A 57,671-nucleotide genomic window follows, 5' to 3' on the forward strand; every position below is an offset into this window, starting at 1 on the left:
AACTCGACGGTGGTGCCGTTGAGGGCGACGCGGTTGACGGTGAGGCCGTGGGAGTGGAGCCACGCTGTGACGGTAGCGGTGTCTTCCGGGAGAGCGCCGAAGCGATCGCCGAACTGGCTGGGGGTGAGCCACTGATGGAAGCCTGGGGACGCTGGAGAGTGGGCGTCGCGGAGGAACTGCTGGAGGGCCTGCTCGCGGGCGGCGGGGCGGGCGAGGGTGAGGATGAGGCGGTTCAGTGGGAGGTCTGAGGCGACGGGGCCCTGGTCGAACTTCGCAAGGGCGAGCGGGTGGACGGAGCCGGGGAGGGTGGTGCGGTGGGACTCGTCCATCTTTACGGAAGACTGGGCCGGGGATTTGTGTGCGATGGAGGCAGAGAGGACGAGAAGGCAGAAGAGCCAGGGACGCAGATGCCGCATTGAATTTCTCCGTGAGCGGGAATGGGACGAGGCTACATGAGGAAGCGATGGAGTGGGATGAATTTTGTTCAGTTGGTGGGGTGGATGGGTATTGTGGCGGCGCGGTGGTCGGGGAGGGAGAGAACAAGCAACGGCAAAGGCCAATGCGGGGGTCTCTCCACTGCGCATCGCGATAAGGCTGCGATGCTTCGGTCGAGATGACCTATTTGGGGGGGGCAAAACACTGCGGTCGAGATCACGTATTTTTCGGGCGAGATTCCCATTTATCTACTAAAAACTTAGTTGACAAATGGTGAGGGCGGGAGTCTTATCTACGAAAGGATTAGGAGGTTGTGGGCAATGACACTGAGTAAGAGTAAGGCGAACCAGACGCTGACTCCGCTGGAGCTGGAGATCATGCAGGTGTTGTGGGAGCTGGGGCCGTGCACGGTGTCGGAGGTGCAGCCGAAGCTCAAGGGCGAGCTGGCCTATACGACGGTGCAGACCATGTTGAATGTGCTGCTGAAGAAGGCGAAGGTGAAGCGTGTGCAGGAGGGCCGGGCGTTCCGGTATCGGGCGGTGGTGAGCCGGGAGCGGGCCTTTGGCGGGGCTTTGAACGACCTGGTGAAGCGGATGTTTGGGGGGTCGAGCGAGGCGCTGCTGATGGCGATGGTGGATACGCGGCAGATCTCCGCCGCAGAGCTGGAGCGGGTGGCGAAGAGGCTGGCGGAGATGGAGCGGGACGGGCCCAAGCCGAGTGAGTTGAAGGAGGCGCGATGACGGAGCAGGCGGTGGTCGAGTACGTGACGAACTGTGCGTGGCAGATTCCGCTGCTGGCCGCGGGAGCATGGGTGATGGTGAAGGTGGCAAGGCCCGCATTGCGGACGGAGCACTGGCTGTGGGTGGCGGTGCTGGCGATGGCGGTGGTGCTGCCGATGCGCGGTGTGGAGCGGCGGGACGGTGTCGCCGAGGTGAGGTTGAGGGAGGAGCGTCGCGATGCTGTGCTTCTGCTTCCGGTAGATGGGAGCAATGTCCGAAGTGGCGGAGATGCGGCGGAGGTGAGGGAGCGGGTGGCGGCGATGAGCTCCAGCCTGAATGCCGGGCTGCGGACGTTTCAGTTGCAGATGAGCGTTAGGGCTACGCACTGGTTTATTGGGCTGTATGTCGCGGCGATGTTGTTTGCGGGGGTGCGGCTGCTTGGGGCCTGGAGACGGGCGCGGCGGTTGGTGCGGGAGTCGCGGGAGATTGGGCTGAGTGCGGCGGGGATGCGGAGCTTGCAGGACGTGGCGGAACGGATGGGGGTTGGGGTTCCGGAGATCCGCGAGTCGGACAGGATCGCGGGGCCGATGGTGGTGGGTGCGTTGCGGCCGGTGCTGTTGTTGCCTGAGGGAGCGCAGGAGTATGGCGAGGAAGAGTTGCGGGCGGCGATATGTCACGAGATGGCGCATGTGAAGCGCAGGGATTACCTGGTGAATTTGCTTTGCGAGGCGGTGATGGTGCCGGTGAGCTGGCATCCGGTGGCGAACGCGGTGGAGAGGCGGATTCAACAGACGAGGGAGATGGTCTGCGATGAGATGGCGGCCGGGGAGATGGAGTCGGGCGAAAGGTATGCGCGGTGCCTGGTGTCGGTGACGCGGAAGATTATGGAGCGGCCGGTGGCTTATGAACGGACGCAGGCAGTGGGGTTTTCCGACAGGAACACGCTGGAGGAGAGAGTGATGCGGCTGACGGGTGAGGGCGAGGCGATGACGGGACGGTCGAAGACGATGCGTGTGGTTTGCGGTGGCGTGGCTTTGGCTGCGGTGGTGGGAGTTGCGGCTACGTTCCATGTGAAGCCGGCGTTCGGTGCGGAGGCTACGGGGCAGAGCTCGGCTGCGGTGACGGCTGCGGGGAGCGATAAGACGGCTGGTGCTTTGCAGGCGCAGCCGGTGAAGCCTTCGGCTCAGCTTGTGGGTGATCGAGCGGTGGGGCGGTCAGAGGCTCCGGTGGCGATCGCTCGTGGTAAGCATGCGACGTTGACGGCGGAGCCGGGGGAGTATGTGCATCGGTGGAAGAGCCATGATGGCGAGACGTTTGCGATGGTGAACCATGAGGCGGCCGAGCCGAATGAAGAAGAGCAGCAGGCAGTGGAGGAGAAGCTCCAGGATGTGCGGGCCGGTGCGGATGCGACGGTGCTGAGGCTGGATATGCCGGTGATCAAGCTCGATATGAAGCAGCTCCAGATCGATAAGGTGCAGATCGAGAAGGCGCAGCGGTTGATAAATGATCCAGCGATGAAGAAGCAGATCGCGGAGTTGAAGATCAATCCGCCGAATATTGACTTGTCGAATATAAATCTGGAGTTGCAGTTGCAGTGGCAGTCGGCGCGAGATGCGATGAACGATGCGCAGGTGCGGGGGCTGCTTGACTCCAATACGAAGGTGATGAACGAGGCGCAGATCGACGCCGAGATCGCGAAGGGAATGAAAGGGCACGAGGCGGCGATGGCGAAGCTGCAGAAGGAGATGGATTCGGGCGAGTTGAAGGCGAAGCTGGAGGCGGCGCAGAGGCTGCTGGACGAGGTGCAGAAGAAGATGGATGCGATGGAGAAAAAGAAGCAGTAGGGTGGCGGGTGTTTCGGCTTTGGGGAGGTGTTTTGGCTGCATGCCACGCATTGCCAAAATGCGAGCCATGGGTGGGGTGGGTGGGGTGCCCAAGTTCGCGCGGCTGCGGGCGAAATGCGAGGGTCTCTCCACTGCGCGACGGACGTTGAAACTGTCCGTCGCTTCGGTCGAGATGACGCTTCTGTTGGGGATGTGTCTATGGGAGACTTGCCGGTGTCAGGCCGAGGATATCTGCGGTGAATTTCGCGGAGATGCGGGCATTGAATGAGATTTCGGTAAGCTGATTGCCGGCGAAGTCACGATAGGTGGATTGGCCGGGGCCGGCAACGGTGACGAACTCGATTGATTGTGGAGCGTCGGGGATGCGGGCGCCGAACCAGTGGGGATCTTCGCGCTGGATCCAGGTGACGAGGGCGAGAACGGAGCCGGGTTGGTAGGTGGGTGAGGCGGAGGGGGAGTTAATGGAGTGGACGGCGGCCTCGTTGCCGAAGAGGGTCGCGGTGGTGTGGGTTTTGGGATCGACGTACATGGTGATGGGTGTCCAGCCTAGAGGCTGATAAGGGAGGCTGGCGGGCAGGGCGGCGGCGTGGTTGTTGACGGCTTCCTGACGGTCGACTTTGGCGGTGGTGATGGGAAGGGTGTAGACGTAGTCGTCGCCTTTGACGGGGAGATGGCAGGTGGTGCATTCGTTGACGAACTTGGCGTCTTTGCCGTAGGGCTTGAGGTCGAGGCCGCGCCAGCGTCCCCAGCCCCAGCCTTCGACGGCTTTATACTTCGCGGCGTCTTTGACCATGAGCTCGACCTGGATGAACTTGCCGGGATGGATGAGGCCATCGGCGCCGAGCTGCTGCTGCCAGGCGATCTTGGCGAGGCGTGAGCCGTCGGGCCAGGGGGTGATATTGCCGGACTGGGCGGCTTTGAAGGCGATGTCGTTGCCGAGGATGAAGCGGAAGGTGTTGTTGTCGCCGCGGTCGGTGGTGGCGATGACCTTCCAGCCTTCGAAGGTGGGATCGAAGGCGAGGCCGTTCCATTCGGGCGGAACTTCGGAGAGGGGAATGGGAGCGGTGGACGTAGGAGTTGCCGCCGAAGATGGCGCAGGCGGCGTGCTCCATGGCGCTAAATAGGCCTTCAGTGTCGCGAGGTCTTCGGGAGTGACTTTGGCGTCGGGGTGGAGCGCGGTGAACTGCGGGAGGGGCATGGCTCCGAGCTGGATCATGTTTACGGCTTCGAAGAGCGTGGCGCGCTGGGCGGCGGCGGGCTTGGTGCCGAGGGTGGAGAAGTTGAGGTGCTCGCGGGCGGTGAGGATGTCGTGGCGGACGAGCCAGTAGCCGGGGACGATCTGGTCGAACCAGGCGAGGCGGCGCTCATTGGAGTGGCAGGCGTAGCAGTCCTTTTCGAGGATGTGTCTGATCTCGGGCGGGGCCTGAAGCTCGGCGGTGGCGGCCGGGGCGGGGATTCCGGGGCGGATGGCCTGGAGGACAAGGAAGAACACTATTCCGACTGCCGCGAGCCTTGCGAGGGATTTCATTGGATCTCCTAGTGTGGTGTCGATTCTACTGGCGTCGATCGACTACGAGAGGACTACGGCGTTGTAGACCATGTGCAGGACGACGGCGGGAGCTAGGCGGCCGGTCTTCTTGAAGAGCAGGGCGTTGGCGACGCCGAGCAAGCCGACGGGCAGCCAGGAGAGCGGACCGTGATAGATGGCGAAGAAGGCGGCGCTGCCGAGGACGGCGCGCCAGCCTCCCCACTCTCGGTCGAGGGCGCGGAAGAGGAGACCGCGGAAGAGGTACTCCTCGGCGAACGGGGCGAAGAAGACAGCCATGACAAAGTAGGACTGCTTGAGGCCGAAGACCCTGGCCATCTCCTCTTCGGACTTGCGGAGGATCTCGGCGGTGGCGGGGATGTGGTGGAGGACGGCAATGTAGCCGTGGGCGAAGATGCCGAGGAGCAGGCCACCGGCGACTCCCGCGAGCAGGGCGGGGACAAGGGCGGTGTTGGTGGAGATGAGGGTGCGCCACCAGGATGTTGTGGGGGGCGGTGTGGGGGTGGAGTTGCGCGACGGGGACTGGCTGGGTGGCCAGGTTATGACTTCATGGAGTGAGACGCCGCGGTTGTCGAGAAAGTTGACGGTCCCGAAGGCCACTGCGGCGGAGCAGACGCAGTATCCCATGGCCTGGGCGATGGCGATGTTCTCGCGACCGAAGATGCCGAGGAGAATGCCGGCGACGACGGCACCGCTCTCGACGAGGATGCTGATGGCGATCATGGCGTGCATCAGCGTTGGCGGTGGCGGGAGCTCTTCCGACCAGGGATCGTAGAGGAAGGGCAGGCGGGCGCGGAAGTTCTGCCAGATGGCTGCGGCGGTGATCCAGGAGTAGACGATGCCCATGACAGCGATGTGCCACTGCTGGGTGACGATGCCGATGGAGAAGGTGAGCATGCCGAGTTGCACGGCCCAGCGGCGGCCGGCGGGGATCTTCTCGACCTCGCCGGAGTCAGAGGTCACGGTGACGAGGGTTACTGATTTTTCCGCCATGCTGCGGCTGAAGAAGAACCAGCCGATGCCGACGAGGGCGATCTTCCAGAAGGCGGACGGGAAGAGGAAGACCGCGTAGCAGAGGATGAGAGCGACGAGGACGGAAGAGATGAGCGACCAGAGCCAGGCCTTGGCCTTGAGCAGGGCTTCGAGGCCCTGGGGCCAGGACATGGCGATCCAGAGGGCGTTGCCTTCGGAGGTGAGGGACTTGGGGCCGAGTATCCAGAGGAAGTAGGTGCCGAAGAGAATCGCCGCGCCGGAGAGATAGTTCCAGGACTCCTGAGCGTGGCCGACGATGAAGCGGAGGTTGAAGGCCTGGAATCCGGCGAGGGTGACCGGGACGAGGATGGTCTGGACGATGGCGCTGCGGTCGCGGAGGAACCAGAGGAGTTCCTTGCGATAGAGCGGCCTTGTGCCGGATCGGAAGGTAGAGCTTCCGGCGGTGGAGGGGCGGGAGTCGGAGGCGAAGTTTCCGGCGAGGCCCTGCTGCGCTCCCCAGACGCTGAAGGCGACGGCTGCTGCAGTGGAGCCTGCTGCGAGGGCCCAACAGACGAGCAGGCCAAGCGAGAACGAGTAGGTGCCGTCGGCGGTTCCGCCGAGGAACCAGCGCAGATAGGGCCATGGAAGCGCGGTGAAGCGCAGCAGAAACTCGGGGGCGGCGGCGATGAACTTCGGAAGGGCGGAGAGGCCGAAGAAGAAGACCATCATGGCGGTGAAGCCGAACCATCCCATGAGGCCGATGACCGCTCCGCGAGAGCGTGGGGAGACGCGGAGCATGACGGCAATTTCAATGGCTTTGCCTATGCAGGCGGTCGCGATGGCGATGGGAACGCCCATGAGGATGGTGGCGAGCGCACCGAGGCCGGGGCCGTAGATGAAGCCGTAGCTGAAGCCGACGAAGAGGGGCGCTCCCCAGTAGATGGGGTTGGCGGCGAGGGGCGAGAGGATCTCGGCGAGGAAGACTGCGCCGGGAGGGACGGGGTGCGAGAAGAGCCACTCCCACATGGGGTGGCGGCGGCGCTGGAGGTCGACTTCCAGGCCCTCGCCCTGGAAGATGAGCATGACGGCCCAGAGGAGGAGCAGGATGGAGCCGAGCATGGGGGCGAGAAGTTCCGGGGCCGTGGGAGGGAGTGCAGGGGCCTGTGGTGGAGGGGCGGTGTCGACGGTGAAGGCCTGGATGCCGCGATCGTGGAGGCCCTGGCGGAGGGTGCTTTCGATCTCTTCAGGTTCTCTACCGGTGATCTCAGCGATGCGCTGGGACTCGGTGGAGTAGGCCTCTTCGGGGACTGCCTTCTCGGCGGGGACGAAGAAGTTTGCGCGATCTTTCAGAGCGCGATTGGCCGCGTCGAGGAAAGTCTGGCTGACAGGGATTGTCCTGGAGGTGTAGATCGGGGCGTGCGGTGGCGGAGGAGCAGGTGGTTGAGACGCTTCGTGAACCAGGAAGGCAGCGAGGACGTTGAGGCCGACCATGATCAGAACCGCGAAGAAGGTGCCGAGGCCTCCCCAGTTGGTGGAGTTTCCGGAGCGCTGTTGCAGGAGTTGCTGCGCGCGACGCCGCCGACCGGTGGAGCGGGCCCGCGATGCGGCGAGGAGGATGCGCACGGTCCGCCAGAAGCCGGGCGGGGAGGTCGAAGCGGGATCTGTGGCCGGTTTCATGATGGGGTCTGGGAGCGGATTCATGACCGGACTATCTTTGCGGCGGACGGGCGGTGAGTTGGAGGAAGATCTCCTCGAGGGTGGCCTCTCCGAAGCTGGCGCTAAGCTCCGCGATCGAGCCTTTGGCGACGACGGTACCCTCGTTGACGATGACGGCATGGGAGCAGAGGCGGGTGACGTGATCCATGAGGTGGGTGGAGAAGAGGACGGTCGTCCCCTGGGCGGCGGTTTCGGAGATGAGGTCGTAGAAGAGGTGGGTGGATTCGACGTCGAGGCCGTTGGTGGGCTCGTCGAGTACGAGGAGGCGGGGCTGATGGAGCATGGCGAGGAGCAGGCCGAGCTTTTTCTTCATGCCGCGGGAGTAGTCCTCGGCGTAGGCGTAGATGTCGTCGGCGAGACGGAGGTGGGCGATGACGGGGTCGATGCGGGCGAGGGTCTCTTTGGGATCGAGGCCGTGCATGGCGGCGCTGAGCGAGAGGATCTCGTGGCCGGAGAGGTAGGAGTAGAAGATGGGCTCGTCGGGAAGGAAGCCGATGAGGCGCTTGACGGCGACGCGGTCTTCGAATGCGTCGAGGCCAGCGATCTGGATGCTGCCGCGGGTCGGTTTGAGGATGCCCATGAGCAGGCGGAAGAGGGTCGTCTTACCTGCGCCGTTAGGGCCGAGGAGGCCGCAGATCTGGCCGGAGGGGACGGCGAAGGAGATGTCCTTGAGGGCGGTCTTGTCGCCGAAGGACTTCATGACGTGATCGACGGTGACGAGCTGGAGGGGTGGGGGCGCGGGCGAGGCGTCCAGATCCGGGCTGGGGATGGTGGGGTCGCTCATTAGTTGCTCAGGGGGCGGTCAGGTTCGTCGGGGTCCTCAACGGGGAATCGATGACTTGCGTGATGTGAGGATACGACAGAATGTGACTGGCCCGGAGATTGACTCAGGGACTTATTCTCCGGCTTGGTCCACTGTAACGAACTGGAAGCTGCCCGGAGATGAGGCTTCGACGGCGCTTACGATTGGCGCGGAATTGTGCTGAAGGATGTTCCAGTTGTTGGTATCGAGAACGACGAGAGCGAGCCGGCGGCCGGAGAGATTTTGCTGGTAGGAGAGGTCCTGGTCCGCCGTGACCATCACGTCGTAGCCGGCGTCTTCGGCGGCGCGGAGCAGGTCGCCGTTACGTAGCGTGGTCCAGTTCATCTCAAGGGCAATGCTGACGTAGTGGCCCTTTAGCAGCCGCCGCAGCTTTCGCGGAATGTTGTGGTCGAAGAAGACCTTCACGCGGGAACAGCGGTCTTCTGCTTTGCTTGCGCGTATTCGAGGACGAGGCGAATGGTCTCCTCGGGAATCGAGAAGTTGTAGGAGATTTCTTCAATAGGCGAGCCGCCTTCGTAGTTCTCAACGATGGAGTCGGCTTGCATGCGGGTTCCTTTGAGGATGGGAACACCGCCTAGTTTGTAAGGGTCGCTTTCGACGAGCGGGCAGTCTGACCAGTCCATGGATGCCTCCGGGTGGTGCTGGATTGAGTATAAAGCGGTTCATCGAAAGCCGATTAGTTGAGGAGGTCGATTCGCTCCAAACGGAGACCGGTACCCAGCCCCTCCTCTGTCACTTCACAGAGCCAGGCTGCTTGTTTCGTCGTCATATCAAGCACGAGATACTTTTCGCCAACTCTATGGTCGCCATACTCCGCCAAATAGCGATCCAGCTCTCTTATAGTGTCTTGCCGCATCTTCAAATTTTTCTCGGAGCTGAAGATCATTAATTTGAGTGGAGCCTTGAAACTGAGTAATTTGTCAAAGTCTTCAGCGACCCGACCGGCATTTCTTCGCGGATCGCGTGTATTGCCCCACTCTATCTCGCAAGCGAGTGCCGCAGAGCCTCCGCTTCCCCTTTTCCACCAAACGATGTCGAGCATGAACTCGCTTGTGCCTAAATCGTCGGTATAGATGGAGTAGTAGCCTAGTTCTCTTCCCTTTTGATCAAGCCAGTCCTTGACGTCGGAGGTCCAGCGGGTGAATTCACCGCGTCTAACCAGATACTGCCGTGACTCTACGTGGTTCTCGATCTCAGAAAGAATTAATTTGGCGAGATCCACTGGATCCATGGGCAGACTCTGCATAGTAAATCCCTTCTGAGGCTAAAGCTGCTACATCCGATTATTGCCTCAACTCTACTACGGTGGCACCCTGGCCGCCTTCGTTCTGGGCGGGCTCGGTGACGGTGGTGACGTGGGGGTGTTGCCGCAGGTATTCCCGTAGCGTGCGGCGGAGGACGCCCATGCCGGTGCCGTGGACGATGCGGATGCGGGGAAGGCCGGCGAGGAAGGCGCGGTCGAGGAAGCGGGCGACTTCGGTCTCGGCTTCGTCGGCGGTGCGGCCGATGACGTTGATCTCGGACTTCATATAGTCGGAGTCGCTGCTGGTGGCCGTGGAGATGGTGACGCCTCCGCGCTTGCGGGCGGCTTGCAAGGGCGTGACGGCCTGGACGGTGACTACGTCGGTGATGTCGTCGAGGGCGGCGCGCATCTTCATGGGGCCGATGGAGACTTCGTAGGTCTTGGCATCGATGACGCGTTCTACTCGGGCCTGGCGGCCAAGTGATTTGAGGGTGACGAGATCGCCGGGCTTGATGGCGCGTGGGGCTTGCTGGAGCGGGGACTTTGCGTTTGAGGCGCGGTCGGGATGCTTGTCGGCGCCGGTATTGTGGGCGACGATGGTGCCCTTGAACTGTTCGGAGAACTCGCGCTTGGCGCGGGCCAGGCGGAGGTCGGCGTCGCGGGAGATCTTTTGCGCGAGGGCCTTGTCGTCGATGGCTTTGACGGTGTCTTTGATCTGGGTGGCGAAGTCCTGCATGAGGGTTTCGAGCTTCTGTTCCAGTTCGCGGATGCGGGCCTTTTGTTCGGCGCGGCCTTCGATGTCGAGGCGGATCTTCTCTTTGCGGAGCTCTTCTTGTTCAGCGCGCAGAGTCGCGCGCTCGGCTTCGGCGGCGCGGAGCTGGTCGTGAAGCTGGTCGAGGAAGGCTCCGATGTCGGCTGTCTGGGTGGTCATCTGCTCGCGGGCGACCTGCATGATCTCCGGGCTCATGCCGAGGCGGGCCGCGATGTTGAGGCCGGCCGAGGCACCCGGAACGCCGAGGCGGAGCTGGTAGGTGGGCGAGAGGGTGGCCTGGTCGAAGCCGACGGCGGCGTTGAGGACTCCGGCGTGGTTGGCGGCGTAGACCTTCAGCGAGGTGAGGTGCGTGGTGATGCAGGTCCAGGAGTTTGTGGCGAGGAAGTGCGAGGCTACTGCGACTGCCAAGGCTGCGCCTTCTTCGGGGTCGGTGGCTGAGCCTAGTTCGTCTAGAAGGACTAGCGATTGTGAGTCGGCGAGGCGGGAGATGCGGTCGAGGTTGACTACGTGGGCGGAGAAGCTGGAGAGGTTGCGCTCGATGGATTGAGCGTCGCCGATGTCGGCGTAGATGGAGTGGAAGAGCGGGAGGATGGCTTCTTCTGCGGGGACGGGGATGCCAGCCTGGGCCATCAAAGCTAAGAGGCCGGTGGTCTTGAGGGTGACGGTTTTGCCGCCGGTGTTGGGGCCGCTGATGATGAGCTGGCGGGCTTCGGGTGGAAGCGCGATGGTGAGGGGGATGGGGGTTTGTGGGGCCATGCCTTCTTCGCGGGCGGATGCGCGCATGCGGAGTTCGAGGAGAGGGTGGCGGGCGGCGGTGAGGGAGATTTGGGGCTGGGTGGATGGAGGCGAAATGCGGGGGTCTCTCCACTCCCGTTGGTCGGTCGAGATGATGTTTGTTTCTGGGGGCGAGGAGAGCGGTTCGCGGCTTCCGCCGGGAATGGACCAGTCATTGGCGTGAGGCTGGGACGAATGGGGCACATCGGATTTTTGCGGGGAGGGAGAAAAAGCAGATCCTCCGCCTTCGGCGAAGGATGACAAGGTTTCGGGGGAGACGGTGAGGAAGCTTGGCCGGGTGCAGTTGAGGTCGTTGGCGAAGCGGGCCCGCGCGACGTGGGATTCGACTTCGGCGAGGATGGCGGTGCCCAAGTGCAACGCTGTCGCGTTTTCGCCTAAGGCGCGGGTCATGGCGACGAGGATGCGGTGGATCTCGGATTGTTCTTCGTCGAGGAGGCGGACGAGTTCGTTGTTCTGCTCGATGGTCTCGAGGGGTTCGACGAAGACGGTCTGGCCGGAGGAGGAGGCTCCGTGGATGACGCCGGGGACCTTGCGACGGAACTCGGCTTTGACGGGGATGACGAAGCGATCGCCTCGGATGGTGATGAGTTCGTCCTGCGTACTCCCCTCGCTGGCGAGGGAACGTAACGACCGGCGGAGGGAATCTTCGATAGCCCTGTGCTGGCGTTCCATGGCGCGGCGGATGCGGCGGAGTTCGGGGCTGGCGTCGTCGGAGAGGCTGCCGTCGGGTTCGATCTTGCCGCGTAAGGCGCGGAGGAGATTTGCCAGGTCGTGGTCTAGGAGTGGGGCGGTTAACGTGGCGATGCTGGTGGCAGATGCGAGGCCGTTGTTGCGGGTGGCCTCGGCGCTGGTGAAGAGGTTGCGCCAGGCAGCGACGCGCTCGGCTACGTTGAGGAGATTGAGGATTTCCAGGGCTTCGAGGGCGGCACCGTCGATGCGGGCTTTGTCGAGGAGGGTAGTGGGGTCGAAGAGGCCGTTGAAGTCGAAGGTGCCGCCGGTGGCGAGCATGGCGCGGAGTTCGGAGGTGCGCTGGTGCTGGGTCTCGATCCAGGGTAGGTCGGCTGAGGGTTCTAGGGAAGTGACCCAGCCTCGGCCTAGCGGCGAGGTGGTGCGGGTGGCGATGTGCTCGCGTAGGCGCGGCCACTCGAGGGCGATGGCGCTGGTCTCGGTAAGCGGGACGGGGATGATGGGGATGAGGGAGGGCTGGGTCACAACTCTATCGTAGCTGGGTGATGGTGAGTTTCGCGGCGAGACCCACTCATCGCGACGAGACTTCGATGAATGGTGCACGGAGTGGTCGATGGGACACAGCGGACTCGGGCGTTTTACGTCCCACTCATCGCGATGAGGCTGCGATGGGTGGGGCACGCGTGCATTGTGGGCTGAGCGTGGATCTTAGAGGCCGCGTGGATTGAACCCGGGAGTAAGATGGCGCGTATTGAAAGACGATGCTCGTGGATGGGCATGGTTTCAGGGCGTGAGCCCGGAGGTGTGCGATGGTTTGTCCGGCGTGTGGAACTCCTGCGATTGAGGGCGTGAATTTTTGTGCGAGGTGTGGGGCGGCGGTGGTCGCGAATGAGATGCCGTACGGTGCGCCTCCTCCGCCGATCGCAGGGCACTATGGTGTGCCGGACCCTCCGAATGTGTGGCTGCTGCGGAACCTGCAGCCTCTGGGTATCCTTTGGTGCGTGTTTGCGGCTTATCGTGTGATCGCCGGCCTATTCGGGCTGATCTTTGTCAGAGCGTTCGCGGGGAATGGATGGGGGCGGCACTTTGGCAATGACTGGGTTGCTCCGCATGGGTTCTGGGGCGCGTTGCTGCCAGTGATTGCGCTGATGACGCTCGTTTACGCGGGGCTGGCGGCGTTCACGGGATGGAGCCTGCTGAACCGCAAGCCGTGGGGGCGGACGCTGGCGATCGTCGCGGGGGTGCTGGCGCTGTTCAAGTTTCCACTGGGGACGGCGCTGGGGATCTATACGCTTTGGGTGCTGGTGCCGCGGCAGGCGGGGATGGAGTGGGAGAGGATCGCGGATCGGGGGTAGGTACCTCAGGGGCTAAAGCCCCATCTTCACACTGGGAGCTTGTGGCACGACTGAAGCCGTGCCCTTAGGCAAGACCAGGCCGGGTTCATTCGGATGCTACCTCTCACGCGATTTGGAGCGGGCGAGGTTAGCGGCTGTGATCCCACATATGGCGATGAGGCTGCCGGATAGGGGGCGCCCGGCTGCGATGAAATGGGGCACAGAGGGTTCGGGCGTTCTACGTCCCACCCATCGCAAAGAACGCGATGGATGGGGCACCCGGCGGCTTCGGTCGAGATGACGTTTCTAGTTGGTGTGGTCACTTCGCTCGGTTTGGCGGAGGCGGGTGGCGTCGATTGCCAGGAGGGCCATGGCGATGGAGGCGGCTAGCGGGAGGGTGAGGCCGATGGTGAGTGAGCCGGTGCGGTCGGAGAGGATGCCGGTGAGCAGGGGCAAAGTGGAAGAGCCGACTCCGCCGGCGAGGAAGACGAGATTGCGGGCTTCGCCGCGATCGAGGACCAGGCCGAGGATCAAGGGATAGAGCGGGCCGACGCCCAGGCCGGCGAGCAAGGCTCCGGCGGCGACGGCGAGCTGGTTGTGCGCGAGCACGAGGAGCAGGGCGGTGCCGGCGATCATCAGGACAGGTGAGAGGCGAAGGGTATCGCGCTGGAATCGTGCGGCGAAGCCGGGGATCGACTGGACGAGGCGGCTGAGCAAGAGGCCAAGCCAGAAGCAGGTGACGGTGCTGAGGGTGGCGGCGAGCAGCATGCCTTCGCGGCGGGAGTAGGCTGCGAGCCAGGCGCCGATGCCGGCCTCGAGGCCGGTGGCGAGGGGGACCATGGCGAGGAGCTTCCACGGAGCTTCGCGGAGGCTCATCTGTTCCATGGGAAGCGCGGCGTCGGGTCTTGGGGGCTCGCTGGATGGAAGCGTGATAATGGCGATGGCGGCGCAGAGGAGGAACTCCGCCGCCGCGGCCCAGAGGACGACGTTGAGGTTCCAGCGGGCTACGCCGTGGAGCAGAAGGGCGGGGCCGGAGACCGCTCCTACGGCCCAGATGAGATTGAGGCGGGTCATCTCGGCTACGCGGATGTCGGGGCGGCGGCGCGACTGAAAGAGGCTGACGGAGGTCATGGAGATGCCGAGGCCGGCACCGAAGAGAAGCATCGCGGCGAAGGCCCCGAGACGGGATGCGAGTGAGAGCAGAGCGATGCCGGCGGCGGTGAGGATGGTCCCACGGACGATGGACCAGGAGAGGCGGCCGCGGGAGAGCAGGGCTCCGGCGCTGGAGCCTACGAAGAAGCAGAAGAAGAGGAGTCCGGCCTGGGCATCGTTCAACGACCAGCGAAGGAGCAGGCTGGGCAGAAGCGTTCCGGGGATGACGATGGTCGCGCCGGTCGAGGCGAAGAGGAAGTAGAGGAGCGCGGTGGCGGAAGATTCGCGAAGATTGCCGGGTGAAGCTTTGGACGCCAAGGTGGGTTCTCTTCGGTGAGGCTGCGATCGATGGGTGCGAGTCTTTGCTGAGAGTTGCTTTCAAACAGTAGCTTTTCGCCGTGAAAATGTCATCTTCTGAATCGGGTTGGAGTCGTCGGTTAGGATGGAGCGTTAGCGGACGAGCCGGGGGTTATGTGGCCGTCAGACGAGACGAGTCCATGCGGGGGTCTCCACTTCGCATTGCGATGAAGCCGCAATGCTTCGGTCGAGATGACGTTTCGTTGAACGGGACGAGAGGGTGTTTCGTCAGGCTCGGTCGATGGTGCGGCTTTGGCGGTATGTGGTGGCGGCCCCACTCATCGCGATACTGCCGCGATGAATGGGGCACGGAGTGGTTGGGAGAGCAGGCTTGAATCTGGGAAAGAAGCGGGAGTATCGGTGGGAGATCGCGTGAGCCGGGGTCACGGGACAGAGGATAAGGTAGACGGGGCTGAGGACGGCCGCGCGGGGGAGGAGCCGGGTCTCTCGCTGGGTGGGCTTGCGCAGGATTCGTTGTGGCCGGGCAAGGTGTGGGACCGCAGAGCCTGGGATCGCGGGTCGCTGACGCGGCTGGGTGTGGTGTTTGTGGTGCTGACGGTGTGCTCGTGGCTGGGGATCGCGCTTTCGCGGCAGTCGGGCGGAGTGGCGACGATCTGGCTGAGCAACGGAATTCTCTTTGGGTTGGTGATCACGCAGCCGCGCGAGCAATGGCTGGCCTATTTCGTGGCGGGGTTGGTGGCGGATACGGCGGCCGATGCTCTGTGGGGCGATGGGTTCTGGCTGCCGCTGGGCGTGTCGCTGGCGAACTCGGTGGAAGTGGTGACGTCGTGCCTGGTGCTGACGCGGCTGTTCGGGCATCCTTTCAATCTCTCGCGGCGGCGGCCGCTGCTGGGGTTCCTTGGAGTTTCGGTGGTGTGCGCGGCGGCGCTGACGAGCGCGCTCGGCGCAAGCTGGACGCTGCTCTGGGTGAATGCGGGGCCGTGGCTGCAGCTGTTCCGGACGTGGTACCTGGGCGACATGCTGGGGATGGCGTTGATGGCTCCGCTGACCTTCATGCTGCAGCGCGAGGACTTCTTTTCGATCCTGCATCCGGAGCGGCTGGCGAATACGCTGCTTCTGCTGGTGGTTCCGGCGGCGGCGACGCTGCTGGTGTTCTCGCATAACGGGGACCCGCTGATCTTCTTCCTGTTTCCGGCGCTGATGCTGATTGTGTTTCGGCTAGGGTTTCCGGGGACGGTGGTAACGATCTTTGTGGTTGCGCTGGTCTCGATTGGGATGACGGTGAAGGGGCACGGGCCGCTGATGTTGATCCGGGGCGATCATGTGTTGCTGCACCGGATTGTGGTGGACCAGATCTTCCTGGCGGTGGCGATCTTTACGCTGTTTCCAGTGGCAGCGTTGCTGGAAGAGCGGGCTGCGCTGCAGTTGTGCCTGGAGGCGAGCGAGGCGCGGTATCGGAGCCTGGCATCGCTGGATGAGCTTACGGGGCTGGCGAACCGGCGGGCTTTCAATCAGCGGCTGGGGCAGGAGATGGAGAACGAGCAGGAGCTTGCGTTGTTGTTGATCGACGCGGATCTCTTCAAGCGTTACAACGACCACTTCGGCCATGTGATGGGGGATGAGTGTCTGCAGGCGCTGGCGGAGGTGATCAGCGGCGCGGCGACGGTGCCGGACGCCTTCGTCTCGCGGTTTGGAGGAGAAGAGTTTGCAGTGATTCTGCCGCGGACGGGGCTGCAACAGGCGCGGATGGTGGCGGAGCAGATACGAGCGGCAGTGATGGAGATGGGGCTGCCGCATCCGGCGACGCAGTCCGGATTTCAGACGGTAAGCATCGGAGTTGCGGCGTTTGGGGCTGAGGGGCGTGGGGTGGTGGCGGACCTGGTGGGACGGGCGGATATGGCTCTTTACCGCGCAAAGGACTCTGGGAGAAACCGCGTCGTTGCGGAGTAGTGGTTGCGTCCCGCAGAACGGTGATTCCATGATCCGCATACGTCCCATCCATCCTCGCAACAACGCGAGGATGGATGGGGCACCGAGTTGTTGAGGCCGGTCAGGACTCCTGGCGCACTATGCTCGTTGCGGGAGATGCGAGAGTCCGCGGCGGGCGGCACATCCAGAACGGCTGAGTATCCGTTACTAATTTGTGTTTGACTTGCAGCGCATTAGACCCTATCTTTTCTGCAATCGTAAGCGGGCCACTTAGATTTTGTTCGCGGGCTTCCCTGTTTTCCAGCGGGATGTCCTCTTTTCGTCGCGCCTTCGCGGGCAACCGATGACGAGAGTTCTGCGAAGGTGTAACGATTTCGGGCGCCCGAGCACTAGACCCTGAAACGAAAAAGACTACATCCACACTCACGTTTCAGTACGCGCCGAACGTGCGCGAAGCTGCTTGAGGCAGCCATTCCATTCAGGAACTCGATTGACGGTAGGCAATGCAAAAAAATAAGCGAACTCGGCAGTCTTCGCCGCAAGCGGGCGGGCAATTCTTTTCGGGGTTGAATCTCTCTCCCTCAGGGCTTCTGTTCGGGTTGCTGATCTTTCTCTTTGCTGCCGTAAGCGCGCACGCGCAATCGACGTTCAATATCACCTCGGCAACTTTTGGAGCGAATGCGGCGACCAGCATTCCGGCGGGAATCAATGGGGTCACGCTGGAGCTTGGCGGAACGTTGCCGAGTGCGGCGCAACAGGCCGCGGCAGGCTATCTCGGCTGTTTCTACACGGGCTATGGAAGCACGACGGGGCTTCCGCTGTCGCTGCCCAATGGAACGAATGCGGAGCCGCTGACTGTTCCCGCGTCCACGATCCAAGGGATTCCGGCTGCGAACTTCACTGCGGCCAATAGCTATACGGTGACCGCTTACGTGTACTTTGTCGCGGCGGACAGCGCGTGTGATGGCAACTTCGATGCGAGTCTGACGAACCGTTTTCCGGTGAGTGTCGTTGCTCCTTCCTTGGGCGCTTATATGGGGCCGCTGGCGGTTCCGCAGACGAACTCCGCGACGAGCCTTCGCGCGGCCCCGCTGACGCTGACGCTTCCGGCGAGCGGGATCCTTCCGAGCACATCGACGCTGGGCACGACCACCGTGACGTTTGGCGGCTTTGGCAGTGTCACCCCGGTGGCCACGCTCTCCACGTCTACGCTGACGGTCCCAGTGCCTGCGGCGTTCGCGTCGTCGGACGTGGGGACAACGGCATCTCTCCAGGTTTGCAATACGTTTGGCAGCAGCACGCCTGTATGCACGACGCCCACGCCAGCGATCACGTTGACCGTTGCGGCGCTGGTGGCGAGCTCGGGCACGATCACGGCAACTCCGACGCCGGTTACGGTGACGGGGCAGACGGTTCTTACGGCGCAGTTTGCGAAGGCGGGTAGCGCGGGCCAGGGTGTGAATCCCGGAGCGCCATCGGGATCAGTGACCTTCACCGCCGATGGTGCGACGGTTCCGGCGGCGAGCCTGGTGCTGGATACGACTGCGACCTTCGCTACACAGACGACATCGATTACGGCTCCGGCCGCGCCGACTCCGACGATTACTCCGGCGGCGGGAAGCTACCTGGGAGCGCAGACGATTACGATCGCGGACAGTGATCCGACGGCGACGATCTACTACACGCAGGACGGAAGCACGCCGACGAATGGATCGACGCTTTATACGGCACCGTTCAGCATCAGCACGTCGCAGACGATCAACGCCATCGCGGCGGTTGCGGGTGATCTGAACAGCGCGGTCGCCTCGGTGGCTTATGTGGTCACGGTGCGGCCGCCGACGCATCTTGCGTTCCAGGTGCAGCCAGTCACCACGGCGTTGAATACAGCTATTGTGCCGGCGGTGCAGGTGGCTCTGCTGGATTCGACGAATACTGTTGTGCCGGGCGCTACGAACGCGGTGACGCTGCAGCTGCGGGCGAATCCGGGAGAGTCGACGCTCGCCGGGACGTTGACTGTGAATGCGGTAAACGGGATCGCGACGTTCCCCGACCTCTCTTTGAACAGCCTGGGGACGGGATACACGTTGTATGCGCATAGCGGAACCCTGACGGGGGTCGAGAGCAACGCGTTCAACATTACGCCTCCAGCGATCACGCTGACGGTGCAGAGCACGGTTCCGGCTGGACTGGTGGGCGTTGGTGCGACACTGAACGGCAGCTTCACGCTGGGCGCTCCGGCTCCGGCGGGCGGTCTGACCGTGAACCTGACGAGCGGAACTCCCGCGAATGTGACGATCGCTCCGGCGACGGTCACGGTGGCTGCGGGCGGGACGACAGGCAGCTTCACCTATACCGGGGTAGCGGCGGGCAATTCGACGCTCTCGGCGTCGGCGACGGGATACCAGACGGGCACGATCGTGACGACGGGCACGGTGGCGCAGGTGAGCCTGGGCGTGATTCCAGCGGTGGCTCCAGGACAGACGCAGAGCCTGGCGCTGAGCCTGGCGACGGCGGCCCCGGCGGGCGGAACGACGGTGACGTTCACCATTGCGAACCCGACCATCGCCACGGTGACACAGAGCATCTTCGTTCCGGCGGGCCAGTTCACGGCAGCCACGAATCCACAGGTTGCAGGTGTGCTGATTGGAACGACGACGGTGACGGCGAACGCTCCGGGTTACGCTCCGGCGACGCGCGCGGTTACGGTGACGGTGACGGCGACGTTCAACCCCGGAACGACGAACATCAACCTGATCACGTCGACGAACACCTTGCTGCAGATCTCGGCCCCGGCCCCGGCGGGCGGTATCAAGTTCAACCTGACTTCGAGCGATCCGACGAAGGCCACGGTCCCGGCCAGCGTGACGGTGATCCAGGGCGGAACGAACGTGAAGGTTCCCATCACGGGTGTCGCGGATGGAACGGTGACGATCGCTGCGACTTCGGCTGGCATTACCGAGGCGGACGGCACGGTGAACGTAAACAGTCAGATCACAAGCAGTGACATCACGACCGGATACGATCTGCAGAACTCGCAGTACTACTATCTGCCGGTAACGCCGTCGGTGCCGACGAATGTGACGTTCAAGGTAAGCGATCCGACGGTCGCGATCATCTCAACGACCCAGAGCGCAGTCGGCCAGCAGACCGTAGTCTTCTCCAACGTGACTTCGTCGACGATCGGCTATCTGTATATCCAGGGCAAGAAGGTGGGTACGACGACGCTGACGATCTCCGCGCCGGGATATACGACCGGTACCGAGACGATCACGGTCAGCCCGTCTGGATTCGCGTACTACTACGGCAACCAGAACTTCACGACCACGACGTATGCCAATCCCACGACGGTGACGGTGTATCCGTTCCTGCTGGATGCGAACCAGTCGATCACGGGATATCCGTCGTACGCGATCAATCCCGGGACGCCAAACCTGAGCATTCCCATCACGAGTTCCGACACGACGATCGGGACGGTGACGAGCCCGATCGTGTTCAAACCGCTGGATACGTCGGAAAGCTTTACGTTCACGCCGGTGGCGGCGGGCACGGCCAACCTGACGATCGGGGCCCAGCCGGCCGGATTCACGGAGCCGATGCAGAACTCTGCTCCGGAGTATCAGACGGCGATCGCGACGGTGAATACTCCGGTGATCGTCGCTCCATCCGACACGACGGGCGTTCATCTGCAGAATACGGTCTACATCAGCCTGCCGGTGAACCCGCCAAGCGGAATCACGGTAACGGTGACGATTACGCCTTCGCCAGCGGGCTCGCCGCTTGCGGCCACGCTCTCAAAGAGCGCTACGGTAGCGGGTACAACCACGCAGACTTTCACGAACGTAACCTCTGGCGGTGTAGGCAGTCTGTACGTGCAGGGCCAGAGCACCGGGACGGCGACGATCACCGTATCCGCGCCGGGGTACGTCACGGGTACGAGCACCATCACCGTTCAGCCGTCGGGATTCGCCTACTACTATGGCAACGACAACTACAACACGACGAGCTTCTCCGGTACGAACACGCTGACTGTCTATCCCTTCCTGCTGGATGGAAACAAGGCGATCACTGGCTATCCTTCCTACACCATCAACCCAGGCGTGGGGCCGATCACTGTTCCGCTTACGAACTCCAGTGACGCGGTGGGGACGATCTCCGCAACCTCGCTCACCTTCAACACCAACGATAACTATCAGCAGTTCACCTTCCAGCCAGTATCAGCGGGAACGGACAATATCACGATCGGCAACGTGACTGGCTTCACGACTCCGACGACCTATACGCAGGCCACGGAGACGGTCACTGCACCGTCGATCAGCGTCAACAACGGGACAACGGGCGTGCACATGCAGAACTCGCTGCAGATCTCTCTGCCGGTTGCTCCGCCGAGTGCGAGGACAGTGACGGTGTCAGTGCCGACAGGGGCAGTAGTGACGCTTTCGAAAGACAACGTCACAGCCGGAACAACGACGCTAACGTTTACCAACGTGACCACCAGCTACGTAGGCACTATTTACATCCAGGGTCAGAGCGCCGGAACGGCGACGCTTACGGAGTCCGCTCCCGGATATGTGACGGGAACCAGCACGTTGACGGTGCTGAATTCTGGATTCGGGTTCTATCCGAGCTATGGCACCTTCACCACGACCACGTTCTCCACTCCGAATACGTTGACCGTCTACACCCTGCTGTTCGACGCGAATAACAACTATGCCGGAAACAGTCTTGCGCTCAGTCCCGGAGTGGCACCGGTAACGGTTGCGGTGACTGATTCCAATACCAGCGTCGGCACTGTTTCCAGCAATTCGCTTGTCTTCGGAGCTACCGACACATACAAGCAGTTCACCTTCACTCCGGTGTCGGCTGGAACCGCGAACCTGACGCTTTCAACGCCGACCGGGTTCACGACTCCAACTACAACGTCTACGGCCGGGGTTGCGACGGTGACGGCGCCGGCGATCAGTGTCAGCGATTCGTATACGGGGATTAACCTTGAGACGACCCTCGGTATCTATCTGCCACAGACTCCACCGAACCCGGTTACGGTAACGGTGAAGAGCAACGGCCCGCTGATCGCCGTCCTCTCCAATGGAGCGACTGTCGCGGGTACGGGCACGCTCACCTTTACCAATGTCACGACCACGAACGTAGGCACGATCTACGTGCAGGGGCAGAGTGTCGGCGCTACGACGCTGAAGGTAACTGCCCCAGGCTATACGGACGGTGACGCCAATATCACCGTCTATAACGCGGGCTTCTCCTTCTACTACGGCGACAACGCTTCCTTCACGACGAGCGTGGGGTCTAATCCAAGCCAGTTGCCGGTCTATCCAGTGATGTTGAACGCAGGAACGTTGACCCCGTACAGCTACAACAGCCTGTACGTGAGCCCCGGTGCAGGAACGGTGAATATACCGATCACGAGCTCTGCCCCCGGGGTTGGCACGGTTGTCAGTCCTTTGGCCTTAGCGCCTGGAGCAAGTTACGGGTATCTCACGTTCACGCCGGTAGCGACGGGGACATCCACGATCACGATCGGGACGCCAACGGGCTTCAGCGTGCCTACCGACTACACGACGTCCATGGCGACGGTGCAATGATGACCACTCTCCGTCGCAATTACCCAACGCCGACCAAGGTTACCGATCCTATGAAGACGCTTATTCCGAATCCCGACAGCACGATCTTCCTCTCCGAGAAGACTTCGGATGTGCGCCGCGCGGGTCCGGGGAAGCTACATCTGCCGGGTGTTCTGCTGCTGGCGGCTTCGGTACTCGGTGGCGCTTCGCCGGCGCTGGCACAGACCGCGCCTCCAACATCTCAGCCGGTGATTGTGGCGGACTTCAACCATGATGGGATTCCGGATGCGCTGGTCCTTTCAACTACAACGCCTACGGCGACGATCGCGTTCGGCTCTGTTCCCTACGGAACGTTTGCCGCGGGTTCGAAGGGCGTTACGTTTCCCGCTGCCTGCACCACGCTGCCTACGGGATCCGTGGCGGTGGGCGACTTCAACGGAGATGGATTTCCGGACATTGCGTACTTCTGTGCGTCGGGCTCGGGAACGATGCTAGGTAATGGGGATGGGACGTTTGGGGCGGCGACTACGCTGGCGGGCGCAGGTGCCGGGTTGGCGGTGGTGGGCGACTTCAATAAGGATGGCAAGCTGGACATCGCGGTCCTGGTGACGACGGGGGTCAGTGCGCCGTCGCAGGCGATCCAGTTCCTGGCGGGGAACGGGGACGGGACGTTCCAGGAGGCGGTGCTCTCGAACCTGACGACGAGTTCGTATACGGCGATGGTGGCGACGGATCTGAATGCGGATGGGTTCCCGGACCTGTTGCTGCTGAACTCGCCTACGGATGGCACGGCTTCGGTCGATGTGTATGGGAACAACCAGGATGGGACGTTTGGCTCTGGCGCGCAGGGCGTGTTTTCGCCGAGTACGTCGGGGACGTTAGCGAGTGGAGGAGCGACGACGATCCTGACCGGGAACATCTTCGGCGCGTTGACGACGGACGTTGTGGTGCCGACTCCGGGGCAGAACGGCAAGCTTTATGTCTTTCAGAATACGAGTTCGGGGACGACGTTTTCGTTCAACGATCCGGTGACGGTCCCGGTCGCGAACCTGACGGGAGCGCAGACGGGCAGGTTTACCGGAAGCGGGTTTACGGACGTTGCGGTATCGAACGGGGCGACGATCTCGGTGCTGGCGAATGACGGTAAGGGGAACCTGGGGACGAACTATGCCACGCTGGCGCTGAGTTCGACGTCGCCGCTGTTTGCGGTGGCCGATGCGAACGGCGATGGTTACTCGGACATCTACACGGCGGCGCTTCCTTCGACCGGGGCGCTGCAGTTGGCGGTTGCGCTGACTTCGGGAACGGCGACAGCGACTTCGCAACCGATCTCGCTGGCGGTCGGGACGCGGGCGATCGGGGCGGCGTGGGCCGGGAATGTGAACTTTACGGGGAGCAACGCCACGGGCAGCCAGATCGTGGTAGGCGTAGCTTCGGTGACGACGCTGGCGAGCAGCAAGAATCCTTCGCTGGTGACGGACTCGGTGACGTTTACGGTGCATGTTGCGCCGGGCCCGAACGCGGGCTCGAACCAGACGCCAACGGGCACGGTGGTGCTGATGGATGGCACGAACATGCTGGCTTCGGGAGTGCTGGACGATGGTGGAAACTTTTCGTTCACGACGGCGGCGCTGACGCAGGCTACGCATGTGATTACGGCGAACTATGCGGGTGATGCGCTGTATGCGCCGTCGGTGGCGATGTTGTCGCAGGTGGTGAACCATGCTCCCGCGGTGGCTCCGACGCTGACGTGGGCCACACCGGCACCGATTCCCTATGGCACGCCGCTTTCGGTCCTGCAGCTGAATGCGGCGGCGACCGATGCGAACGGAGCGACGATCCCCGGTGTGTTTGTCTATAGTCCGGCGGCGGGAACGGTGCTCGGGCTGGGTTCGCAGACGCTGAGCGTCACCTTCACACCGTCGGATCTGTTGAGCTTTACGGTGGCCACGAAGACGGTGAACGTGGTGGTGACGGGAGTGACGGTCTCTTCGTTCACGCCGACGACAGCGACGCTGGGAGCGGGCGCGACGAAGGTGACGATCACGGGCGCGGGCTTTGTGGGCAACTCGGTGGTCCAGGTAAACGGAACAGCCATTCCGACGACGCTGGTCAATCCGACGACGTTGACTGCGGTCATTCCGGTCGCCGATTTCCTGACGGTGGGGACGCTGCAGATCACGGTGCTCGACCCGACCGTCTCTTCGATGAGCACGGCGATGACGTTCACGGTGACGGCACCTGCTGTGACGGTGGTGGTGAGCGCACCGCCTACGGTGACGCCGGGAAGCCAGCCGACGATCAACTTCACGATTACCCAGCCTTACCCGGTGGACATCACGGCGACGCTGACGCTGGGCTTCGCTGCCTCGACGACGCCGGCGGTGGACGATCCAAGCATCCAGTTCGCGGCCGGAGGCAGGACGCTGAGTTTCGTGATTCCGGCCAATACGGTCACGGTGCCGACGATCACGCTGCAGGCGGGAACGGTGGCAGGAACGATCACGGTCCCGATCACACTGACTGCGGGTGGAGCGAACGTGACGCCGTCGACCCTGCAGCCCGCGGTGATTGTGGTGCCGCCGACCATACCGACGATCAGCAGCGTTAGTACGATGCGATCGGGCAATCAACTGACGGTGGTGATGCACGGCTTCTCGAACACGCGCGAGATGGTGAATGCGAAGTTCCACTTCACCCCGGCTGCCGGAGCGAGCCTGGATACGACTGACCTGACGATCGTGGGCGACACGATCTTCAACGCGAACTGGTTCCAGACGACTGCCTCCGATCAGTATGGGTCGACGTTTACCTATACGCAGATCTTCAACACGAGCGACGATGCTACGACGATCGGGTCGGTGGATGTGACGTTGACCAATACAGTGGGAGCGTCGGAGATGAAGACGGCGCAGTAGGTCTGGCGATTTTTCGCGAGATACAGATGGTCACGCCGGTGCTTTCCCGGCGTGGCCTATAATTCTGCGATGCTTTCGATTGAACTTCCTGAAGCGACGTACCGGCGGATGGAGCTTGTCTCCGAACCGCGGATTGAGAAGGGGGGCGCGGCCGAAACCTTCTCTGTTCCCAGCAGCTTTATTGAACTCTCCGACCCGCAGCATCTGCTGTTGCAGAAGACGGCGGTGGATGGGGACAAGGAGCTGGAGGCGTTTCTTACGGCGAACGATGGGCTATATCGCTATGACTATGTGCGGTTGGGATGCAGTTTTGGGCCGCAGAATGGGGAGCGGTTCGAAAAGGCGTGGTTGAAGGTGGAGCTGAAGGCGTCGACTCCGGTTGCGGTTGATCCGCCGATGGCGTGGTCGATCTCTCCGGTGGATACGTCGCAGGAGCTGGAAGAGAGTACGAGCACGAAGTTCGGGTCGACGGCGAAGCTGCTGAGCGCGGAGATTGGGTCGTCCACGAAGATTGCGAAGAAGCTTTACAGCATGAAGGGGTATCGCGAGGGGAAGGCAAATCCTTTCTGGGAGCTTTACAGCAACCAGGCGGATGCACTGGACGGGATTGTGCGGTTCCACATGGTGGTGCGGTCGCCGGTCGCGGTGGCGACGCTGGGAGCGGTGAGGTTGGAGGCGGTGATCAGCAATAGGTCGTATGTGATCTTCCGCGAGCAGAGGCCGTTCGATGAGACTCCTAGCGCGGAGTTTGTGCTGCCGGTGCGTAGGGCTGTTTTGGGTTGAAAGCGGCTGGGGAGCTGTTTACGTCCCACCCATCGCATAAGACAAAGACGCGATGGATGGGGCACCCGGCGGTAGCGGTGGTGAAAAGCGAAATGCGGGGCCTCTCCACTCCGCTTCGCTCCGGTCGAGATGACGTTTCTGTTGGTTGGAAGGCGGGTGGGAGCGGTTTACGTCCCACCCATTGCGTAAGACAACGGCGCGATGGATGGGGCACCCGGTCTGATGGTGGCCACAGGCGGGGAAGAGGTTTACGTTCCTATATCTGGCGATGAAACTGCCAGATATAGGGTACTCGGTCTGGTCGAGATGACACTTCGTTTCTGGGTGAGGGGTTGAAGCGTGGCAGAGGCGGTTGTGGATTCGAGTCCGATTCTGGAGTTGGCGACGGAGGTTGTCGAGGGCAAGTTCACGCTGGAGTATGCGGAGCAGGTCGCGGCTGGAGCGGAGTTCTACGGCAAGCTGAGCTACCCGTTGGTCTACACGACGTGCGAGGTAGTGGAGCAGGGGCTGAGCAAGAACTGGCGGCTTTGCGTGCTGGTGATGCGGGTGCTGAACGCGGCGCTTGACTCTCGGGGGAAGAGCGACGCAGCGGGGCAGCTGGCGATGGAGCTGACTGCGGTCGAGACATGGCTGGCGGTGGCGCGGGTGGCCTGCTCGGATGTACCCGATGGACGGCTGTTTCGCGATGCGGCGGCGAGGGGTGACGCGCTGGCGGAGCGTGAGGTCGGCATGACCCCTCCGGCAAATATTCTGCACCGGCTTGGGGTGCTGTATCTGGACACCTACGTTGCGGGGCGATCCAGCGGGAATCTTGAGAACCAGATGACGGCGTGGGTGGAGCGGCTCTTCGAGGAGTATTCGGAGGACGAGCTTGTGGGGGTGCCGGCGGAGGAGCTGATGATGCCGCCGGTGGACGAGGCGCTGAATAAGTCGCTGAGCTACTTTCGGCGGGCCGCTGAGCGCAGGACGGGGACGGCCCGGGGACAGACGCTGAAGGCGATCGCGCAGGCGCAGCTTTGGTTGAGTCTGTTCGAGCTGCCGTTCGATGTGAAGGAGCTTCTTGCGGCGGCGCGGGAGGCGCTAACGCTGCTTCCTGCGGACAAGTTTCCTGCGGAGACGGCTGAGCTGGGCAAGATGGTCCAGCGGTTTTCGGAGACGGCGGAGTCGAAGGTCAGTGTCGATTCGGCTGCTCTTGCGGCGGCGCGGAGTGTTGTTGCGCGGCCGGTTGAGGAGTGGGTCGCCGAGCGGGGCCGGGTGGCGACGATCGATATCTTCTCGCAGTCGGCGGGGGCTGTGCAGGAGGCTGATCCTGGGCTGGCGCTGCAGCTTTGGATGGCGATCGATGGGCTGATTCGCCAGGAGCCGGAGCCGGTGCGGAGGGCGCACGATCAGGGGCTGGTCTCGTTTGCGATGCGAGCGATGGCAGAGGACGCGCCGGAGGCTGATGGGACGCCCCTGGAGCCGGTGTTTATGAAGCTGTTTCAGACGGCTGCGGCTGAGGATTGGCCGAAGCCGAGGATGGCGTATGCGCTGCTTTCGCTTGCGGCTTCGACCACGGTGACGAACCAGGAAGATGAAGGGATGGAGGCGCTGGTGTACTGCGGCGGGCTGCTGAAGAGTGGAGCTTCGGATGAGGTGTTGGACCGGGCGGTGCCGTACCTGACGGCGGTGCTGCAGACGGGGCGGGCAGTGAACGCGTTTGAGGCTAAGGAGTTTGGAAAGTCGGCGAAGCTTTATCTGGATGCACTGACGGCGAATCTGCGGGCGGGGCAGCCGCTGGCGGCACTGGATATCGTGCGGCGGATCGTGGATCTGGCGAAGCAGGGTGGACCGGAGCAGCAGGCGGTGCTGAATGCGCTGGTGGTGGCGCTGGCGGCGAATGCTTTGGAGTTGGAGCTGGCGGCGGGGGATGCGGCCACGGGGCTGATCCAGACGTCGAGCCGGTTTGCGATGGCGCGGTTGCTGGCGACGGGAACCACGAAGACGACGACGGTGCTGTTCCTGCTGGATGCGGCGAAGGGCCGGAGGTTCCGGTCAGCGCTGGCTACGCCGGGCGGGGCGATTGCGTGGCTAAACGATCCGAGGACGCTCGAGACAGAGCAGGAGATTGCGAAGCTGCGGGCGGAGGTGGCGATGGAACCTCCGGCTACTCCGGCGGCCTTGAGCAAGAACATGGTGCTGACGGCGTATGTGAGTCCGAAGGAGATGCACGGCGGAGGTACGGCTGCGGAGCGGTTACGGAATCTGCAGATCCGGTTCGATGGGGGATTGGACCGGCAGTTGGCGACGGATGACTCAGGCGAGTGGGTGCCGGACCTTGAGACCCTGCAGGCGAAGCTGGATGAGAAGACGGTGCTGGTAATGGAGTACGTCGGGACGCATGCCACGGGAGCGCTGACGGTGACGACGTTGCTGATTGCGAGGGATGGGCTCGGGTCGGCAATCGCGATGATTCCGGATGTTCCCTTCGCGGATGTATCGATGGAGAGCGGAGAGGAGACCATTGTCGCGAACGTGGTGGGGGCGGCGGTAAGTGAGCTGCGGGACAGGATTGTGAGCCCGCCGGGGCCGTTCGCTGCGGACTCGAAGGCGCTTGAAGCGTTGGAGGGAGACCACGAGATGTATCTTGGCGGGCCGCTGGCACCGAAGCTGGCGGAGTTTCGCGGGCAGGGGAAGGACCACCTTTGCTTCGTGCCGCATGGGCCGCTGCACTACTTTCCGTTTCACCTGCTGGGGCCGGAGGACGAGCCGCTGGCGGCGGAGTGGTGCGTGACGTATCTGCCGCATCCTTACCTGCTGGAGCGGAAACCGGCGGAAGCAACGGGGCTTACGGAGCTGACTTCAATTGGGGTGAACTTTGCGGCGGGGAATGTCTTTCATCTTGAGGCGCTGGATGGATGCGAGGACGAGGCGGCTACGATTGCCTCGTCCTTTGGTCCAAGTGCCAAGCTACTGGTAGCGCCGGATGCGAACGAGGCGGCCGTACTGGCGGCGCTGGGTTCGAGCCGGAGAGTGCATATTTCGACGCATGGGTTACACACGGCGAATGCTCCGGCGTTTCAGTGCGTTTTCTTGAATGCGGGTGCGGGTGGCGATGGGATTCTGAATGCTTATGAGCTGCTCAGGCTGGATTTGAAGGGGCTGGATCTGGTGACGTTCAGCGCCTGCGAGACGGCGCTGGGGCGGTTCGATGCGGCGGACAATCTGAGGGGGATTCCGGCGGCGCTGCTGGTGGCGGGGGTGTCGACGATTGTGGGGACGCTGTGGAATGTGGAGACGAAGACTTCGACGTTCTTCTTTACGGGGTTTTATCGGTGGCTGAAGGAGACGGGGAGTAAGAAGGCGGCGTTTCGAGAGGCGCAGAAGGAGACGCGGCGGCGTTTCCCGAAGTATCGGGACTGGGGGGCGTTTCAGTTGATTGGGGCTTGGGGGTAGGGGCTGTGTCGGGTCGCGTTTGTTGCTGAAAGGTTCGGGCGGCTGTGGTGGGTGAATTTCCCCTGGGTCCTTCGACTGCGCGCTCTGCGCCGTCGCTCAGGATGACGGCAAGAGCAAGAGCAAGGGCAAAAAGCAAAGACCAATGCGGGGGTCTCTCCACTTCGCTTCGCTCCGGGCCAGATGACGCGTCTTAGGGGGTGATGATGGGTTACCAGTTGGGGGCCTGCTTGTGTATAGAACGGCTGTGGCCTTGACCCTGGGTTTTCCACATACTCATACTCGTAACAGAGGTTTCGCATATGCCGCCTGAAGTTCCGAGACAGCCCTGGCAGGATCGTCTGCATGAGACAGCCGCGCGCGTGGAAGACGAGCTGCGGCTGTTTGCGAACTACATCAACGACGAGGTTGTGCCGGACGTTCGCCGACACAGCTCGGCCGCGCTCAAGACGGCTGCGGTGGAGCTGCAGAAGCTGGCGCAGAAGCTCGATGACGTGCGGAATGCACCTCCGCCTCCGCCGAGGCCGCCTGAGGCGTGATGCGCCGATGCGGGCTCCAGTCTGGCGTGCGGGGTGCGGTTGCGCTCGTCGTGTGCGTGTGGCTGGTAGCGGGATGTCATAAGCAGAAGCAGCAGGTTTATCAGCCGACGGCGCCTACGCTGGGTGAGGAACGGCCTGCTCCTGCGCCTGCGCGGCATAAGGCTCCGACTATCGAGAGTGCGCCTGCGGATTCGGCGGGGATGATTCCGCCGGATGCGGTGCATGGGCCGCCTGCCGTGACGGAGACGGGGCTGGCGAGCTGGTATGGGCCGCCGTACTCAGGGCGCAAGGGAGCGGATGGGTCGGTGTACGACCAGAATGCGATGACCGCGGCTAGTCTGACGCTGCCGTTGGGGACGGTCGCGCGGGTGACCAACCTGACCAACAACCAGGCGGTGCTGGTGAAGATCACGGACCGGGGGCCGTTTGTGCGGGGGCGGATCATCGATCTGTCGCTGGCTGCGGCCAAGGCCACCGGCGTGTATCGGGCGGGCGTGGCGAAGGTGCAGGTGGAGGCGTATCCGCCGCCTCCGTCGCCGACGGGAATTCCTGGCGGGCGGTGGTGCGTGCAGATCGGGGCGTTCTATAACGTCGAGGACGCAGTGCAATTGAAGGCCGACCTGATGCGGCGATACACGACGGCGAAGGTGATCGAGTTTCAGGGGCCGACGGGGTATTGGGTAAGGATCAATCCGAAGTTTGCGGACAAGGCTACGGCGAAGGCGGTAGCGGATGGGATCCATATTCCGGATGCGGAGCCTTATTTGACCCGGACGGATTGAGGGTTGCGTGGCGGGCGAAGGAAGGCGTACCTCAGCGGCTAAAGCCGCGTGGGTGGGGGTGGGTTTGTGGTACGGCTGAAGCCGTGCCCTGAAGCAAGACGGGTGGTGGCGGTGCCGTCGAAATGCGGGGATTCTTCACCTTCGGCTCAGAATGACGGGGAGAGGGTGGTGGCGGACCCACCCATGGCCAAGTGCGAGCCATGGATGGGGCACCCGCGGTTGTGGCTGGCTCCCACATCTGGCGATGAAGCTGCTAGATATGGGGCACCCGGTTTTGGTGGCGCACGCTTGATGCGGCTTTCGATTATTCGGCGGGTGGGGCGTAGTAGGGGAGCTTCTGCTGCTCTTCGGTAGCGCGCTTTACGGCGATGTCGCCGAAGAGGAGGCTGGGCGCGATGACGGTTTGCGGGATCGGGCCGAGGGTGTTGGCGATGTAGGGATGGTCGCCGGCGGCTACGATGTCGCTGCGGAGGCTGCGGAGATCGAGCTCATCGAAGGCAGCCCCGCGGACGAGTTCGCGGGTGCCGTCGCTATGGACGCGATAGAGCAGGCGCGGCATCAGTTCGCCTCCTAGAGTTTCGACGACGTAGGCGTCGGAGCCTTGCTTCGCGGCCAGTTCGGCTAGCTTGGCCTTCATCGCGTCGTCGCTGAGGGGCTCGCTGGACTTGAAGATCGAGATACCGGCGCGGGAGTGGGCGGGCTGGCCTAGGCCGGCGCGGCCGTGGCCGTTCGATTCAGGGAAGTCCTTCACCGGCTCGCGGCCGATGACGTAGGCCATCAGTTTGCCGGAGAGGACGACGTCGAGGGATTCGGCGGGGACGCCTTCGTCGTCGACGTCGTAGTGGCCCATGAGGTCGACGCCTTCGAGCTTGGTGAGGAGAGGGTTGTCCTTGACGTTCATGAAGTCCGGGAGGACGCGCTGGCGGAGGCTGGAGGTGTAGGCACCCTGGGTGCGAGCGGTGGTGCCGGCGTCGGGGCGGTCGGCTTCGACGTTGGGGAGGAATAGTTTGGTGAGGGCGTCAGTGGCGGCGTCTCCGCTGAAGAGGACGGCACCGTGGTAGTCGTCAGCGTCGACGATGGGGGCGTTGCGGAGCTCCTGGTAGGAGTTGAGGTCGTCGATCATGCGCTGGTGGAAGGCGGCGGCGGACTCGAGGTTCTTGGCGAGCGTTGCGGTGCTGCCGTTGTCGCGGCTGAGGCGCATGCCGTCGGCGGCCTGGCCTCCGATGCTGACGCTGGCGCTGTAGCCGGTATATCCGTGGCGGACGACGGTGCCTTCGGTGTTGACCAGATAGCGGTTGACGGCGACTCCGCGGACGCTGGCTGTCGAGTACTGGATGGTGTCGGCGAATTGCTTGACTGACGGGTCGCTTGCGTAGAGGCCGCTGGTCTCGATGATGCGATGCTTCCATTCGTTGCGGTCAAGGTCGAGTTTGACGAGGGGTTTGATCTCGGTGACGGGCTTGGCCGGGGCGAAGTCGTCGGCGGTGGCGGCGGTCTCGAAGCGCTTGAGGTTGGCCTGCTTGGCGGCGTAGGCGCGGAGGGCGACCTTGTACGCCTCGTCGGTCGCGGTCCAAAGGGCGTAGCGAAGGGCGGCGGGGTCGTTGTCTTCTGGGGCTAGCTGGACGTTGCCGTCGCCGCGGCTGGAGGAGCTGTCGGCGGCGTAGTCTCCGACGCGGACGGAGACGCGGATGACGCGCTGGTGGTTGGTGTCTTCGCGGGTGAGCGCGCCGTAGTTAGCGACGGCGTCGTAACCCATGAGCTCGTCCATGCGGTACTCGATGAAGTAGGGGCGCTGGAGGCCGGGGAGGACGAGGAGTTTTTGTTCGCGGGCCAGCTCGGACTTCATGGCTTCGAGCATGGGGTCTTTTTCTTGGGCCACCGCCCTATTTGTAACGGAGAGAGTTGCTAATAGGGTTAGGGCGGCTAGAGTGGCGATCTTGCGGCCGGGAGAGGAAGACGGTTCGTGCTTCGCACGAATGTCCCACCCATGCGATACGGCCGCATGGATGGGGCACCCGATTTCGGTGGCGGCACTCCCACATCTGGCGGTGATGCTGCCAGATATGGGGCACCCGGCTTTGTGGCGAGGAGTATGTAACTGTTTCAGGAGCTTATTCATTAGTTGCCTCCTTTCGGCGTGTTGTCGTCAGGAGATGGCGGCGGAATGAGGGGTGGGCGGGTGGTTCCCTGGGACTGGCGCTGGGTCTCGATCTCGGAGACGAGCATGGCGGGGGCTACGGCGCTTACCGGGATCGAGCCGGACTCCGCGCCGCAGATGCCGTTGAAGATGTCCTGCTTGTCGTTGGTCGCGACGATTCGATTGAGCGCTGCCTGCGGGGTGCCGACGATGCTGACGCCTCGGACCAGCTCGTCCGGGCGGCCATCCACGTAGACGCGGTAGACGACGAGCGGAATGACCTGGAAGGCCTGCGGCGAACGGCGGGTGGTGACGGCGAAGCCGGAGGAGATGTCCTCGAAGTAGAGGCCGTAGGGCTTGTTCTGCTTCTTCGCCTCGGCGATGAGCATCTTGCGGAGTTCGGCGTCGCTGACGGACTTGGTCGAGGTGACGATGAGGTTGCCCTGCCTGCCAGTCGGCATATGCCCCGTCTCGGCGCGGCCGTGCCCGTTCGAGTTCGAGAAGCTGGCGATGGGCTGGCGCGACATCAGGAAGGTCTCGAGGACGCCGTTCTTGATGAGGTCGACACGACGGGCTGGCTGGCCTTCGTCGTCGAAGCTGTAGTGGCCGCTGAGCGGACGGCCCTCGAATTTTTCGAGGGTGGGGTCGTCGGAGACGGAGAGGAAGTCGGGAAGAATGGGCTTGCCGAGGAGCTTGGTGAAGGTCTGGCCCTCTTCGTCGCCGCGCTGGCGCTGGCCTTCGAGGCGGTGGCCGAGGACTTCATGAAAAAAGACGGCGGAGGCGCGGCCGCTGAGGATGGCGGGGCCGTCGAAGGGCTCGGTGATGGGGGCGTTGCGGAGGTCGACCAGGTTTTTGGCCATCGCATTCGTCTTGGCGATGAGGGCTTTCTGGTCGGGGAGGTTGCCGGTGGCGTCGGCCTCAAAGGTCTCGACGCGGAAGAGGTCCATGCCGTCGGCGGCGCGAGTTCGGGCGACGACTATCAGGCGGGCGACGTGGTTGGGAGTGGAGACCTCCTGGCCTTCGGAGGAGACGAAGTAGTCGGTCTCGGTGGAGGCCTGGAGGCCGACGGTGTTGTAGTAGATGTCGGGGTATTGCTTGAAGAGGCCGGAGAGCTCGCGGAGGCGCTGCTCCCAGGCGGCCTTGTCGACTTTGAGAGCGTCGGCTGCGGGGAGGAGCTTTTGTGCGGGCTGCTCGGCGGAGAAGTCTGCGGACGCGTCTTCTTCTTTGGCTCGGACCTGCTGCTCGGTCTTGACTTTGAGGTAGCCGTCGAGGGCGCGGGCGTATCCGCGGTCGGTGGCGAACCAGAGGCTGCGGGCAAGCGCGGCTCGGTCGTCGGTCAGAGGCAGGGCCATGGTAGTGAGGGCGGAGTTGCGGTGGTCGCCGTGGGTGTTGTCCTGCGCCGGGGTGCCGAGGCGCACCTGGACGTCGGCGACGCGGCGATGGAACTGATTCGAGGCGGTGATGGCGCCGTACTGGGCGGAGATGTCGATGTTGGAGGCGTCGGAGACGGCGTAGCTGAGGAAGTAGGGCTTGGGCGTCGCGTTGTCAGATCCGCTGGCGGGCTGGTTGCCGAGTTCGGACATGGCGCGCTTCAACTCGGCCTGCATGGCCTGGACGAGCACGGGCGGCGGTGTGGGGCGCGGGAGCTTCGGTTCGGCTTCGGCGTCAGCCGCAGGGCGCGGGGCGGCGGAGAGGTGAGTTGCGAAGGGAGAGGTGAGGGATAGACCGAGGAAGATGCTTGTTGCCAGCCAATGCTGCTTGTTCAAAATGAAGACTCCGCGCTGAACCTGTGTTGAGAGTGAGTGTAACGAATTGATGAAGGGTGGGCCATCCACCGTCAGGGTCATCCAATCGCCATGCCGCATCGGGACGGTCGGACTTTGATCCATGACGCGCTGTATCTTGGGTTTGACTCATGATTGAGGGATCTGTCGCCTATGAACTTCCGCTGGGTTTTGATGGTGCTTGTCTGCGCGAGCTTCTTGTTGGTTGTGCCTCGGATGAAGGCGCAGGGTACGGTGACGCAGGCACTGCAGGGCGATGCGGCGTATAGGTTGCCGCCGGCGAAGCTGAAGGTGGCTATTGAACTAAACCGGAAGCGGACGGTGCTTGAGTTTGCTGATATGGGATGGACGATTGCGCAGATGGTGCTGCTACTGGCGCTGGGTGTGTCGGCGTGGATGAGACGGGCGGCGGTGCGGTTGAGCCGGTATCGCTGGGTGCAGGGATTTGCCTTCTACTTCTTCTTTCTCGCGATTACTTCGCTGTTGAGTCTGCCGCTGGAGGTCTATGGGCATCATGTGTCGCTGGAGTATGGGCAGTCGGTGCAGCAGTGGAGGAGCTGGTTTGGCGACAAAGGGAAGAGTTTCCTGTTGAGCTACGTGATCGGCGGCCTTTTGGTGATGCTGCTGTTCTTCTGCATCCGGAGATCGGCGAAGCGGTGGTGGTTCTGGTTCTGGATTCCGACGATGGCGGCGGTCGTTTTTGGAGTGTTTCTCTCGCCGATCCTGATCGATCCGATCTTCAACAAGTTCGAGCCTTTACAGGCATCGAACCCGGCGCTCGTCGCTCGGCTGGAGCAGGTGGTGGCTCGGGGAGGGATCGTGATTCCGCCGGAGCGGATGTTCCTGATGCGGGCCAGCGAGAAGGTGACGGGGCTGAATGCTTATGTGACGGGGATTGGGGCGTCGAAGCGGGTGGTGGTTTGGGACACGTCGATCGCAAAGGCTACGCCGGATGAGATCAGCTATATCTTCGGGCACGAGATGGGGCACTATGTGCTGAACCACATCTACAAGGGGATTGCTGCGGCGGCGGTAGGGCTGCTGGCGATGTTCTTTGTTGGGTATCACTGCGTGCGGTGGCTGATTGCGCGCTACGGGTCAGCGTGGGGGATCTCCGGGCAGGAGGACTGGGCGGCGTTTGTGGTGGTGATGCTGGTGTTTTCGGTGCTGAGTTTCCTTGGGGAGCCGATTGGGAACGGCTTCAGCCGGATGCAGGAGCATGAGGCGGATGTCTATGGGCAGGAGGCGATCCATGGGATCGTGGCTGACCCGCAGGCGGTGGCGCAGCATTCGTTTCAGGTGCTGGGGGAGGAGTCGCTGGATGATCCGACGCCGCATCCGCTGGTTGAGTTCTGGACGTTCAGCCATCCTCCGATTGCGGAGCGGGCGCGGTTTGCGGCGGGGTATGATCCGTGGGCGGCGGGAAGTAAGCCGAAGTATTTTGGGAGATAGTGCGATCCCACGTCTGGCGATGAGACCGCCAGATATGGGGCACCCGGTTTTGGTGGGTTGGGAAACGAAATGCGGGGGTCTCTCCACTACGCTTCGCTCCGGTCGAGATGACGGGGTTTATCCAGGGGGTATCGAGGTTCTTAGGGGTAGGATTCTTTTATGGCCGAACAGAGTTCAGAGTGTCTTTTCTGCAAGATCGTCTATGGGGTGATCCCGGCGAAGCGGGTGTATGAGGATGCGTTGAGCCTCGCGTTTGCGGACATTCATCCGCAGGCTCCGACGCATTTGCTGATTATTCCCAAGGAGCACCTGACTTCGCTGGCTCATGCGGCTAAGGACCATGCTGCGCTACTGGGGCACCTGATGTTTGTCGCGGCGGAGCTGGCTCGGAAGTATGGGTTGAAGAAGGGGTATCGGCTGGTGGTGAATACGGGGGATGATGGCGGGCAGACGGTGCATCATCTGCATGTGCACCTGTTGGGTGGACGGGCGATGCACTGGCCTCCGGGGTAGTTCGTGGCGGATCCACCCATGGCCAAAGGCGAGCCATGGATGGGGCACCTGAGCCGTGCGGCTACAAGGGCCCATGCGGGGGTCTCTCCACTGCGCATTGCGATGAGGCTGCAATGCTTCGGTCGAGATGACGGGTTTTTGAGGGTAAAAGTGCGAAGGCTAGGTGCAGGGCTGATTTAGTAGTGGCGCTGGTACATGCGGGAGAGGCGGTCGTGCCAGCCTAATCCTTCGCCGTCGAACCAGGCCCAGGCGAAGCCTAGACCCAGGGGAAGGGCGGCTACGATGACCGCGAAGGTGCGGCGGCGCATCTGGGAGCGGGTCGGGTTCTCGTCTTCGAAGGTGCAGAGGCCGATGCGGGCGTAGCGCATGCCGGGCGTGGCTTCGGAGAAGGTGAAGAAGAGCAGGTTGTAGAGGGCGTAAAAGACGGTCAGGGTCGCGACGCCGATGGCGGCTGCGGTGATGCCGGTGGGAAGGACGTTGGCCCACAGCGCGAAGACGGTGAGGCCCACGAGGAAGGTGGCGCTGACGGCGCAGAGGTCGACGATGCCGGCCATGAGGCGCAGGTTGAGGGGCGCCACCTGCATCGGCGGCAGGATTTTGGGCTCTGGTTCTACGGATACGTGAATGACCGGCGGAGCGTCGAGCAGGATGGAGGCCCAGGTAGGCGCGGCGGCTTCGGGCTCGACGGCAGGCGCGGTGGAGATGAGGGATGGTTCGACCTCGAAGATGCGGAGCTGGGCGGAGGCCGCGGCCTCCGCTTCGTCGCGGAGTGGGCCTTCGGCGATGCGAGGGCGGGCCTTGCGGGCGGCGATCAGCTGGCGCGGGAACTCGATGAGATTTGCCGGGATGGGGACCGGGGGGCCGGAGGCTTCTTCGAATACCGGGGCCTGACGGAACTCGATCTCCTCGTCGAGAGCGTAGCTCTCGTCGGGATCGATCGGGTTCAAGGTCGGGTGGCTCGGCATATCGCTCCTGTGGAGGCCGCCAGGATTCGGTTGGCGGGCTCCGAGGTCTTCATAGAGCCTCACGGTGAGATCGGCGGGGGACACTACCGCCCGGCGAGGGGCAGCCGGGGCGCGGTGGACGGGCTCGCGATAGACGACGGGCTCGGGAATAAATTCTTCGACGAAAGCCTGCTCAGGTAGAGGGCGGGCGAAGAAATCATTGCTTTCGGCTGCGCGGCTGGTGGCTGCGTGTGTCTGCTGCTGGTATGGCTCCGGCTGGCTCTCCGGTTGGGGCGTCTGGGTCTCCGTCTGGGGATAGTCGAACTGCGTCCGGCTCACTTGCTGTATCGGCGCGGGATTCCAGTTCTCCAGTTCGTCAAGGAGCTGCTGCTGTGCAAAAGCGACGGCCTGGGCGCTGCGGGCGGCGACGTGGGCCGCGGCTTCGGCTTCCTGGGCGGCCAGGTTGGCCTGCTCGATGGCGCGTTCTGCTTCGGCGGCGAGGAAGTCGCGATAGCTCTGCGACTGCGCGTAGCGCTCGGCGACGGCGGCGGCGATGGAGTTGGATTTTTTGCGAGTGGGCTTCGGGGTGGACTCGGTAACCAGTGCCGGGCCGGTCTGACGGTTGCGGCGGGAGCGGTGGGCGGCGAGGCGTTCGGCGACCTGCAACTTCAGATCTGAGCTTGAAGCTGCGACACCAGCCGGTTCAGAACCCTGGACGGGGAAGTCGAACTCGTCTGATTGGAGTTCCGCAGACCTCATTGTGTTCAATTGCCAACTCCGGTTTCCAGTGAAATCAATTAGCCTCTAAAGCAGATGGACTTCAGTAAGAGATCTCTGCGCGGCTATGCACTCTTCATAAGTATCACCCTGTTCGCGGTGAATTCTGAACTGCTGATGGGGCAGCAGTTGGCGAGTTCGTTACCCCCTGGTGCGGGTGTGGATGCGCTGGTTGCGCCGGGGACTAGCTCCAGCCAGATTCCGGCGGGTCCCACTCATCCCGATACGACCGCGACGAATGGGACACAGGATATCGGAGCACAGGATGGGGACGGTTCGTTGCCTTTTCCGGCTGCGGTGGTGGTGCAGGGTAAGGATCGCGGAACGCCGGTAAAGATCGAGTCGACCAATCCGCAGACGCGGGTGGGGTCGCTTTATACGCTGGACAAGGACGTGGTGATTACCTATGGCGACCGGATCATCCAGGCCGACCACGTCGAGTATGACTCGGACACCGGGGATGTGACGGCGACGGGGCACCTGGTGGTGAGCGGGGGACCGAAGCATGAGGAGATCCATGCGAGCCATGGGACCTTCAACACGCAGACCGAGACGGGGACGTTTTACGACGTGACAGGATCGATCGGGCTGCGGCTCGCTCCGGGGCGGCCGCGAGTGAATACCGTGGTCTCCGGCCTCGCAGCGGCCAATCCGACGCGCGCGGTGTATGACAATGGCAACCCGTTTCTGTTTACGGGGCGGATCGTGGTGAAGAAGGGCCCGGACGAGTACGATGTTATCGATGGCAGTGTGACGTCGTGCCAGTTGCCGAAGCCGGACTGGCTGTTGACGGGGGGATTGTTCTCCCTCGATGGGGACACGGCGAAGGCCAAGAATACGATCTTTCACCTGCTGAATGTGCCGCTGCTGTATCTGCCGTATGTGACGCATCCGGTGGACCCGAACCACAGGCAGAGCGGGCTGCTGATTCCTTCGGTGGGACTGTTTTCGTCGACGAAGGGGAATTCGGTTGGAGAGCAGGTTTATTTTGCGCTCAACCGGAGCATGGATCTGACGCTGGGGTCGGTGTATTACTCGCTGCGCGGGTTTTCGGAGTCAGGGAGCTTTCGGTACCGAGGGCTGAGGCAGAACTTTGTTACCGGCCGATTCAGCGCGCTGCAGGACCGGGGATATACGCCTACGGGCGGAGTTTATACGAACCAGGGTGGCGAGGATTTTGTGGTGAAGGCGCGGTATGACCTGGCACCTGCGCAGGGAGAGACGCCGAATGCGAGGCTGGTGGCGGATGTGGAGTATCTGAGCTCCTATGTGTATCGCGAGGCGTTTACGGAGAACTTCAACCAGGCGGTTTCGACGGACATTTTATCGACGCTCTATGGGGTGAAGAACTTCGATGGATACTCGGCGTCGCTGCGGGCGGACAGATACGAGGGGTTGAAGCCGCTGGCGCAGACGCAGGCCCAGGTAGCCGCGGGCGATCCGGTGCAGAACTCGCAACTGACGATCTTTCATATCCCGGAACTGATGTTCACGTCGGTCGACCACCGGCTGGGAGCGACGCCGTTTTTGTGGAGCATGGACAGCTCGGTAGGCGGGTTAAAGCGGACGCAGCCGCTGTTTACCACGGGCGGCGTGGGGCGGTTCGACGTGCATCCGGAGATCGCGGTTCCGTTCTCGTTTGAAGGCGTGCATGTGCGGGCGGCGGTGGGTGTGCGGGAGACGGTGTACACGAAGAGCCGGCAGACGAATGGAGTGGCGCAGGGAGCGATGGCGGAGTCCTCTTCGAGCCTGAACCGGACGGACGTGGAGGCGGAGGTGGACATTCGCGGACCGGTGCTGGAGCGGACGTTCGATTCGCCGCTGCTGGAGCGGGTGTTTGGCAGCGAGGTGAAGCATACGATCGAACCGAGCGCGACTTACCGGTTTGTGGGGGGGATCAACGATTTTTCACATATTCTGCGGTTCGATGATGTGGATGTGGCTTCGAACACGAACGACCTGGAGTATGGGGTGACGCAACGGCTGTTCCTGCATCCGAAGAAGCCGCGGCCTTGCAAGCTCGCGGAGATGGCGGACAGCACGGATGCGGACGATGCTCCGGATGACGAGCCGAATGGGAAGCCTGCGCCGCCAAAGTGCAGCACGCGGGAGTTTTTCAGCTGGCGGGTGGGGCAGAAGGCGTTCTTCAACCAGAGTTTTGGCGGGGCGCTGCAGAACGGGCGACGAAACATTCTGGATACGACGCTGAATTTTTCGGGCATCGCGTTTCTGACCGGGCCGAGGAGCGTCTCGCCGGTGATCTCGAGGCTGCGGGTGCGGCCCAACGAGGTCTTCGACCTGGAGTGGAACTTCGACTACGACACGGTGCAGGGGCGATTTACGAGCAATAACGTGTTTGCGGACGCGCACCGGGGCAATCTGTTTGGCGGGTTCAGCTACGCGAAGCTGAACGCGCCGGGACGATTTGAGACGGACGGTCTGCCTTCGGCGACGACGGACTTCAACCAGTTGCGGGTGCTGCTGGGTTATGGCATGCCAACGAAGGAAGGGCTGAGCGTGGCGGCGAACGCAGGCATCGATGCGAAGCTGGGGTCGCTGCAGTATGGGTCGCTGGAGACTTCGTACAACTGGAACTGCTGTGGGCTCAGCGTGGAGTATAGGAAGTATGAGCTGGGATCGGTGAGAAACGAGAACGCGTACCGGTTTAATTTCACGCTGGCGAATATTGGGACTGCGGGAAATTTGAGGCGGGCGGAGAGGTTGTTTTAGGGGACGGTTTACGTCCCACCCATCGCAAAGAACGCGATGGATGGGGCACCCGAACGTTGGTGGCTGCTTGAGACAAAGGCGAAATGCGGGGGGTTCTTCGCTGCGCTCAGAATGACGGTGGCAGGGGGCGGTGGTAGGGTGGCCTGCGTCGTCAGCGTGAGATAATCGGGCTATTGTGTCGATTGTGGGAAAACCGTACTTTTCTTTATCGTTCCTGATTGCGCTTGCCGCTGCGGGATGCCATGCGCAGCCGCCGGCGAAGGCTTCTGTTGACGGGTCGATCTCTCCTGAACTGTCGCGGCGCGTCGAGGTGATGATCCGGACGCGGCTGGATGTTCCGGCGAACTACGAGTTCCATATCGAATCGCTGAGCAAGAGCGATATTCCTGGATACGACACCTTGACGGTGGACTTTAGCACCGAGGGCAAGAGCAGCCGGCCGATTCCGTTCCTGCTCTCGAAGGATGGCAAGACGCTGGCGCAGTTTTCGAAGTTCGATATCAGCAAGGACCTGCGGACTTCGGTGTCGGGAGTGGATCGTCCGGCGCGGGGTGGGGCGGCAGATGCGCCGGTGCTGATCGTGGGGTTCGATGACCTGGAGTGCCCGTTCTGCGCGCGGATGAATGCGCAGTTGTTTCCGGCGATTCTTGACCGTTACAAGGACCAGGTGAGGATTGTGTACCGGGACTTCCCGCTCGATCAGCATCCCTGGGCGTTGCGCGCGGCGGTGGATACGAACTGCGTGGGAGCCCAAAGCGGGACGGGGTACTGGAACCTGGTGGACTATATCCACGCTCATGCGGATGAGATTGGCGGCACCGAGAAGACGGTGGCGAAGGCCAACGAGATGCTCGACAAGCTGGCGACGGAAGAAGGTAAGAAACAGAAGATCGATGAGGCCGCGCTTTCTGCGTGTCTCGCGAAGCAGGATACGACGGGCATCAAGGCTTCGATGAAGGATGCGGAGGCGCTGGGCGTTTCAGCGACACCCGCGCTGTTTATCAACGGGGAGAAGATTGAGGGCGCGCAGCCGCTCGAGTATGTGTACCGGATGATTGACGGTGCTCTGGTGGCCGCCGGGAAGACGCCTCCGCCCGCACCGGTAACTTCGGCTGCGCCAGCGGCGAAGCAAGGGAATTAGCGCAGGACGCGCTTGGAAAGATTCGATTGAGCATGATGACTGATTCCGGTACGGCACGCATAGAGATGTTCGAGGGTAGGATCCGGTTTGCGAGAGTAGCGCGCGGGCTGGGCGTATCGCTGCTTGCGGGCGGCGCGATGTTGTTCGCGGCGGGATGCAATCAGCAGCCGAGTGCTGACGTTGTGGCCACCGTAAATGGCAAGCCAATCATGCGCGCGGAGATGGAGAAGGGCTATGCCGCTTACTCCGCGCAGGTGGCGCAGCAGCAACAGCAGCAGGTGCAGCTTTCGAACGAGCAGGCTGACCTCGGGCGGTTGAAGGTTCTGGACAACCTCATCACGAATGAGATCGTAGAGCAGCGCGCGGCGAAGATGAACCTGACGGCCACCAACGAAGAGGTGGACGCGAAGCTGGCGGAGATGAAGGCTCCGGTGACCGAGGAGCAGTTCGAGCAGCATATGAAGGCGGAGAACCTGACGCTTGATGATCTGAAGCACGATATCCGGCGATCGCTGACGGGCAACAAGCTGCTGAACAAGGAGATCAACTCCAAGATCACGGTGACGGACGCCGATGTTTCGAGCTACTACAACCAGCACAAGGCGGAGTACAACCTGATCGAGCCGCAGTACCGGCTGGCGCAGATCCAGGTGACGAGCGTTCCTTCAGACCAGGCGGGCAATCTGCAGGGCAGCAAGGCGACCAATGACGCCGAGGCGAAGAAGAAGATCCAGGCCTTGAAGACGCGGCTGGACAGCGGCGAAGACTTTGGGACGCTGGCGATGAACTTTTCGGAGCGGGTGGAGACGGCTTCGAGCGGCGGCGATATGGGGTTTGTGACCGAGTCGCAGCTTCATGCCGACCCGACGATCTACGCGGAGATTACGAAGCTGAAGCCAGGGCAGACGACGGCGATTATGCCGCTTCTGGATGCGCAGACGAAAAAGACGATGGGGTACTCGATCTACAAGCTGGTCTCGAAGGAGCCGGCGGGGCAGCGGGATCTGAGCGACCCAATTGTGCAGCAGGCGATCCGGCAGCAGTTGCAGAACGACCGGTCGCAGCTGTTGAAAAATGCATACTTCGAGATGCTGCGGGACCAGGCGAAGATCGTGAACTACTTCGCTGAGAACCTTTTTAAGAACGCTACGAAGTAGAAGGCTTTGTCCTGCCGGACGGGCCCGCTGCGCGCGGGGCGGTCGCTTCGTGACTTGTATACCGCTTCGCTTGGTTCGCGCTTTGCGCGAGGGCTAAACTTCGGTCAACTAAAGTGTGGTTTGATGGTCAGACCATGACTTCTTCTCCCTTACGCATCGCTATTCTTGGCTTCGGACACCATGCTGTCCGGCGGCTGTTGCCCGCTTTCGGGCGTTCCAATGACACGAAGTTAGTGGGGATGTGGCGGCGGAATCAAGACGCTGCGGCGAAGGATTGCGCTACGCATGGGATCGAGCATTGCTTCGCGTCGCGTGAGGAGTTGTGCGCGTCGCCTGAGGTGGATGCGGTGTTTATTACTTCTCCCGATGCGATGCATCTGGATGATGGTCTGCTGGCGATGAAGCACGGCAAGGCGGTGCTGTGTGAGAAGCCGGTGGCGATGAACGCTGGCGGGGCTGCGGAGATGGTCGCGGCGGCAAAGGCTGCGGGTGTGTGCTTCGGCGTGGCGCAGAACTTCCGCTACAACTTGAGCCTTGAGTTCATGCGGAAGCGGATCGCCGAGGGTCTGGTGGGACAGCCGCAGATTACGTCGGCGCACTTCTGCTATGCGGCGCAGAACGCTCCCCGGAAGTGGATCGCGGATGGGGCGCTGGCTTGTGGAGGGCCGATTGGGGACGTTGGAGTGCATTCGATCGACGCGCTGCGGTACATCCTGCAGGCGGAGGTGCTGAATGTGTCCACGCTTGCGAAGCAGGATGAGTTGTCGGGCGATGTCGAGGCGTATGCCGCGATGCAGATGGAGATGACTCGCGGGATCTTTGCGCAGGTGGTGGCGAATGCGCGGGCACCGTACCGGACGCTGCTGGAGGTGATCGGCAGCGATGGCGTGCTGACGGCGGAGAGCGGTTTCAGTGTGGATCGGCCGGTGGAGGTGGTGCATCGGAAGAACGGGCAGGAGGTGTCGTCGACGACTTTCGACAATGTGGATGGGTATGTGCGGATGCTGGATGGGTTTGCCGCGGCGGTTCGGGGTGGGGCGGATTTTCTGGCGACTGGCGAGGACGCGGTGATGAATATGCGGGCTTTGGATGCGGCTTATAAGAGCTGGCGGAGTGGGTTGCGGGAGTTGGTTTAGGCGGGGCTCGGCCGTGTCAACGTGCTAAAGGCGAAAATGCGGGGGTTTCTCCACTGCGCTGCGCTCCGGTCGAGATGACGTTCTTTTGGGTGGGTGAGAGCAAAGGCGAAATGCGGGGATTTTTCGCCTTCGGCTCAGAATGACGGGGAGAAATCGGTGGCGGCCCCACCCATGGCCAAAGGCGAGCCATGGGTGGGGCACCTGCACTTGTGGCGCTGATCCCCTATCCGGCGATGAAGCTGCCAGATAGGGGGGCACCCGCTTGGTTCCTACTGTTAGTTTTTGCTGGTGACCAGACCGGTCTTGGGGTCGAGCAGGACTACGTTGGGGTTGGGGATGACGGCTCCGTTCGAGAAGTCGAACATGTTGGTGATGGGGCCGGCGATGCTGTCGAAGGAGCCTCCGCCGATTCTGGTTGAGGAGAGGAAGGTGTCCTCGATGAATCGGGTGATAGAGGTCTGGTCGGTGATGGTGCTGTCAAGGGCGTTCTTCTTTGCCCAGGATGAGATGACGAGCAGGGGCAGGCGGGGGCCGTAGCCGCAACGGCCCTGGGCGTGGAGGTTGGAAGACGCTACGCCGGCGAGGGCGTTCGCGGCGCTTGCGGTGCTGATGCAGACGCCGTTGCCGTTGATGGCGTCGGCGGTGGTGGCGGAGCCGTTGACCAGGCGCGAGGCGTGATCGTACCAGCCGTCGGCGTCGCCCCAGGAGAGGATGATGGCGGTCGAGTCCCAGGAAGAGGACTGCTCGACGGCATTGACGATGTTGACGATGAAGGTCTGCTCGTCGAGCGGGTCGGAGTAGCCGGCGTTGCCGTCCTGGTAGGCGGGAGCCTTGAGGAAGCTTACGGCGGGCAGGCTTCCGGCGGCGAGGGCGTCGGTGAAGTCGTGAATGTCGTACTGGTGGTTGGCCTGATCACTCGTTCCGATCGCCGCTGTGGGACGGAGATGGTTCGGGTTCGCGGTGGAGGCGTAGTACTGGAAGGGCTGGTGGTTGGGGACGTAGTCCGCCTTCTTGATCTTGGTCACGGTGGAGGTGGAGGTGCGGGCGCAGTTGGTCGAGCCGTCGGCGTTGGTGACGGAGAGATCGAAGCCGCCCTGGAAGTAGCCCCAGGTGATCTTGGCGGTGTTGAGGAGGTCGCCGATGTTCTTGCCGGACATGCTGATGCTGGAGGTGGTGGAGGAGCAGACGTCGCCGGCGGGGTCGATGTCACCGATGGCGGTGAGGCCGCCGCTGCCGTCGGCGACGACTGCGGTGCCGGGAGCGGTGGCGTTGGTGACGCCGTTGGTCTGGCCGGAGATGAGGTTGAGGGCTCCGGGGGTGGACGGGCCAAAGGTGGTGGCGAAGGAGTGGTCGTTGAGGGCGTAGTGCTGGGCGTAGTTCCAGATGGCAGTGACGGTGTTGCCGTCGTAGTAGCCCATGGTGAGGCCCGAGGTGACGACAGCGGGCGGCGCGGAGGTGGCGGCGGCGAGGGACTGGCTTTCGGCGACGCCTATGGTGGAGGGGAAGAGGTCCATCTTGCCGCTGTTGAAGGCGACCTGCTCGCGGGTGTAGTCGTGGGCCTGGTCGCCGGTGGCGGCCTGTACGGGGTCGAGGCGGAAGGGGTCGGTCGCGCCGCTACCGTTGAGGACGCTGAGGTTCGGGTTGTCCGTGAGCAGGCCTTTGGAGGCGAGGTTCGAGGGGACGGGGGTGTTGCCGAAAGGGGCGAAGACGGAGGTGTCGTGCGGCTGATTGAGGGCCGTGGGGTAGGTGGCGAAGTAGTGGTCGAAGGAGACGTTCTCGCCGAAGATGACGACGACGTGCTTGATGACCTTGTCGCTGGTGGTAGGCGTGATGGTGGGGAGGGGAGCGCCCGGACCGGCGGGGAGGCCGGTGCCACAACCGCTGAGGATGAGGGAGCCGGCGAGGGGAAGGACAAGAAGTCTACGGATCATTGGTTACGGGCCTCGATTACTTGTGGGATCTGGGGTAACGCCAATTGTACGTGCGCGTGTCAAGTCCACTTTTGAGGGACGGTGAATTTTCCGCGATTGGCGGCATTTCTCCAGGCGATGCCGTGGCGAAGACCGGTTACCAGTGCGCGGTACGCTCCTGGTTTAAGTCGGCGCTTGCGGTCCGGTTATAGGTCCGGCTGATTCGCGGCCGGGAACAGGTAACCTGGCGGCTTTGCAAAAAGAAATGAACACTTTGGCGGCGGAGCCGGTCTTAGAGGGTGAAGAGGAGTCTTGCTGATGTTGCCGTCGTCGATCGTGAGTGCCGGGTTCGGTCTGAACGGAGAGCTGGTCAAGGGCTCGCCTGACGCATCCAGCGATCTTCCTGCTGCGGAGCGGGAGGCTACGTTTGCGGGGCTGGTGGAGCGGCATTCGCGGGTGATGTTCCGGGTGGCTTTCTCGCTGCTGCGGAATGCTCAGGATGCCGAGGACGCGGTGCAGGAGGCTTTCCTGAAGCTGTATCGCGGGGACGCGTGGCGGCGGATGGAGGACGAGAAGGCGTTCCTGGCGCGGACGGTTTGGCGGGTGGCGCTGGACCGGATGCCGAAGAAGGCAGAAAGGCCGATTGAGGCGGATGAGGAGTTCGCCAGCGGTGCGGCTTCGCCGGAGTCGACGGCTGTTCGGGAAGCTCAGTCCGCGCTGCTGCGAAGGATGATTGAAGCTCTGCCGGAGGAGTTGCGGCGGGTACTGGTGCTGAGTGCGATCGAGGAGCTGAACTCGCGGGAGATCGCAGAGGTGATCGAGGTGCCGGAGGGGACGGTTCGGACTCGGTTGATGCGGGCCAGGGAAGAGTTGAAGCGCCGGTATCAAGGCGCGAAGGAGGTGCGGCGATGACGGACGAGTTGATGCAGGGCGAGAGAGGGGAGTTCGAGATGCTGCTTGATGAGGTTCTGGGGACGATGGCGAATCCGGAGGTGGGTGATGGGCTCAAGGGGAAGGTGCTGCTGCGACTGCGGATGGCGGAGGTTGAGATCCCACGTCTCAAGATCGAGACGCGGGGCACCCGTTCCGGGGCTGGGTTGTTTGAGGTTCCTCGGGAGAGGAGGAATGTAGCTTCTGCGTGGCTCGCGGTGGGGGCTCATGCGGCGGCGATCCTACTGGTTACGTTCTCGATGGCGCGAAGCATGCGGTTTGTCGATCCGGGAAAGGAGGCACCGGTTGTGACGCTCGATACGCCGCCTCCGATGGCGTTGCCGAAGCGGCTTGCGATGGGTGGGGGCGGCGGGCAGACGGGAGTTGCTCCGGTGAGCAAGGGCGCGCCGCCAAAGTTCAGTCCTGAGCAGACTCTCGCGCCGAAGGTAGCGGTGCTCGCACCGAAGCTGGCAGTGGAACCGACGATCGATGTCGATCCCAGGCTGAAGATGTCCGCCAACATGCCCGACGTTGGGATGGCGAATGCTCCGATGATTGGCGTTTCGATGGGGAGTGGGAGGGGAGATGGATTGGGGAGCGGGATCGGCAATGGGATGGGACCGGGCTCGGGAGGCAATACGGGCGGAGGGGTGAAGCAGGTTGGGGGTAGCGTCAGCGCTCCGGTGGAGATTTACAGCGTCGATCCGGAGTTCTCTGACGAGGCAAGGCGGGCGAAGCTGAGCGGGAGTGTGTTGGTGAATCTATGGGTCGATCAGAGTGGCAGGCCGACGCATGTTCGGGTGTTGCAGGGGCTAGGCATGGGGCTGGATGAGAAGGCGATCGACGCAGTGAGGCAGTTCCGGTTCAAGCCGGCGATGGAGAACGGCAAGCCAGTGACGGTGGAGCTGAATGTGGAGGTGAGCTTTCACATCTACTGAGGCGGTGGTCATGGAGGAATTCGCGGCATAGGTTTCGCGATTTGGTCACGCGGAGCGAGAAGAACAGGCAACAGTAAGGACGAAATGCGGTGTTTCTTCGCCTTCGGCTCAGAATGACGAAATGTAAGTTATGCGAACTCCTGTCAGAGACTAGGTAGACTGATGGAGATATGGCAACGCACGTTCGCTCGTTTTCGAAGATCAATTTAGGGCTGGCGATTGGGCCGGCGCGGGCGGATGGGTTTCATGGTCTGACGACGATGTACCAGACGCTGGCGCTGCATGATGTGGTGACGGTGTCGGCGGAGCGTGCGGCGGAGACGTCGCTTGTGCTGACTTCGAACCATCCGTGGGTGCCGGGAGACAACCGGAATACGGCGTGGAAGATGGTCGAGCGGTGTTTGGAGCGGATGGGTGTGACCGCTGCGGTGAAGATTCGGATCCAGAAGAACCTGCCGGTGCAGGGTGGGATGGGTGCGGGTTCGGCGAACGCGGCAGCGGCTTTGATGGGGTTGGAGAAGGAGTTGGAGCTGGCGCTGCCGGGGCCGCAGCGGATGGAGTTGGCGGCAGAAGTGGGTTCGGACGTGCCGCTGTTTCTGTTGGGGGGATCGGTGCTGGGGCTCGGGCGTGGGGAGCAGGTGTTTCCGCTGCCGGATTTGCCGGAGACGATCTGCGTGATGGCGCTACCGGATGTGGGGGTTTCGACGCCGCAGGCTTTTCGGGATTGGGACCAGTTGACAATCTCCACAGCTCGCGATAATCTAAACGAGTTGAGTTGCGCTCTGGCGTCTACATATGCCGAGCCTGGCACATCCGGTATCTTTTGCAAGCCTGGAACACAATCCCTTGAAGATGGAATAGAGCTTCAGGGTCGCCTCGAGAAAAAAGCGGGCGAGTTCGATCAATCTATAGGCCAATTGCAAACAGATCTTGCCGAGAATACCCTTCTCGCGCTTGTCCGCACCGGGATAGAAAACGACTTCGAAAAGGTCGTCTTTCCGATCCACCCCTCCCTGCGTGAAATCAAGCGTCAATTGATGGGTACCCAGAAAGGCGAATCCGCGTTGTACGCGGCGCTCTCGGGTTCAGGCTCCGCGTTGTTTGGGCTTTACCGGTCCATAGCGGATGCCATCGCGGCTCAACAACGCGTGCAGGCTCTAGGATGCAAGGCGGTGATCACTCACACCTTGCCCCGAACGGCTTACTGGCGCACAATGTTCGCAGGGTGATTTTCTGAAAGCAGCTGTTCAGGAAGTTATTGGGCGATCGATCAATGGTAGGTCCGGAGCCTTTGAAGCTCTTTATCTAGGTTCGAATCCTAGTCGCCCAACCAAACTATCGACCGCCGGGCCTCTTGATTGAGGCGTCTTGCGGGCGGGCAACACTTAGGGACCGTTTCACGGCAGCAACATGCCGCAGAGGTTGAACAGGTTTTTGGCCGGCGAGAACAACGCTGGCGGATGTACCGAAGTTTGAAGGGCCACAAGTCTCACTTTCGCAACAAGAGTCTCATCGCAACAGAAGTCTCTCTTTTGTAATGAAGTGTGCAGCCGCAAGAAGGCTGCATGAACAGACCAAGCAGCAGGAACTACCAAGGTCAACCAGCCTGGAGGGTTTCACGTGAATAACCAAGACACGACTGCGGTTCTTTCCCCTATTTCAGCGCAGGCAGAAGAGATAGAAACGAGCTCTTTGCCTGCAGCGACGCCGAGTGCGTCAGGCGCGTCTTCCCTTAGTGGACAAAGACTGGTCGCGTCCAGCCCCGAGAAGAAAAAGACCGGGAAGCTGGGCGAGGACAGGCGCTTCAAGATCTTTTCAGGAACCTCGAACCGGGAGCTTGCAGAGGAAGTCTGCAAGTTTGTCGGCGTTCCGCTGGGCGAGACTCGGCTGCAGCGCTTCTCGGATGGCGAGGTCCACTTTCAACTTTTAGAAAACGTCCGCGGTGCGGACGTCTTCCTGATTCAGCCCACGTGTTTTCCCGTGGACCAGCATCTGCTTGAACTGCTGATCATGATGGACGCGCTGAAGCGCGCTTCGGCTGGCAGGATCACGGTGGTGATTCCGTACTACGGCTATGCACGGCAGGACCGTAAGGACCGGCCGCGTGTCGCGATCACCTCCAAGCTGGTGGCCGATCTGCTGACGACGGCTGGTGCTAATCGGGCTTTGCTGGTTGATTTGCATGCGGCGCAGATTCAGGGCTTCTTCAATATCCCGGTCGATCATTTATTCGCCAGCCCGGTGCTGGTGAGCTACTTCCGGGACATGAAGCTGCCGAACCTGACCGTGGTCTCACCGGATGCGGGAGGCGTAGAACGCGCGCGCTTCTTCGCGAAGAAGCTGGATGTTCCGCTCGCCATTGTCGATAAGCGGCGGACGGACATCAACGTTACGGAAGTGATGAATGTGATCGGCGATGTACGCGGGCGAACCTGCCTGATCCTCGACGACATTATCGACACGGCTGGAACGCTGGTGAAGACTGCCGATGCGTTGCTGGCGCAGGGTGCTGAAGAGGTTTATGCGTGCGCAAGCCATGCCGTGCTTTCGGGCCCGGCGGTAGAGCGCATTGCAGCATCACGGCTGAAGGAAGTGGTCGTGACGAATACGATTCCGCTGCGCGAGGATGCGCAGAAGGTGTCGAAGATCAAGGTGCTTTCGGTTGCGGGGCTTCTGGGCCGGGCGATCGAGAGCATTCACATGGAGACCAGCGTCAGTACGCTGTTCAACTAAACGCAGAACTGCAAAGTTTTGTAACAGCCGCGAGGAAAGAGCTCGTAGCAAATGAGCAAAGGGAGCGGAGCTCAACTCCGTGCCCGAAAGGAATGAAACATCATGGCAAACCCCACTTTTGATGCTGTCGTCGCAACTCCGCGCGAAGGTAAGTTCAACAAAAATGCAGCTCGCCGCGTTCGTGTAGCCGGCAAGATTCCCGCAGTGGTTTATGGCGCGGGACAGGATGCCGTTGCGGTCACGGTTGACCCCAAGGTCATCACCAAGATTCTGCACTCCGAGTCTGGACACAACACCATCTTCGACCTGAACGTTGAAGGTGCGTCGCCGGTTAAGGCGATGATCGTGGACTGGCAGAACGAGCCCATCAAGGGCAAGCTGCTGCACATCGACCTGAAGCGTATTGCGATGAACAAGGCGATGCGGGTTTCGGTCCCTGTGGTTCTGGTTGGTATCCCGGTGGGGGTGAAGGCTCAGGGCGGCGTTCTCGAGCATGTCATGCGCGAGGTCGAGATCGAGTGCCTCCCGAACGACATTCCGAGCCACCTCGATATCGATGTGACCGGGCTTGAGCTCTACGGCGTGATCCATCTGTCGGACCTGCCGCACTCGGGCAGCATCAAGTATCTCGGCGAAGAGAACGCGACTGTCGCCCACGTTGTGGCGACGAAGGAAGAGGCAGTGGCTGAGCCGGTTGCGGCAGCTGAGCCGGAAGTTGCGAAGAAGGGTAAGACGGACGCTCCTGCTGCGGCTGCGCCGGCTGCGGACGCGAAGAAGAAGTAGGCGGTGCCGGTTCTACTGGGTTAGCGTTTTACGTCCCATCCATCGCTCTGCCACCCCAGCGAACCAAGAGCGTTCGCCGGGGACCCCGGACGCTGCGATGGATGGGGCACCCGGTATCAAGTGGCGCGAGGAAAGAAAGCAGGTCCTCCGACTTCCCACCCCAACGAGCAAAAAAGCGCTCGTCGGAGACCCCGGATCGTCGAAGGATGACAAAGGTTGGGTTTGTGGCGGACCCACTCATCGCGATACGGCTGCGATGAATGGGGCACAAGATGTACCAGGGTTTTGATTTTGAAGTGCAGTGAGGAATTAGGACGTGAAGCTGATTGTCGGTCTCGGCAACCCCGGTATCGAGTATCAGTTCACACCGCACAACGCCGGGTTTCTGGCGGTCGATCGCATCGCAGAGGATTGCGGCGTGACGATTGCCAACCGGCGGGGCAGGGCTCTGACGGCAAAGGCCAGGTTTGCAGGGCAAGAGGTCCTGCTGGCCAAGCCGGAGACGTTTATGAACCTGAGCGGGCTTTCAGTGGCCGCTTTGTTGCGGGAGTTGGAGATTGGGCCGGAGCGGATGGCAGAGGACATGGTTGTTCTCTACGACGAGCTGGCCATTCCGCTGGGCACGATTCGCATCCGCGAGCGTGGATCGGCGGGAGGGCACAACGGGGTGAAGTCGATCTCCGGGGTGCTGGGCACGGAGGAGTGGACGCGGATACGGATCGGGGTCGGGAAACCGCCGCTCGAGAGTGGACGCGAGGTGAAGGCAGGCGGGAAGGACTACCTGCTGTCACCGTTCCGCAAGCAGGAGCTTGTGGTGCTGGATCAGGTGCTCGACCGGGTCACGAAGGCGGTCGAGACAATTTTGACCCGTGGCGCGGGACCCGCGATGAGCGCGTTCAATGGCAATGCGGGGTAGAGTTTTACGTCCCACCCATTCCGGCGATGAAACCGCCGTTATGGATGGGGCACCCGGGCGGTTTGGGTGTCCGGGGATAAAAGCGAAATGCGGGGGTCTCTCCACTGCGCCACGCGATAATACCGCGTGGCTTCGGTCAAGATGACGGTTCGTATATCGGTTCGGAAGAAGTGGCAGTAGAGGCAGGATATTTCCAAACCGTCGTGTGCAGACGATACGCATGCGCGGTGCGAAGCAGAACTTCGCAGAAAGAAGTAAACGAATGAATCGTACCTACGAAATCATGTTCATCGTCCGTCCGGACGTTGAAGAAGCCGACCTGGACAAGCTGATCGAAGGATTCTCCGGAAACGTCACCTCGGGTGGCGGCGAAGTGAAGTCCGTTGAGAAGATGGGCCGCCGCCGTCTCGCCTATACCGTCCGCAAGTTCAACGACGGCTTCTACGTGCTGCTGAACATCGCCGCCGAAGGCAAGCTGATCACCGAGATCGAGCGCCGTCTCCGCGTGACCGAGCAGGTCATCAAGTTCATTACCGTGCGCATGGACGAAGAAGAGAAGCGTCTGGCGAAGGTGAAGGCGATCCGCGACACCAAGGTGAAGCGCAGCGCACAGCCCGCGCAGTTCCAGCCCCAAGCTCCGGTTGCGGCTGCTCCGGCAGTTGCTGCTCCGGTGGTTGAAGAGGCCCCGGCTGCTGCAGAGCCTGTCGCCGCAGTCTAAATCTGCCTCCGGTAGATTGCGATTTCTTCGCTGGACCGCGCCTGCGCAGCCCGGCACATGAGTTTCCACCCTGCTTCCACCGATTCCGTCTCTCATGCAAGATGTGAGGACGTTCAGAGACTCCATTGCGAGTCTGGGTCGGCCCGGCGGCACTCCACCATCCGAAAGGGATATCACCATGGCTGACGAAACCAGCACCCCGAATACCGCTCCCGCAGCAGCGAGCGAGCACACTCCCAGCCCCCGTCCGGCGTATGCCGGTCCCGGCGGTCCCCGTCCTCCGCGTCCTGCGGGCGCTCCTGGCGCAGGCGGCCCTGGCGGTCGTAAGTTCTTCCGCCGCAAGAAGGTCTGCAAGTTCTGCACGGAGAAGATCGACTCGATCAGCTACCGCGACGTTCGCCTGCTTCAGGGCTTCGTGGCCGAGCGCGGCAAGATCATTCCGCGCCGTCTGAGCGGCGTTTGCACGCGCCACCAGCGCCGCCTCTCGCTCGCTATCAAGCAGTCGCGCAACATTGCCCTGCTGGCCTTCGCCGCGCGCTTCTAAGCGGAACCTGACGGACAACTCATTCGCGGATCTATTCCGCAGTAATCGACATTCGGAGAATTGCAATGGAAGTCATTCTGAAAGAAGACGTCAACAAGCTGGGCCACCGTGGCGATGTCGTCAAGGTTGCCGACGGCTACGGGCGCAACTACCTCCTTCCCGGGAAGCTCGCCATCGAGGCGACGCTTGCCAACCGCGCCGTCATCGAACAGATGAAGGGCTCGGCTATCCGTAAGTCTGCCAAAGAGAAGGCGTCGGCTGAAGAGCTGGCCAAGACCCTCTCGCAGGTTGAGCTCACGTTCGAGCGCAAGACGGGCGAGAACGATCACCTCTTCGGTTCGGTTACGTCGGGCGATATCGCTCACCAGCTCGAACTGCAGGGCTACACCATCGATCGTCGTAAGATCTCGCTGGAAGAGCCGCTGAAGTCGCTCGGCGAGTACCATGTGCCGATCAAGCTGCACCGCGAAGTCACCAGCCACATCAAGGTGACGGTGAAGGCTGAGGACAGCGAGACCGAGGCTGTCGCGGTAGCGTAAGGACTGCTGGTTGAAGTAAGAACAAAGCAAATGCGGGGGTCTCTCCACTGCGCCACGCGATAAGGCCGCGTGGCTTCGGTCGAGATGACGTTTCGTAGGGGTAGGACAAGAACCGCCTGACTATCGAGAGATCGATGGTGGGCGGTTTTGTTTTTGGCCGATGATGACCGGCTTCTGTCAACTTGTGTTGATGCGGCGCGGCCATAATTCAGTTATGACTGGACGTCGATCTTTTCTGCAAACGGGCATTGCTGCGGCGCTGCTGCCTGCGGCGCGTGCGGCCGACGCCGTTCCTTTGCCAACTAACTTTCCGGCTCAGCTTCAGGAGGCGCTGGCGACGGCGCTTGACGATCCGAAGGTGGCGGCCAAGCTCGCGCCCGTACTTCTGGATGTGGGGTTCACCTGGGATGCGCCTTGGCAGCCGGCTGCGGGATTTCAAACGATTGTGGCGTATAGCTTTGGCAATCGTCCTGCGGCTTCGGGGACGACGAGACCTTTGCCGGGCCCGATGAACGAGACGTTGGCTAAGGCGGTGGTTGAGGCGCAACGGAGGAGTAGAGCGGCTACGATCTATGCGCAGTGGGAGATTGCGAGCTTTCTTGCCGGACGCGACGGGATTGGTAGAGTGGTGGCCATCAACCCGGTCGTTGCTGCCGATGGTTCCGTCAAGTACCTGAGCACGGACGGCGTGGCCGAGGCGATCGTGACGATGGTGGGCGGCGACGCGAAGAAGCTAGGGCGGGTGTGCGTGATCGGGCATCACGATCATTCGAAGCGATGCGTCGAGACCTCGCGGGCTAGGGGGATGGACGCGTGGGTGATGGAGGGGTTGCCGCTGCCGGTGAACTATGATGCGGAGTCTGACCAGGCTTGGACGCGGGACCGGGAGATCTACCTGATCCACGATATGTTCGCGCAGCTGGGACAGATTCGGGCGGCACTGATTGCGCCGCCAAAGGCTAAGAGTTAGGGTTGTGCGTTCTGCAGAACGGCGGTTATACGATCCGCATACGTCCCACCCATCCTCGCAAACGACGCGAGGATGGATGGGGCACCCGAGCTGTTGAGGCCGGTCGGGATCTCTGACGCACTACGTTGGTTGGTTCCTATTTCGCTGGGTCTAAGAGCTTGTCGCGCAGGCTTTGGATGTTGGATGGGCTGAGTTTGAGGCCTTGGGAGACGTAGTTGTCGAAGGAGCCGTAGCGGGTGTCGATGGCGGCGAAGGCCGCCGAGAGATAGTTGGGGTCGACGCCCATGAGGACTTTGATTGAGTCGGGCGGAAGACCGGCCAGTGGACTTGCTGCGGCAGCGTTTGTGGCCGTGGTCGTAGCGGCTGCATGGAGTCGGGCCATCTGGGCGGGGACGGCGTCGTTGCTGCGGAGGTAGTCGGCTTCGACGGTGGCCTGGGGAACGCCGAGGACGCGGAGGAGGACTGCCGAGACGATGCCGGTGCGATCCTTGCCGGCGGTGCAGTGGATGATTGCAGGTTCGTCGCCGGTAGCAAGGTCGTGGAGGATGGTGCCGATCTCGGGGGCTCCGTCGAGGGCGATCTGGATGGTGATGGCCTTCATGCCGTCCTTCACCTGGTCTGAGCCGGTGCCGTTCGCGAAGATTCGCCGCATGGAGCTTGACGGGGCTTCCGTCGCGGGGAAGCCTACCGAGATGGGAATTAGCGTGGGCTGGGCGATCGTCCAGTGCGTGGGAGCGGCGGCGCGTTCGGCGTCGGTGCGGAGATCGAAGACGTAGTGGATGTGCAGGGGTGCGAGGGCGTCGAAGTCTGGACTCGTGAGATGGCTTAGTTCGCCGGAGCGATAGATCATGCCGTTGCGGACGGTGCGGCCGTCGGAGGTGCGAATGCCGCCGAGGTCGCGGAAGTTGAGAGCTCCGGTGACCGTGGGCGCGGAGATGGTTTGGGCGGACGCAACGCCGGAGAGCAGAAGGGAAAGGAAGAGAGCTGATCGCACAATTCTTGATAGCACTGGCGGGCCGGGATCGCTTCAATGGGGAGTGAAAGCTCTCGCTGGCGCTCGAATTTCTCTAAACTAGAAGAGTATGTACACCGTTGCTGCTTACTATCGGTTTCTGCCGCTGGCTGATCCTGCGGGTTTGCGCGAGGACTTGCGTGCGGCGTTCGTGGGGAGCGACCTGCTGGGGACGACGCTGATCGCGCCCGAGGGTGTGAATGGGACGATGGCTGGATCGGCGGAGACGATTGATCGGCTGCTGAGTCTGCTGGGCGAGCGAGTCGGGCTTGAGCGGGGCGAGGTGAAGTTTTCGACGGCGGAGACGCCGCCTTTTCGGCGTCTGAAGTTCAAGCTGAAGCGCGAGATTATTACCTTTCGCGGTGCGGAGGTCGATCCGGCGCGGCCGGGGAAGTATGTCGAGGCGAAGGAGTGGAACGCGCTGCTGGCTGACCCCGAAGTGCTGGTGCTGGATACGCGAAATACGTATGAGTCGGAGATGGGAAGCTTTGCCGGAGCGGTGAAGCCTCCGCTCGAGACGTTTTCGGACTTCGCGACGTACGTGAAGGAGCAGCTCGATCCGGAGAGGCATCGTCGGGTGGCGATGTTTTGTACGGGCGGGATTCGGTGCGAGAAGGCCTCGGCGTATATGCTGCAGCAGGGGTTTCCGGAGGTCTTTCATCTGAAGGGCGGGATTCTGAAGTACCTCGAAGAGGTGCCGGTGGAGGCGAGCAAGTGGGATGGGGAGTGCTACATCTTCGATGAGCGGGTGTCGGTGGGGCATGGGGACTTCGCTGACGGAGAGTAAAGGCAAGGACAGAAACGAAATGCGGGGGTCTCTCCACTTCGCATCGCGATAAGGCTGCGATGCTTCGGTCGAGATGCCGTTTCTGTAGGTGGGGGAGGGCCCAGGTATGAGTTGCTATCCCACATCTCAGAAGCGAGATGTGGGCACCCGGCAGCCGTTGTCTGCATCGCGCACGCGTCGGTGGCTGTCCCACTCATCGCGATCGTGCCGCGATAAATGGGGCACAATGCGGGGGCGAATGGGGCACAGAGTTGTATAGTGGCGTAACCGACGCTTTCCAATTCCAACTCCTCTCAACCACGCGGATTTCTTCCGCCGAGGTCCCGTATGTCTCTTTGCCGACGACTCTTTTCGATCGCGTTGCTGCTGATCGCCGTGCCGAGCTGTTTCGCCCTGCAACCGGAGGTGCATCATCCGCTGGATGCGCTGACGCCTGACGAGTACTGGAAGGCGTACAAGGTGTTGCAGGCGGCGGGGAAGCTTGCTCCGAAGACGTTGTTTGCGAGCGTCCTGCTTGAAGAGCCGGTGAAGTCCGTGGTGCTTGCGTGGAAGCCGGGCGATCCGATCGTGCGCAAGGTCGATGTAGTGCTGCTGACGGAGAGCAAGTCGTATGCGGCGGTGGTGGATATTTCGGCGAACAAGCTGGAGTCGTATACGGAGCTGACGAAGGAGCAGGCGCCGATGTCGACGACGGAGTCGCGCAGCTTCGATGAGGAGATCAAGAAAGATCCGCGCGTGATTGCGGCGCTGAAGGCGCGGGGCATTACCGATCTGCGGACGGTGCATTGTGGCGTGATTCCGGCGG

The 57,671-nt window shown here is 62.3% G+C and carries 42 protein-coding genes and 1 tRNA gene (2 of these 43 only partly in view); 29 read left to right on the forward strand and 14 right to left on the reverse strand.

Annotation, left to right across the window (positions count from 1 at the left end):
• Positions 1–416 carry the start of an Ig-like domain repeat protein gene (locus OHL18_RS04055; RefSeq protein WP_263373548.1) on the reverse strand. 3,532 nt of this gene lie to the left of the window's left edge, so 416 of the gene's 3,948 nt are visible here — the first part of the coding sequence; it begins with the start codon at positions 414–416; its stop codon lies off the left edge, out of view.
• A 339-nt stretch (positions 417–755) separates the two neighbouring features.
• Here OHL18_RS04055 and OHL18_RS04060 point away from each other — a divergent pair, with 339 nt between their 5' ends.
• Both OHL18_RS04060 and OHL18_RS04065 read left to right on the forward strand, forming a co-directional pair.
• The gene (locus OHL18_RS04060; protein ID WP_263373549.1) at positions 756–1,175 is read left to right on the forward strand and encodes a BlaI/MecI/CopY family transcriptional regulator; all 420 of its coding nucleotides are present in this window, start codon (positions 756–758) and stop codon (positions 1,173–1,175) included.
• Positions 1,172–2,998, forward strand: a complete 1,827-nt coding sequence (locus OHL18_RS04065) for a M56 family metallopeptidase (protein WP_263373550.1) — start codon at positions 1,172–1,174, stop codon at positions 2,996–2,998. Before OHL18_RS04060 ends, OHL18_RS04065 begins: the two co-directional genes overlap by 4 nt.
• 196 nt (positions 2,999–3,194) lie before the next feature.
• On the opposite strand, the gene OHL18_RS04070 is transcribed toward OHL18_RS04065, so the two are convergent.
• The 7 genes from OHL18_RS04070 to OHL18_RS04100 form a co-directional block, all read right to left on the reverse strand.
• Entirely contained in the window at positions 3,195–4,526 is a 1,332-nt protein-coding gene (locus OHL18_RS04070; RefSeq protein ID WP_263373551.1) for a cytochrome P460 family protein, read from the reverse strand.
• Positions 4,527–4,568: 42 nt separating this feature from the next.
• Positions 4,569–7,217, reverse strand: a complete 2,649-nt coding sequence (locus tag OHL18_RS04075; RefSeq protein WP_263373552.1) for a CPBP family intramembrane glutamic endopeptidase — start codon at positions 7,215–7,217, stop codon at positions 4,569–4,571.
• A 7-nt stretch (positions 7,218–7,224) separates the two neighbouring features.
• A complete protein-coding gene (locus tag OHL18_RS04080) occupies positions 7,225–8,016 on the reverse strand; it encodes an ABC transporter ATP-binding protein (RefSeq protein WP_263373553.1) in 792 nt (263 codons plus the stop codon).
• Positions 8,017–8,127: 111 nt separating this feature from the next.
• Entirely contained in the window at positions 8,128–8,460 is a 333-nt protein-coding gene (locus OHL18_RS04085) for a DUF5615 family PIN-like protein (protein WP_263373554.1), read from the reverse strand.
• On the reverse strand, positions 8,457–8,678 hold the full coding sequence (locus OHL18_RS04090; protein WP_263373555.1) for a DUF433 domain-containing protein: 222 nt from the start codon (positions 8,676–8,678) through the stop codon (positions 8,457–8,459). Before OHL18_RS04090 ends, OHL18_RS04085 begins: the two co-directional genes overlap by 4 nt.
• A 53-nt stretch (positions 8,679–8,731) precedes the next feature.
• Positions 8,732–9,301, reverse strand: a complete 570-nt coding sequence (locus OHL18_RS04095; protein ID WP_263373556.1) for a polysaccharide deacetylase family protein — start codon at positions 9,299–9,301, stop codon at positions 8,732–8,734.
• Positions 9,302–9,338: 37 nt separating this feature from the next.
• A complete protein-coding gene (locus OHL18_RS04100; RefSeq protein ID WP_263373557.1) occupies positions 9,339–12,077 on the reverse strand; it encodes an endonuclease MutS2 in 2,739 nt (912 codons plus the stop codon).
• Between the two features lie 284 nt (positions 12,078–12,361).
• Between OHL18_RS04100 and OHL18_RS04105 the strand changes: the two genes are divergently transcribed.
• Positions 12,362–12,907, forward strand: a complete 546-nt coding sequence (locus tag OHL18_RS04105) for a zinc ribbon domain-containing protein (protein ID WP_263373558.1) — start codon at positions 12,362–12,364, stop codon at positions 12,905–12,907.
• A 285-nt stretch (positions 12,908–13,192) separates the two neighbouring features.
• Here OHL18_RS04105 and OHL18_RS04110 read toward each other — a convergent pair whose 3' ends face one another.
• Positions 13,193–14,356, reverse strand: a complete 1,164-nt coding sequence (locus OHL18_RS04110; RefSeq protein WP_263373559.1) for an MFS transporter — start codon at positions 14,354–14,356, stop codon at positions 13,193–13,195.
• A gap of 411 nt (positions 14,357–14,767) precedes the next feature.
• Here OHL18_RS04110 and OHL18_RS04115 point away from each other — a divergent pair, with 411 nt between their 5' ends.
• From OHL18_RS04115 to OHL18_RS04145, 7 genes are all read left to right on the forward strand, one after another.
• The gene (locus OHL18_RS04115) at positions 14,768–16,306 is read left to right on the forward strand and encodes a GGDEF domain-containing protein (protein ID WP_263373560.1); all 1,539 of its coding nucleotides are present in this window, start codon (positions 14,768–14,770) and stop codon (positions 16,304–16,306) included.
• Positions 16,307–16,851: 545 nt separating this feature from the next.
• Positions 16,852–21,882, forward strand: coding sequence for a beta strand repeat-containing protein (locus OHL18_RS04120; RefSeq protein WP_263373561.1), 5,031 nt, complete (start codon positions 16,852–16,854; stop codon positions 21,880–21,882).
• Positions 21,879–24,779 (forward strand): FG-GAP-like repeat-containing protein, encoded by a 2,901-nt coding sequence (locus OHL18_RS04125; protein WP_263373562.1) that lies wholly within the window; start codon positions 21,879–21,881, stop codon positions 24,777–24,779. Before OHL18_RS04120 ends, OHL18_RS04125 begins: the two co-directional genes overlap by 4 nt.
• A gap of 69 nt (positions 24,780–24,848) precedes the next feature.
• Positions 24,849–25,562: a hypothetical protein gene (locus OHL18_RS04130; RefSeq protein WP_263373563.1), complete on the forward strand. Its 714-nt coding sequence runs from the start codon at positions 24,849–24,851 to the stop codon at positions 25,560–25,562.
• A 339-nt stretch (positions 25,563–25,901) separates the two neighbouring features.
• Positions 25,902–28,997: a CHAT domain-containing protein gene (locus OHL18_RS04135; RefSeq protein ID WP_263373564.1), complete on the forward strand. Its 3,096-nt coding sequence runs from the start codon at positions 25,902–25,904 to the stop codon at positions 28,995–28,997.
• Positions 28,998–29,296: 299 nt separating this feature from the next.
• Complete coding sequence (locus OHL18_RS04140; protein ID WP_263373565.1) at positions 29,297–29,533, forward strand: hypothetical protein; 237 nt, start codon at positions 29,297–29,299, stop codon at positions 29,531–29,533.
• The gene (locus OHL18_RS04145; protein ID WP_263373566.1) at positions 29,533–30,315 is read left to right on the forward strand and encodes a septal ring lytic transglycosylase RlpA family protein; all 783 of its coding nucleotides are present in this window, start codon (positions 29,533–29,535) and stop codon (positions 30,313–30,315) included. Before OHL18_RS04140 ends, OHL18_RS04145 begins: the two co-directional genes overlap by 1 nt.
• Positions 30,316–30,619: 304 nt before the next feature.
• Here OHL18_RS04145 and OHL18_RS04150 read toward each other — a convergent pair whose 3' ends face one another.
• Together OHL18_RS04150 and OHL18_RS04155 are read right to left on the reverse strand one after the other, a co-directional pair.
• On the reverse strand, positions 30,620–32,434 hold the full coding sequence (locus tag OHL18_RS04150) for a metallopeptidase TldD-related protein (protein WP_263373567.1): 1,815 nt from the start codon (positions 32,432–32,434) through the stop codon (positions 30,620–30,622).
• Positions 32,434–34,341 carry a TldD/PmbA family protein gene (locus tag OHL18_RS04155; RefSeq protein WP_263373568.1) on the reverse strand — a complete coding sequence of 636 codons (1,908 nt, stop codon included), beginning with the start codon at positions 34,339–34,341 and terminating at the stop codon, positions 32,434–32,436. Before OHL18_RS04155 ends, OHL18_RS04150 begins: the two co-directional genes overlap by 1 nt.
• A 48-nt stretch (positions 34,342–34,389) precedes the next feature.
• On the opposite strand from OHL18_RS04155, the gene OHL18_RS04160 reads away from it, so the two are divergent.
• Together OHL18_RS04160 and OHL18_RS04165 are read left to right on the forward strand one after the other, a co-directional pair.
• The gene (locus tag OHL18_RS04160) at positions 34,390–35,688 is read left to right on the forward strand and encodes a M48 family metallopeptidase (RefSeq protein WP_263373569.1); all 1,299 of its coding nucleotides are present in this window, start codon (positions 34,390–34,392) and stop codon (positions 35,686–35,688) included.
• Positions 35,689–35,847: 159 nt separating this feature from the next.
• Positions 35,848–36,201 (forward strand): histidine triad nucleotide-binding protein, encoded by a 354-nt coding sequence (locus OHL18_RS04165; RefSeq protein WP_263373570.1) that lies wholly within the window; start codon positions 35,848–35,850, stop codon positions 36,199–36,201.
• Positions 36,202–36,377: 176 nt separating this feature from the next.
• On the opposite strand, the gene OHL18_RS04170 is transcribed toward OHL18_RS04165, so the two are convergent.
• The gene (locus tag OHL18_RS04170) at positions 36,378–37,904 is read right to left on the reverse strand and encodes an RDD family protein (RefSeq protein ID WP_263374586.1); all 1,527 of its coding nucleotides are present in this window, start codon (positions 37,902–37,904) and stop codon (positions 36,378–36,380) included.
• A 54-nt stretch (positions 37,905–37,958) separates the two neighbouring features.
• Here OHL18_RS04170 and OHL18_RS04175 point away from each other — a divergent pair, with 54 nt between their 5' ends.
• The 4 genes from OHL18_RS04175 (at position 37,959) to OHL18_RS04190 (ending at position 44,086) form a co-directional block, all read left to right on the forward strand.
• Positions 37,959–40,652, forward strand: a complete 2,694-nt coding sequence (locus OHL18_RS04175) for an LPS-assembly protein LptD (protein WP_263373571.1) — start codon at positions 37,959–37,961, stop codon at positions 40,650–40,652.
• A 175-nt stretch (positions 40,653–40,827) separates the two neighbouring features.
• The gene (locus OHL18_RS04180; RefSeq protein WP_263373572.1) at positions 40,828–41,793 is read left to right on the forward strand and encodes a DsbA family protein; all 966 of its coding nucleotides are present in this window, start codon (positions 40,828–40,830) and stop codon (positions 41,791–41,793) included.
• A gap of 32 nt (positions 41,794–41,825) precedes the next feature.
• Entirely contained in the window at positions 41,826–42,950 is a 1,125-nt protein-coding gene (locus OHL18_RS04185) for a SurA N-terminal domain-containing protein (protein ID WP_263373573.1), read from the forward strand.
• A 134-nt stretch (positions 42,951–43,084) separates the two neighbouring features.
• Positions 43,085–44,086 (forward strand): Gfo/Idh/MocA family protein, encoded by a 1,002-nt coding sequence (locus tag OHL18_RS04190; protein WP_263373574.1) that lies wholly within the window; start codon positions 43,085–43,087, stop codon positions 44,084–44,086.
• Between the two features lie 275 nt (positions 44,087–44,361).
• On the opposite strand, the gene OHL18_RS04195 is transcribed toward OHL18_RS04190, so the two are convergent.
• Complete coding sequence (locus OHL18_RS04195) at positions 44,362–46,017, reverse strand: phospholipase C (protein ID WP_263373575.1); 1,656 nt, start codon at positions 46,015–46,017, stop codon at positions 44,362–44,364.
• 297 nt (positions 46,018–46,314) lie between these two features.
• Here OHL18_RS04195 and OHL18_RS04200 point away from each other — a divergent pair, with 297 nt between their 5' ends.
• The 11 genes from OHL18_RS04200 to OHL18_RS04250 all read left to right on the forward strand — a co-directional run bounded on the left by OHL18_RS04200 (position 46,315) and on the right by OHL18_RS04250 (position 55,067).
• Positions 46,315–46,908, forward strand: a complete 594-nt coding sequence (locus OHL18_RS04200) for an RNA polymerase sigma factor (protein ID WP_263374587.1) — start codon at positions 46,315–46,317, stop codon at positions 46,906–46,908.
• Positions 46,905–47,864 (forward strand): energy transducer TonB, encoded by a 960-nt coding sequence (locus tag OHL18_RS04205; RefSeq protein WP_263373576.1) that lies wholly within the window; start codon positions 46,905–46,907, stop codon positions 47,862–47,864. Before OHL18_RS04200 ends, OHL18_RS04205 begins: the two co-directional genes overlap by 4 nt.
• 170 nt (positions 47,865–48,034) lie before the next feature.
• The gene (locus OHL18_RS04210; protein ID WP_263373577.1) at positions 48,035–49,093 is read left to right on the forward strand and encodes a 4-(cytidine 5'-diphospho)-2-C-methyl-D-erythritol kinase; all 1,059 of its coding nucleotides are present in this window, start codon (positions 48,035–48,037) and stop codon (positions 49,091–49,093) included.
• 30 nt (positions 49,094–49,123) lie between these two features.
• Positions 49,124–49,197, forward strand: a tRNA-Gln gene (locus OHL18_RS04215).
• A 287-nt stretch (positions 49,198–49,484) separates the two neighbouring features.
• The gene (locus OHL18_RS04220) at positions 49,485–50,597 is read left to right on the forward strand and encodes a ribose-phosphate diphosphokinase (RefSeq protein WP_449727814.1); all 1,113 of its coding nucleotides are present in this window, start codon (positions 49,485–49,487) and stop codon (positions 50,595–50,597) included.
• Positions 50,598–50,699: 102 nt separating this feature from the next.
• On the forward strand, positions 50,700–51,380 hold the full coding sequence (locus OHL18_RS04225; protein WP_263373578.1) for a 50S ribosomal protein L25: 681 nt from the start codon (positions 50,700–50,702) through the stop codon (positions 51,378–51,380).
• Positions 51,381–51,696: 316 nt separating this feature from the next.
• The gene (gene pth, locus OHL18_RS04230; RefSeq protein ID WP_263373579.1) at positions 51,697–52,296 is read left to right on the forward strand and encodes an aminoacyl-tRNA hydrolase; all 600 of its coding nucleotides are present in this window, start codon (positions 51,697–51,699) and stop codon (positions 52,294–52,296) included.
• 262 nt (positions 52,297–52,558) lie between these two features.
• Positions 52,559–53,014 (forward strand): 30S ribosomal protein S6, encoded by a 456-nt coding sequence (gene rpsF, locus OHL18_RS04235; protein ID WP_263373580.1) that lies wholly within the window; start codon positions 52,559–52,561, stop codon positions 53,012–53,014.
• A 178-nt stretch (positions 53,015–53,192) separates the two neighbouring features.
• Positions 53,193–53,558, forward strand: a complete 366-nt coding sequence (gene rpsR, locus OHL18_RS04240) for a 30S ribosomal protein S18 (protein WP_184215940.1) — start codon at positions 53,193–53,195, stop codon at positions 53,556–53,558.
• 65 nt (positions 53,559–53,623) lie between these two features.
• Complete coding sequence (gene rplI / locus OHL18_RS04245; protein WP_263373581.1) at positions 53,624–54,097, forward strand: 50S ribosomal protein L9; 474 nt, start codon at positions 53,624–53,626, stop codon at positions 54,095–54,097.
• 214 nt (positions 54,098–54,311) lie between these two features.
• Positions 54,312–55,067, forward strand: a complete 756-nt coding sequence (locus OHL18_RS04250; protein ID WP_263373582.1) for a hypothetical protein — start codon at positions 54,312–54,314, stop codon at positions 55,065–55,067.
• Between the two features lie 136 nt (positions 55,068–55,203).
• Here OHL18_RS04250 and OHL18_RS04255 read toward each other — a convergent pair whose 3' ends face one another.
• Positions 55,204–56,061 (reverse strand): tyrosine-protein phosphatase, encoded by an 858-nt coding sequence (locus OHL18_RS04255; protein WP_263373583.1) that lies wholly within the window; start codon positions 56,059–56,061, stop codon positions 55,204–55,206.
• 88 nt (positions 56,062–56,149) lie between these two features.
• Here OHL18_RS04255 and trhO point away from each other — a divergent pair, with 88 nt between their 5' ends.
• Together trhO and OHL18_RS04265 are read left to right on the forward strand one after the other, a co-directional pair.
• Positions 56,150–56,866, forward strand: coding sequence for an oxygen-dependent tRNA uridine(34) hydroxylase TrhO (gene trhO, locus OHL18_RS04260; protein WP_263373584.1), 717 nt, complete (start codon positions 56,150–56,152; stop codon positions 56,864–56,866).
• A gap of 327 nt (positions 56,867–57,193) precedes the next feature.
• Positions 57,194–57,671, forward strand: the 5' portion of a protein-coding gene (locus tag OHL18_RS04265) for a copper amine oxidase (protein ID WP_263373585.1). 1,535 nt of this gene lie beyond the right edge of the window; 478 of the gene's 2,013 nt are visible here — the first part of the coding sequence; its start codon is at positions 57,194–57,196; its stop codon lies off the right edge, out of view.

The organism is Granulicella aggregans (assembly GCF_025685565.1).
Lineage (GTDB): Bacteria > Acidobacteriota > Terriglobia > Terriglobales > Acidobacteriaceae > Edaphobacter > Edaphobacter aggregans_B.

What these genes read in the sequence shown, in the direction of transcription:
- OHL18_RS04060 (WP_263373549.1), top strand. Translation starts at nt 756, where the DNA reads ATGACACTGAGTAAGAGTAAGGCGAACCAGACGCTGACTCCGCTGGAG.
- OHL18_RS04065 (WP_263373550.1), top strand. Translation starts at nt 1,172, where the DNA reads ATGACGGAGCAGGCGGTGGTCGAGTACGTGACGAACTGTGCGTGGCAG.
- OHL18_RS04070 (WP_263373551.1), bottom strand. Translation starts at nt 4,526, where the DNA reads ATGAAATCCCTCGCAAGGCTCGCGGCAGTCGGAATAGTGTTCTTCCTT.
- OHL18_RS04075 (WP_263373552.1), bottom strand. Translation starts at nt 7,217, where the DNA reads ATGAATCCGCTCCCAGACCCCATCATGAAACCGGCCACAGATCCCGCT.
- OHL18_RS04080 (WP_263373553.1), bottom strand. Translation starts at nt 8,016, where the DNA reads ATGAGCGACCCCACCATCCCCAGCCCGGATCTGGACGCCTCGCCCGCG.
- OHL18_RS04090 (WP_263373555.1), bottom strand. Translation starts at nt 8,678, where the DNA reads ATGGACTGGTCAGACTGCCCGCTCGTCGAAAGCGACCCTTACAAACTA.
- OHL18_RS04095 (WP_263373556.1), bottom strand. Translation starts at nt 9,301, where the DNA reads ATGCAGAGTCTGCCCATGGATCCAGTGGATCTCGCCAAATTAATTCTT.
- OHL18_RS04105 (WP_263373558.1), top strand. Translation starts at nt 12,362, where the DNA reads ATGGTTTGTCCGGCGTGTGGAACTCCTGCGATTGAGGGCGTGAATTTT.
- OHL18_RS04125 (WP_263373562.1), top strand. Translation starts at nt 21,879, where the DNA reads ATGATGACCACTCTCCGTCGCAATTACCCAACGCCGACCAAGGTTACC.
- OHL18_RS04130 (WP_263373563.1), top strand. Translation starts at nt 24,849, where the DNA reads ATGCTTTCGATTGAACTTCCTGAAGCGACGTACCGGCGGATGGAGCTT.
- OHL18_RS04140 (WP_263373565.1), top strand. Translation starts at nt 29,297, where the DNA reads ATGCCGCCTGAAGTTCCGAGACAGCCCTGGCAGGATCGTCTGCATGAG.
- OHL18_RS04145 (WP_263373566.1), top strand. Translation starts at nt 29,533, where the DNA reads ATGCGCCGATGCGGGCTCCAGTCTGGCGTGCGGGGTGCGGTTGCGCTC.
- OHL18_RS04150 (WP_263373567.1), bottom strand. Translation starts at nt 32,434, where the DNA reads ATGAATAAGCTCCTGAAACAGTTACATACTCCTCGCCACAAAGCCGGG.
- OHL18_RS04155 (WP_263373568.1), bottom strand. Translation starts at nt 34,341, where the DNA reads ATGGATCAAAGTCCGACCGTCCCGATGCGGCATGGCGATTGGATGACC.
- OHL18_RS04160 (WP_263373569.1), top strand. Translation starts at nt 34,390, where the DNA reads ATGAACTTCCGCTGGGTTTTGATGGTGCTTGTCTGCGCGAGCTTCTTG.
- OHL18_RS04165 (WP_263373570.1), top strand. Translation starts at nt 35,848, where the DNA reads ATGGCCGAACAGAGTTCAGAGTGTCTTTTCTGCAAGATCGTCTATGGG.
- OHL18_RS04170 (WP_263374586.1), bottom strand. Translation starts at nt 37,904, where the DNA reads ATGAGGTCTGCGGAACTCCAATCAGACGAGTTCGACTTCCCCGTCCAG.
- OHL18_RS04175 (WP_263373571.1), top strand. Translation starts at nt 37,959, where the DNA reads ATGGACTTCAGTAAGAGATCTCTGCGCGGCTATGCACTCTTCATAAGT.
- OHL18_RS04185 (WP_263373573.1), top strand. Translation starts at nt 41,826, where the DNA reads ATGATGACTGATTCCGGTACGGCACGCATAGAGATGTTCGAGGGTAGG.
- OHL18_RS04190 (WP_263373574.1), top strand. Translation starts at nt 43,085, where the DNA reads ATGACTTCTTCTCCCTTACGCATCGCTATTCTTGGCTTCGGACACCAT.
- OHL18_RS04195 (WP_263373575.1), bottom strand. Translation starts at nt 46,017, where the DNA reads ATGATCCGTAGACTTCTTGTCCTTCCCCTCGCCGGCTCCCTCATCCTC.
- OHL18_RS04200 (WP_263374587.1), top strand. Translation starts at nt 46,315, where the DNA reads ATGTTGCCGTCGTCGATCGTGAGTGCCGGGTTCGGTCTGAACGGAGAG.
- OHL18_RS04205 (WP_263373576.1), top strand. Translation starts at nt 46,905, where the DNA reads ATGACGGACGAGTTGATGCAGGGCGAGAGAGGGGAGTTCGAGATGCTG.
- OHL18_RS04210 (WP_263373577.1), top strand. Translation starts at nt 48,035, where the DNA reads ATGGCAACGCACGTTCGCTCGTTTTCGAAGATCAATTTAGGGCTGGCG.
- OHL18_RS04225 (WP_263373578.1), top strand. Translation starts at nt 50,700, where the DNA reads ATGGCAAACCCCACTTTTGATGCTGTCGTCGCAACTCCGCGCGAAGGT.
- rpsF (WP_263373580.1), top strand. Translation starts at nt 52,559, where the DNA reads ATGAATCGTACCTACGAAATCATGTTCATCGTCCGTCCGGACGTTGAA.
- rpsR (WP_184215940.1), top strand. Translation starts at nt 53,193, where the DNA reads ATGGCTGACGAAACCAGCACCCCGAATACCGCTCCCGCAGCAGCGAGC.
- rplI (WP_263373581.1), top strand. Translation starts at nt 53,624, where the DNA reads ATGGAAGTCATTCTGAAAGAAGACGTCAACAAGCTGGGCCACCGTGGC.
- OHL18_RS04250 (WP_263373582.1), top strand. Translation starts at nt 54,312, where the DNA reads ATGACTGGACGTCGATCTTTTCTGCAAACGGGCATTGCTGCGGCGCTG.
- trhO (WP_263373584.1), top strand. Translation starts at nt 56,150, where the DNA reads ATGTACACCGTTGCTGCTTACTATCGGTTTCTGCCGCTGGCTGATCCT.